This is a genomic window from Marinobacter sp., from assembly GCF_048266785.1.
Classification (GTDB): Bacteria; Pseudomonadota; Gammaproteobacteria; order Pseudomonadales; family Oleiphilaceae; genus Marinobacter.
Genome location: NZ_JBLWYX010000019.1, coordinates 1 through 54392 on the forward strand (window position 1 = coordinate 1; position 54392 = coordinate 54392).

At 54.8% G+C, this 54392-nt stretch carries 66 protein-coding genes and 1 pseudogene; 30 read left to right on the forward strand and 37 right to left on the reverse strand.

The genetic code is table 11. The features are described 5' to 3' along the window. Positions 1–294: 294 nt before the first annotated feature. From ACN0V1_RS18580 to ACN0V1_RS18600, 5 genes are read left to right on the forward strand one after another with little or no spacing between them, the layout of a single operon-like run. Positions 295–753, forward strand: a complete 459-nt coding sequence (locus ACN0V1_RS18580) for a hypothetical protein (RefSeq protein WP_417546426.1) — start codon at positions 295–297, stop codon at positions 751–753. Between the two features lie 16 nt (positions 754–769). Beyond that, positions 770–1942, forward strand: coding sequence for a hypothetical protein (locus ACN0V1_RS18585; protein WP_417546427.1), 1173 nt, complete (start codon positions 770–772; stop codon positions 1940–1942). A gap of 4 nt (positions 1943–1946) precedes the next feature. Beyond that, positions 1947–2930 carry a site-specific integrase gene (locus ACN0V1_RS18590; protein WP_417546428.1) on the forward strand — a complete coding sequence of 328 codons (984 nt, stop codon included), beginning with the start codon at positions 1947–1949 and terminating at the stop codon, positions 2928–2930. 25 nt (positions 2931–2955) lie between these two features. After that, the gene (locus ACN0V1_RS18595; RefSeq protein ID WP_417546429.1) at positions 2956–3447 is read left to right on the forward strand and encodes a hypothetical protein; all 492 of its coding nucleotides are present in this window, start codon (positions 2956–2958) and stop codon (positions 3445–3447) included. Between the two features lie 21 nt (positions 3448–3468). Then, positions 3469–3690, forward strand: coding sequence for a hypothetical protein (locus tag ACN0V1_RS18600; protein ID WP_417546430.1), 222 nt, complete (start codon positions 3469–3471; stop codon positions 3688–3690). A gap of 56 nt (positions 3691–3746) precedes the next feature. Here ACN0V1_RS18600 and ACN0V1_RS18605 read toward each other — a convergent pair whose 3' ends face one another. The 3 genes from ACN0V1_RS18605 to ACN0V1_RS18615 form a co-directional block, all read right to left on the reverse strand. After that, positions 3747–4109 (reverse strand): hypothetical protein, encoded by a 363-nt coding sequence (locus tag ACN0V1_RS18605; protein WP_417546431.1) that lies wholly within the window; start codon positions 4107–4109, stop codon positions 3747–3749. Further along, positions 4109–5155 (reverse strand): competence protein CoiA, encoded by a 1047-nt coding sequence (locus tag ACN0V1_RS18610; protein ID WP_417546490.1) that lies wholly within the window; start codon positions 5153–5155, stop codon positions 4109–4111. Before ACN0V1_RS18610 ends, ACN0V1_RS18605 begins: the two co-directional genes overlap by 1 nt. Before the next feature lie 195 nt (positions 5156–5350). After that, positions 5351–5707: a hypothetical protein gene (locus ACN0V1_RS18615; RefSeq protein ID WP_417546432.1), complete on the reverse strand. Its 357-nt coding sequence runs from the start codon at positions 5705–5707 to the stop codon at positions 5351–5353. A gap of 68 nt (positions 5708–5775) precedes the next feature. Here ACN0V1_RS18615 and ACN0V1_RS18620 point away from each other — a divergent pair, with 68 nt between their 5' ends. Further along, positions 5776–6099: a TrbM/KikA/MpfK family conjugal transfer protein gene (locus tag ACN0V1_RS18620; RefSeq protein ID WP_417546433.1), complete on the forward strand. Its 324-nt coding sequence runs from the start codon at positions 5776–5778 to the stop codon at positions 6097–6099. A gap of 4 nt (positions 6100–6103) precedes the next feature. Here the strand turns inward: ACN0V1_RS18620 and ACN0V1_RS18625 are convergent, their stop codons facing one another. The 5 genes from ACN0V1_RS18625 to ACN0V1_RS18645 form a co-directional block, all read right to left on the reverse strand. Then, entirely contained in the window at positions 6104–13588 is a 7485-nt protein-coding gene (locus ACN0V1_RS18625; protein ID WP_417546434.1) for an LPD23 domain-containing protein, read from the reverse strand. Between the two features lie 13 nt (positions 13589–13601). Further along, a complete protein-coding gene (locus ACN0V1_RS18630) occupies positions 13602–14372 on the reverse strand; it encodes a hypothetical protein (RefSeq protein WP_417546435.1) in 771 nt (256 codons plus the stop codon). Between the two features lie 113 nt (positions 14373–14485). Continuing rightward, positions 14486–15190, reverse strand: a complete 705-nt coding sequence (locus ACN0V1_RS18635) for a hypothetical protein (RefSeq protein ID WP_417546436.1) — start codon at positions 15188–15190, stop codon at positions 14486–14488. Further along, complete coding sequence (locus ACN0V1_RS18640) at positions 15180–16268, reverse strand: hypothetical protein (protein ID WP_417546437.1); 1089 nt, start codon at positions 16266–16268, stop codon at positions 15180–15182. The genes ACN0V1_RS18635 and ACN0V1_RS18640 overlap by 11 nt, the downstream gene beginning before the upstream one ends. A 9-nt stretch (positions 16269–16277) precedes the next feature. After that, positions 16278–16928 (reverse strand): hypothetical protein, encoded by a 651-nt coding sequence (locus tag ACN0V1_RS18645; protein ID WP_417546438.1) that lies wholly within the window; start codon positions 16926–16928, stop codon positions 16278–16280. Between the two features lie 423 nt (positions 16929–17351). Between ACN0V1_RS18645 and ACN0V1_RS18650 the strand changes: the two genes are divergently transcribed. Beyond that, complete coding sequence (locus tag ACN0V1_RS18650; RefSeq protein ID WP_417546439.1) at positions 17352–17960, forward strand: hypothetical protein; 609 nt, start codon at positions 17352–17354, stop codon at positions 17958–17960. Between the two features lie 505 nt (positions 17961–18465). Here ACN0V1_RS18650 and ACN0V1_RS18655 read toward each other — a convergent pair. From ACN0V1_RS18655 to ACN0V1_RS18665, 3 genes and pseudogenes are all read right to left on the reverse strand, one after another. Then, positions 18466–18732, reverse strand: coding sequence for a hypothetical protein (locus ACN0V1_RS18655; RefSeq protein WP_417546440.1), 267 nt, complete (start codon positions 18730–18732; stop codon positions 18466–18468). Beyond that, a pseudogene (locus tag ACN0V1_RS18660) lies at positions 18729–18865 on the reverse strand (type II toxin-antitoxin system RelE/ParE family toxin); the annotation flags it as partial. The gene ACN0V1_RS18655 and the pseudogene ACN0V1_RS18660, both read right to left, overlap by 4 nt. Before the next feature lie 156 nt (positions 18866–19021). Then, positions 19022–19426 carry a hypothetical protein gene (locus ACN0V1_RS18665; RefSeq protein ID WP_417546441.1) on the reverse strand — a complete coding sequence of 135 codons (405 nt, stop codon included), beginning with the start codon at positions 19424–19426 and terminating at the stop codon, positions 19022–19024. Positions 19427–19539: 113 nt separating this feature from the next. Between ACN0V1_RS18665 and ACN0V1_RS18670 the strand changes: the two genes are divergently transcribed. After that, the gene (locus ACN0V1_RS18670) at positions 19540–19914 is read left to right on the forward strand and encodes a hypothetical protein (RefSeq protein WP_417546442.1); all 375 of its coding nucleotides are present in this window, start codon (positions 19540–19542) and stop codon (positions 19912–19914) included. A gap of 77 nt (positions 19915–19991) precedes the next feature. Here ACN0V1_RS18670 and ACN0V1_RS18675 read toward each other — a convergent pair whose 3' ends face one another. From ACN0V1_RS18675 to ACN0V1_RS18685, 3 genes are read right to left on the reverse strand one after another with little or no spacing between them, the layout of a single operon-like run. After that, positions 19992–21086 carry a tetratricopeptide repeat protein gene (locus ACN0V1_RS18675; protein ID WP_417546443.1) on the reverse strand — a complete coding sequence of 365 codons (1095 nt, stop codon included), beginning with the start codon at positions 21084–21086 and terminating at the stop codon, positions 19992–19994. A gap of 8 nt (positions 21087–21094) precedes the next feature. Further along, entirely contained in the window at positions 21095–21511 is a 417-nt protein-coding gene (locus ACN0V1_RS18680) for a hypothetical protein (RefSeq protein ID WP_417546444.1), read from the reverse strand. A 2-nt stretch (positions 21512–21513) separates the two neighbouring features. Next, positions 21514–22053, reverse strand: a complete 540-nt coding sequence (locus ACN0V1_RS18685; protein WP_417546445.1) for a hypothetical protein — start codon at positions 22051–22053, stop codon at positions 21514–21516. Positions 22054–22213: 160 nt separating this feature from the next. On the opposite strand from ACN0V1_RS18685, the gene ACN0V1_RS18690 reads away from it, so the two are divergent. From ACN0V1_RS18690 to ACN0V1_RS18710, 5 genes are read left to right on the forward strand one after another with little or no spacing between them, the layout of a single operon-like run. Continuing rightward, positions 22214–23977 (forward strand): DNA cytosine methyltransferase, encoded by a 1764-nt coding sequence (locus tag ACN0V1_RS18690; RefSeq protein WP_417546446.1) that lies wholly within the window; start codon positions 22214–22216, stop codon positions 23975–23977. 2 nt (positions 23978–23979) lie between these two features. Then, positions 23980–24231: a hypothetical protein gene (locus ACN0V1_RS18695; protein WP_417546447.1), complete on the forward strand. Its 252-nt coding sequence runs from the start codon at positions 23980–23982 to the stop codon at positions 24229–24231. Further along, positions 24228–24818, forward strand: coding sequence for a hypothetical protein (locus tag ACN0V1_RS18700; protein WP_417546448.1), 591 nt, complete (start codon positions 24228–24230; stop codon positions 24816–24818). The genes ACN0V1_RS18695 and ACN0V1_RS18700 overlap by 4 nt, the downstream gene beginning before the upstream one ends. Positions 24819–24828: 10 nt before the next feature. Further along, positions 24829–25275, forward strand: coding sequence for a hypothetical protein (locus tag ACN0V1_RS18705; protein ID WP_417546449.1), 447 nt, complete (start codon positions 24829–24831; stop codon positions 25273–25275). Then, a complete protein-coding gene (locus ACN0V1_RS18710) occupies positions 25272–25544 on the forward strand; it encodes an HU family DNA-binding protein (protein WP_417546450.1) in 273 nt (90 codons plus the stop codon). The genes ACN0V1_RS18705 and ACN0V1_RS18710 overlap by 4 nt, the downstream gene beginning before the upstream one ends. A 35-nt stretch (positions 25545–25579) precedes the next feature. Here the strand turns inward: ACN0V1_RS18710 and ACN0V1_RS18715 are convergent, their stop codons facing one another. The 4 genes from ACN0V1_RS18715 to ACN0V1_RS18730 are packed head-to-tail and all read right to left on the reverse strand — an operon-like array spanning position 25580 to position 27601. Further along, positions 25580–26149, reverse strand: coding sequence for a DUF559 domain-containing protein (locus tag ACN0V1_RS18715; RefSeq protein WP_417546451.1), 570 nt, complete (start codon positions 26147–26149; stop codon positions 25580–25582). Beyond that, positions 26146–26628 (reverse strand): RES family NAD+ phosphorylase, encoded by a 483-nt coding sequence (locus ACN0V1_RS18720; RefSeq protein WP_417546452.1) that lies wholly within the window; start codon positions 26626–26628, stop codon positions 26146–26148. The genes ACN0V1_RS18715 and ACN0V1_RS18720 overlap by 4 nt, the downstream gene beginning before the upstream one ends. After that, positions 26625–27014, reverse strand: coding sequence for a hypothetical protein (locus ACN0V1_RS18725; protein ID WP_417546453.1), 390 nt, complete (start codon positions 27012–27014; stop codon positions 26625–26627). The genes ACN0V1_RS18720 and ACN0V1_RS18725 overlap by 4 nt, the downstream gene beginning before the upstream one ends. A gap of 5 nt (positions 27015–27019) precedes the next feature. Further along, entirely contained in the window at positions 27020–27601 is a 582-nt protein-coding gene (locus ACN0V1_RS18730) for a hypothetical protein (protein WP_417546454.1), read from the reverse strand. A 194-nt stretch (positions 27602–27795) separates the two neighbouring features. Here ACN0V1_RS18730 and ACN0V1_RS18735 point away from each other — a divergent pair, with 194 nt between their 5' ends. From ACN0V1_RS18735 to ACN0V1_RS18765, 7 genes are all read left to right on the forward strand, one after another. Further along, positions 27796–28692: a ParA family protein gene (locus ACN0V1_RS18735; RefSeq protein WP_417546455.1), complete on the forward strand. Its 897-nt coding sequence runs from the start codon at positions 27796–27798 to the stop codon at positions 28690–28692. Next, positions 28689–29780 carry a ParB/RepB/Spo0J family partition protein gene (locus ACN0V1_RS18740; protein WP_417546456.1) on the forward strand — a complete coding sequence of 364 codons (1092 nt, stop codon included), beginning with the start codon at positions 28689–28691 and terminating at the stop codon, positions 29778–29780. The genes ACN0V1_RS18735 and ACN0V1_RS18740 overlap by 4 nt, the downstream gene beginning before the upstream one ends. Beyond that, the gene (locus tag ACN0V1_RS18745) at positions 29780–30163 is read left to right on the forward strand and encodes a hypothetical protein (RefSeq protein WP_417546457.1); all 384 of its coding nucleotides are present in this window, start codon (positions 29780–29782) and stop codon (positions 30161–30163) included. Before ACN0V1_RS18740 ends, ACN0V1_RS18745 begins: the two co-directional genes overlap by 1 nt. Before the next feature lie 179 nt (positions 30164–30342). Further along, positions 30343–31284 carry a hypothetical protein gene (locus ACN0V1_RS18750; RefSeq protein WP_417546458.1) on the forward strand — a complete coding sequence of 314 codons (942 nt, stop codon included), beginning with the start codon at positions 30343–30345 and terminating at the stop codon, positions 31282–31284. A 43-nt stretch (positions 31285–31327) separates the two neighbouring features. Continuing rightward, entirely contained in the window at positions 31328–31942 is a 615-nt protein-coding gene (locus ACN0V1_RS18755) for a hypothetical protein (protein ID WP_417546459.1), read from the forward strand. A 2-nt stretch (positions 31943–31944) separates the two neighbouring features. Further along, positions 31945–32481 carry a thermonuclease family protein gene (locus ACN0V1_RS18760; protein ID WP_417546460.1) on the forward strand — a complete coding sequence of 179 codons (537 nt, stop codon included), beginning with the start codon at positions 31945–31947 and terminating at the stop codon, positions 32479–32481. Position 32482: 1 nt separating this feature from the next. Continuing rightward, positions 32483–33121 (forward strand): hypothetical protein, encoded by a 639-nt coding sequence (locus ACN0V1_RS18765; RefSeq protein WP_417546461.1) that lies wholly within the window; start codon positions 32483–32485, stop codon positions 33119–33121. 42 nt (positions 33122–33163) lie between these two features. Here the strand turns inward: ACN0V1_RS18765 and ACN0V1_RS18770 are convergent, their stop codons facing one another. Continuing rightward, a complete protein-coding gene (locus ACN0V1_RS18770) occupies positions 33164–34090 on the reverse strand; it encodes a hypothetical protein (RefSeq protein ID WP_417546462.1) in 927 nt (308 codons plus the stop codon). A gap of 209 nt (positions 34091–34299) precedes the next feature. Between ACN0V1_RS18770 and ACN0V1_RS18775 the strand changes: the two genes are divergently transcribed. After that, positions 34300–35328, forward strand: a complete 1029-nt coding sequence (locus tag ACN0V1_RS18775; protein ID WP_417546463.1) for a hypothetical protein — start codon at positions 34300–34302, stop codon at positions 35326–35328. A 135-nt stretch (positions 35329–35463) separates the two neighbouring features. Then, positions 35464–35700 (forward strand): hypothetical protein, encoded by a 237-nt coding sequence (locus ACN0V1_RS18780; RefSeq protein WP_417546464.1) that lies wholly within the window; start codon positions 35464–35466, stop codon positions 35698–35700. Positions 35701–35774: 74 nt separating this feature from the next. On the opposite strand, the gene ACN0V1_RS18785 is transcribed toward ACN0V1_RS18780, so the two are convergent. The 3 genes from ACN0V1_RS18785 to ACN0V1_RS18795 are packed head-to-tail and all read right to left on the reverse strand — an operon-like array spanning position 35775 to position 37247. Beyond that, on the reverse strand, positions 35775–36329 hold the full coding sequence (locus ACN0V1_RS18785; RefSeq protein WP_417546465.1) for a hypothetical protein: 555 nt from the start codon (positions 36327–36329) through the stop codon (positions 35775–35777). Positions 36330–36336: 7 nt separating this feature from the next. Further along, entirely contained in the window at positions 36337–36567 is a 231-nt protein-coding gene (locus tag ACN0V1_RS18790; protein ID WP_417546466.1) for a hypothetical protein, read from the reverse strand. A 26-nt stretch (positions 36568–36593) separates the two neighbouring features. Continuing rightward, positions 36594–37247, reverse strand: a complete 654-nt coding sequence (locus tag ACN0V1_RS18795; RefSeq protein ID WP_417546467.1) for a hypothetical protein — start codon at positions 37245–37247, stop codon at positions 36594–36596. A 94-nt stretch (positions 37248–37341) separates the two neighbouring features. On the opposite strand from ACN0V1_RS18795, the gene ACN0V1_RS18800 reads away from it, so the two are divergent. After that, entirely contained in the window at positions 37342–39099 is a 1758-nt protein-coding gene (locus ACN0V1_RS18800) for a hypothetical protein (RefSeq protein ID WP_417546468.1), read from the forward strand. Positions 39100–39134: 35 nt separating this feature from the next. On the opposite strand, the gene ACN0V1_RS18805 is transcribed toward ACN0V1_RS18800, so the two are convergent. From ACN0V1_RS18805 to ACN0V1_RS18830, 6 genes are all read right to left on the reverse strand, one after another. Continuing rightward, positions 39135–39863: a hypothetical protein gene (locus ACN0V1_RS18805; RefSeq protein ID WP_417546469.1), complete on the reverse strand. Its 729-nt coding sequence runs from the start codon at positions 39861–39863 to the stop codon at positions 39135–39137. A 200-nt stretch (positions 39864–40063) separates the two neighbouring features. Beyond that, complete coding sequence (locus ACN0V1_RS18810; protein WP_417546470.1) at positions 40064–40681, reverse strand: DNA-binding protein; 618 nt, start codon at positions 40679–40681, stop codon at positions 40064–40066. A 65-nt stretch (positions 40682–40746) separates the two neighbouring features. Further along, positions 40747–40878, reverse strand: a complete 132-nt coding sequence (locus tag ACN0V1_RS18815) for a hypothetical protein (protein WP_417546471.1) — start codon at positions 40876–40878, stop codon at positions 40747–40749. Positions 40879–40953: 75 nt separating this feature from the next. Continuing rightward, complete coding sequence (locus ACN0V1_RS18820; protein WP_417546472.1) at positions 40954–41631, reverse strand: cold-shock protein; 678 nt, start codon at positions 41629–41631, stop codon at positions 40954–40956. A gap of 29 nt (positions 41632–41660) precedes the next feature. Further along, positions 41661–43394, reverse strand: coding sequence for a phosphoadenosine phosphosulfate reductase family protein (locus ACN0V1_RS18825; RefSeq protein ID WP_417546473.1), 1734 nt, complete (start codon positions 43392–43394; stop codon positions 41661–41663). A gap of 409 nt (positions 43395–43803) precedes the next feature. After that, on the reverse strand, positions 43804–44292 hold the full coding sequence (locus ACN0V1_RS18830; RefSeq protein ID WP_417546474.1) for a hypothetical protein: 489 nt from the start codon (positions 44290–44292) through the stop codon (positions 43804–43806). Positions 44293–44531: 239 nt separating this feature from the next. On the opposite strand from ACN0V1_RS18830, the gene ACN0V1_RS18835 reads away from it, so the two are divergent. Continuing rightward, the gene (locus ACN0V1_RS18835; RefSeq protein ID WP_417546475.1) at positions 44532–44993 is read left to right on the forward strand and encodes a hypothetical protein; all 462 of its coding nucleotides are present in this window, start codon (positions 44532–44534) and stop codon (positions 44991–44993) included. 24 nt (positions 44994–45017) lie between these two features. Here the strand turns inward: ACN0V1_RS18835 and ACN0V1_RS18840 are convergent, their stop codons facing one another. The 3 genes from ACN0V1_RS18840 to ACN0V1_RS18850 all read right to left on the reverse strand — a co-directional run bounded on the left by ACN0V1_RS18840 (position 45018) and on the right by ACN0V1_RS18850 (position 46276). After that, entirely contained in the window at positions 45018–45452 is a 435-nt protein-coding gene (locus ACN0V1_RS18840; RefSeq protein ID WP_417546476.1) for a DUF6283 family protein, read from the reverse strand. Beyond that, on the reverse strand, positions 45449–45859 hold the full coding sequence (locus ACN0V1_RS18845; RefSeq protein ID WP_417546477.1) for a hypothetical protein: 411 nt from the start codon (positions 45857–45859) through the stop codon (positions 45449–45451). Before ACN0V1_RS18845 ends, ACN0V1_RS18840 begins: the two co-directional genes overlap by 4 nt. A 141-nt stretch (positions 45860–46000) precedes the next feature. Continuing rightward, positions 46001–46276 (reverse strand): hypothetical protein, encoded by a 276-nt coding sequence (locus tag ACN0V1_RS18850; protein ID WP_417546478.1) that lies wholly within the window; start codon positions 46274–46276, stop codon positions 46001–46003. Positions 46277–46419: 143 nt separating this feature from the next. On the opposite strand from ACN0V1_RS18850, the gene ACN0V1_RS18855 reads away from it, so the two are divergent. Next, positions 46420–46857 carry a LexA family protein gene (locus tag ACN0V1_RS18855; protein WP_417546491.1) on the forward strand — a complete coding sequence of 146 codons (438 nt, stop codon included), beginning with the start codon at positions 46420–46422 and terminating at the stop codon, positions 46855–46857. Positions 46858–47072: 215 nt separating this feature from the next. On the opposite strand, the gene ACN0V1_RS18860 is transcribed toward ACN0V1_RS18855, so the two are convergent. Beyond that, on the reverse strand, positions 47073–48365 hold the full coding sequence (locus ACN0V1_RS18860; protein ID WP_417546479.1) for a type II toxin-antitoxin system HipA family toxin: 1293 nt from the start codon (positions 48363–48365) through the stop codon (positions 47073–47075). Continuing rightward, positions 48340–48678: a helix-turn-helix domain-containing protein gene (locus tag ACN0V1_RS18865; protein ID WP_417546480.1), complete on the reverse strand. Its 339-nt coding sequence runs from the start codon at positions 48676–48678 to the stop codon at positions 48340–48342. The genes ACN0V1_RS18860 and ACN0V1_RS18865 overlap by 26 nt, the downstream gene beginning before the upstream one ends. Before the next feature lie 237 nt (positions 48679–48915). Between ACN0V1_RS18865 and ACN0V1_RS18870 the strand changes: the two genes are divergently transcribed. From ACN0V1_RS18870 to ACN0V1_RS18890, 5 genes are all read left to right on the forward strand, one after another. Next, on the forward strand, positions 48916–49458 hold the full coding sequence (locus ACN0V1_RS18870; protein ID WP_417546481.1) for a hypothetical protein: 543 nt from the start codon (positions 48916–48918) through the stop codon (positions 49456–49458). Positions 49459–49472: 14 nt separating this feature from the next. Next, positions 49473–51410, forward strand: a complete 1938-nt coding sequence (locus tag ACN0V1_RS18875; protein ID WP_417546482.1) for a hypothetical protein — start codon at positions 49473–49475, stop codon at positions 51408–51410. 78 nt (positions 51411–51488) lie between these two features. Then, the gene (locus tag ACN0V1_RS18880; RefSeq protein WP_417546483.1) at positions 51489–51737 is read left to right on the forward strand and encodes a hypothetical protein; all 249 of its coding nucleotides are present in this window, start codon (positions 51489–51491) and stop codon (positions 51735–51737) included. 58 nt (positions 51738–51795) lie between these two features. Beyond that, the gene (locus tag ACN0V1_RS18885; RefSeq protein WP_417546484.1) at positions 51796–52104 is read left to right on the forward strand and encodes a hypothetical protein; all 309 of its coding nucleotides are present in this window, start codon (positions 51796–51798) and stop codon (positions 52102–52104) included. Between the two features lie 66 nt (positions 52105–52170). Next, positions 52171–52485 carry a hypothetical protein gene (locus tag ACN0V1_RS18890; protein WP_417546485.1) on the forward strand — a complete coding sequence of 105 codons (315 nt, stop codon included), beginning with the start codon at positions 52171–52173 and terminating at the stop codon, positions 52483–52485. A gap of 87 nt (positions 52486–52572) precedes the next feature. Here ACN0V1_RS18890 and ACN0V1_RS18895 read toward each other — a convergent pair whose 3' ends face one another. From ACN0V1_RS18895 to ACN0V1_RS18910, 4 genes are all read right to left on the reverse strand, one after another. Further along, the gene (locus ACN0V1_RS18895) at positions 52573–52803 is read right to left on the reverse strand and encodes a hypothetical protein (RefSeq protein WP_417546486.1); all 231 of its coding nucleotides are present in this window, start codon (positions 52801–52803) and stop codon (positions 52573–52575) included. Between the two features lie 27 nt (positions 52804–52830). Then, positions 52831–53253: a hypothetical protein gene (locus ACN0V1_RS18900; RefSeq protein WP_417546487.1), complete on the reverse strand. Its 423-nt coding sequence runs from the start codon at positions 53251–53253 to the stop codon at positions 52831–52833. Between the two features lie 167 nt (positions 53254–53420). Beyond that, on the reverse strand, positions 53421–54050 hold the full coding sequence (locus ACN0V1_RS18905; RefSeq protein WP_417546488.1) for a hypothetical protein: 630 nt from the start codon (positions 54048–54050) through the stop codon (positions 53421–53423). Continuing rightward, on the reverse strand, positions 54043–54392 hold a 350-nt coding region (locus ACN0V1_RS18910), incomplete at its 5' end, for a type IIL restriction-modification enzyme MmeI (protein ID WP_417546489.1). The genes ACN0V1_RS18905 and ACN0V1_RS18910, both read right to left, overlap by 8 nt.

Below are 54392 nucleotides of genomic sequence, written 5' to 3' on the forward strand. Positions count from 1 at the left end.
GAAAAGAAGCGCTTGGGGTGCTGGCGCTGATGGCCCTCGGGCTGGTTCTGGGCGCGTTTAAGAGCCTGGCGCTGTTTGGGTTTGTTGTTCTAGTGGCATCTGTCCTGTGTGGCTGCGTGGTTGTCGGGACGATAAGGCCGGTTGAGCGCAAGAAGATGTGAAATGCGAGCAGATGCCTGCAAACTGTCTGCAAAATAGGTCGATATTTTACTTCCCTAAATGTTTATTTGGGGAAGTAATGTGTTAATCTGACCTTTGATTCGGCTCTGCAGCCGCAACCCAAAAGGTATCTTGATGGCAACTGTCGAACGCTTATGTGAGCTGCTGGATGAGCTTGATGACGCGAATGCTGAATGTGATGGCATTGCCCGCTTAGTGTCAACGGTCCTCTCGCGCCATGGTATTGAGCACCAGGTTTACGCTGGCACGATTCGCCGCAAGTCTGAATCTGGTGGTGCTGATACCGTTATGGGTAGCCACCTCTGGGTCGAGTGTGGCCAGCTGCGAATAGACTACAGGGCGCGGATGTGGCTTGGCGCTGATGAGTGCGTCCCACACGGGGTACACAGCCCGTTGCGCTACCCGTTGATAGCCTATGTCGGCACACCCATCTACTTTGAGCCGTTATCTGATCTACTTTTCTCAATCGTGCAGAACAAGGATGGCTATGACTTCTCTGCGTACTTTCCTGATATCGCTCAAGCCGGCGTGATTGAACCGGGTAGCAAAACAAAAGGCCCGCGCATGGGCTAAGTCGGGGGGTTGCAAGGTGTGGATCATAGATCGTTCTGGGCGGCAGGTGCGCAGCTTTAATGAGACGGAGGTTGATCTTCTTGAGCGTTTCGCCAACGACGAGTTGGTGGGCAAGAGTGTTGAGCTGGCAAACGCCATCTTGCGCCGTGTACGCCAGGACAACCAATGGCTGCGATGTGCTTGCACAAAACCTAATCCTGTCATGCATATTGCGCTGCTGGAATCTGGCCGCTTTGTCTTGCGCAATAACCCCGGTGGCGATGATCATGTGAGCCACTGCCCCTTCGGAAAGTCTATCTCCCGATCAGCTGGCCCAGGTGATACTCGGGCCAAAATCACCCGTTTCAATATGGGGAGCGTAATCGCTCCGCACGGGGAGTTCCATGCTGACAATAAGGGCGAAGGCGATGGGGACACCATGGCCCCAGCCCAGCGTTCGGGTGTTCGCTACCCTACTCTTTCACTTCTGCTGACGTTGCTTGATGACGCCCAGCTCAACACCTACAACCCGGCCGTGAAGGTGTCCCTGTCTGAGCAATTTCAGCGCCTGAGAGACGCCGCCAGCCGTTATGCATTGGCCAACGGCAGCTCTCTTGCTGGCGCCCTGGACACAATGATGAGCACCGGCCGCATGATTGCACTCGGTAAGCGTGTGGTGGATACGGTACCAAAAGGCAAGCGAGCTGTAGGCTTTCTGCTTGACCGTATCGAAGGTACTGAGGCTCGATCTGTCAGGTTGCTGAAAGGTGGGAAGATGGACCTGCAGGGCCATGTTGAACGGTTTGCATCCAATGATGGTCCCTTGCTGGCGCTGGCCACGATCACACCGCAAAAGCCATTTTCAAAATTCTTTGTCGTTGGGCACGTGGCCACAGCGGCTATCGCCTCCCCTAACCTGCTGTTTCCGGTGACGGGCCAAGCTGAGCGCACAGTTGTACTGGAGCTGATCAAGTTGGTTCACTGGCTTGAGGCGAAGGGTGAAGTGGTGCAGTTGCAGAAGCCCTTGTTTGATGGGGACAACAGCCCCGACCTGATCTTGCGGAGCCGGACTAAAGTGCTGCAGCTGATCCTGAGCAGGGTTGGTGATAACACGAGCGAGGCACCGGCCAACACTGTTGTTGTTCCCCTTGGTGATGATATTCAGCCCGCCAAGAAGAAGATCATTGCCACATTCCTTCGGAGTTCCTGAGCCCTTGGATATCCAGCTATACAACGCACCACGGGAAACGGTGGTTGCTGACGCTGACCACATGCGCCGCGTAGTTTCACTGTACCTCAATGGAATGGCGCCCTCTTCTGCTGAAACCATTCGCTACGCACTGCGCCAGGCTATCGAAGGCCTGGGCATGAACGCTATTGACGTTGAGCTTGAGACCTTTCCTTGGAATCAGCTTACGGCCACTCACCTGTCCCAGCTAATTGCTCTATGGCGAAAAGACCGGGAGCCCGCCACCATTCGCCTCTATGTATACGCGGTGCGTGGGGTTATCCGTCAGTGCTTCATTTCGCAGCTCATGCCGGCCGACCAGTACCAACTGGTTAAAGAGGTGAAGCTACCCCGAGGTGCCAATAAACGGGGGCGTGGCCGGTCTGTCGAAGACGAAGAGCAGGATGCGATTCTGCGCAATTGCTTGGATGAAGACAGCACTGCAGGAATCCGCGACGCGGCGATATTCGCGTTGTTTTTTGCATCGGGGATGCGCAGAGCGGAATTGGCTGGCTTGGATGACGGGGATATCGACTATGCCAGAGCCGAGGCGAGAGTTAGAGCCAAGGGCAACAATGTCCTTGTGAAGCACATCCAGGCTTGGGCCATCCCTTACCTTCAAGACTGGCGCGCTGTACGGAAGGACTCGGGATTTACGTCGGGGCCGGTTTTCACGAGGATCGTAAAGGGCGGTCGCCTGACAGGTAATCGACTGACCGGCCGTGGGATTCTCGGAATCATGGAGGTCCGTTGTAACAAGGCTGGCCTCGATCAGGTTGTACGCCCTCATGACGGTCGCCGCACAATGGGTACGGCCATGCTTAAAGAGCACGGCGAGCTGGTTGCTCAGAAGGTTCTGGGCCACGCCCAGCTGGACACTACGCGCATCTATGACATGCGTAGCGACGACGAGATAAAGCAACACTTTTCAAAGGCTGCAGGACCGCGCTCAAAACGCTCTGATTCTTAAATCATCAATGACGGAGAACGCCATCTTGGAAGTATGGGGATATAACGGAACCAAAACGGCAGTTGTATTGCCACTGACCGGATCAGAACGAGGAACCTTTGGCGCGGGTTTCTATATGGGCGACTTGGCGTGCGCAATCGAGTTCGCTAATGAGGATGGTGGTGAAGTGCTGGAACTAAAGGTTGAGTTTCATCACCCGCTCATCTATGAAGCTGAGTTCGATCATGATTATGACTTCGACTCCCCTGCGGTAGGGCTTATCCAGCATTTGTTTGATGCGGACGAGGCGCACGAGATAATTGAGCGTTCGATGGCTTCTGATGGTTACTTTGGTGCTGACGTTGCCCAAAAAATTCGTGAACGCGGGTTTGATGGGTTGATTGTCGATTATGGAGACGGCGTTTTTGAGGCCGTTGTCTTCGGTGACGTTACCCCCCTGGTTGAGCGGGTCATGTCATTCAGTGAGGCAAAAGAGCAACTAGAGCCGCTTGTCAAAACTGCAATGCGGTTAGGCTAAAATCATTCGGGTAGGCGAGTCATGGCGAAAACGCCAAGCATGTGGGTGATCTACGATAAGCCCAAGGACCATGAGGCTAAATTCGTAGCCCGCCGCTGGGAGGTTGATTATCCGCTCATGCCAACGGACGACATTCTCAGCGCGAATGACCTAGAGTCACTACGTGCGCTGCTGCCTAGTGGGCTTGTGCGGATGGATCGGATGCCGGGTGACGATCCTGTGATCGTCGAGGCGTGGTTTTAGTCGGCTGACTGGAAATCGTCATGCTGGCCGTGGGATTCTCGCGATCAAGAGAGCGCTCAGTCGGCCGGGATCAGTTGTTCAAGTCTGGCTCTGGCCTGATCCGCATTCAGACCCTTTGGAAGGAGTGGTGCTGGATCGACTGAAGCCGCCTGCAGGCAAGCAAGAACGGCCGGTTTTTCCAGCGCTACGTCTTCCAGCTCACAGGTTATGCTGTAGCCGGAGATGATCGCTTTGTCTTGAGCGTTCATGGAGTCGAAAGCAGGCCACACCAGTTGGATACGTGACAATGCCTCGGAGCCAGATTGCTGGCCAAGCTTGTAGGAAGCAACGAGCAAGGCTGAGCCAATGACAACGGTGCCTGCCAGTAGGTACAGAGTGCTTTTTTTCATGCGAGTCCGAATTGGGGCTGATGCGGTCATTATACTCCGTCCGTAGTTGGCGATTGTTTAAAATCAATGTCGATATTCCACCGCGCTTGCCTTGACCTCGCAAGTTCGCCAGCTACTGGCGGCGTGATGACTACTTCATGTGTGAAAAGAGGCACCTCAGAGTCATTCATCTTGAGCGAACTGAATACTTTGCGAACCAATGATCCGCAGTGGAAGCACTTGTTTGCAAAATTGTCATGGCCATACGATGAAGGCTTGTATCTGATATTCGTGTTGAGTTGACGTTTCTTGAGCACGCTGGGCTCTATTTGTGCATAGAAGTGCTCAAGAAGGAGAAGCCCATAATCATTGAGATAGACGGTCGGCAGGTCGCGGCCGCGTAATACAGCGGTATTGATCAGCTTGGTATGGTCGCCACACTTATCACACTTTTGATTCCAGCCTAGCAGGTCAAGCACAACGTGGTGACCGGCCCTGTACACACCAAACCATAGGTGCTGGCCCGAGAAAACGTGTTCGATCACGCGCCTCAAAGGCACTAGATCAGGCTCAATCACAGTATCAGCAATCTCTGGTTGATAAACCCATCTATCAACTGGAACATAAAAGCGTCCGTCACTGGCCTGGCTTACCTTGAGCGCAGGGACAAGAGCATCCCGTAGGGGATTTTGCTTGAATAGCCAAAGGCATCTTACGTTTGATGCTCTGTAGCGGAAGTGTCTTTGAATTGTTTTTTCGTCGGTTTGCTTTGACCACTGCACTTCTATGGCATAGCGCAGCCTCCCCTTAGTGGCGAGCACATCAGCTACCCAGCTGTCGCCCTCTGCGCTCTCGCCCCTTTCTTCCGTGGTGACGTCCCAGCCACTTGCTAGCAAAGCAGCGGCCACTTCGCTTTTGAGCAGCAAATGTTCGGGGGACTCGGGTTTGGTGACACACGGCCCTTTGCGTTGGTGAGCGAAAAAACGGGTTCCAAGCTTAGATTTTTTTAAAACCACTGGTGCAGCGCAGCAAGGCATTCGCAGGTGCTGGAGGATTTTGTTTTCGCCACTCAGAAGCGTCCACTCATACTCGTCCATCAAGAATGAATGGTACTGATTCCCCTCTCTGTCGATGCATCGCAATGGCATGAAAGCGAAGCCTAAGCGGTTGAACTGAAGTACCAGAGAATACACATTCCGGTGTAGCTTCCAAAAGGCTTGGCCGCCCGGTCAGGACATTGAGCGTTTCGACGCGGTAGAGAGTGTGGCCATAATCAGGATTGCGCCGACACGTTACCAGCCGAATCGACCAGCAAGCCCTTTGGAAAGTAGGCTGGCTTCAGTCACTACCTCAGCGCAGTCTTGCCTTGGAATGTAGGCTACGTCGGCGCCTTGGGTACCTACGACTGTCAGAGTAAGGGGCTCAACTTCGACAGCGGCCGCGACAAGGGCGTTGGAAAGACGGAGCTTGAATGCTGCTTTGCCGCATCTCTGTAGGATCAGAAATTTCCTATTCTTCGACACGGCATATCCGTCGATCAGCCCCCAGGTTACGTCATGTCTTAGCGCGCTCACATCAACAAGCAGGCCGTTAATTACGCCCTGGCTGGTTGTAATGAGGCCGACGATAGCCGGCAAGGTTCGCACCATGGTTAATCTGCCGTTAAATTGCGTACTCTGCTACTATACGCAAAAGTTCAACGGGGGGTGATCCACTGATGAAGATTCGATTCGTGTTCTCGGCCGTTATTGGTCTGCTCATTCCAGCCATGGCCGCTGCTGGTCCCACTGCTCAGCCATCGTGCGCCCAGGTGATCTGTCTTGGTCCCGACCATGGCACGGCTCCACCATCCGAGTGTATTCCCGTCCGGGCTGTCTATTTTGAAATCCGTATCTACACTCCCCCGCCGAAGTTCAATCCACGGGCTACCGCAAATGCGCGGCACGCTTACCTGCGCACTTGCCGTACAGCTCAAGCGACCGACTTGATGATCATTAAGCAGAAGTACGGCTACCTCTTTGCTGACCCCATCTCATTCTGATTGATCAAAGGCGCATACTTGCGGCTGTTGGCGCCGGCATATCGAAGTAATCAGCGCCGTATACCCTGTCTTGCTGCCGGCCGATTATCGAGAGGTCGGCAGCATCGAACACCACGTAGTTGTGGTTTTTCTCATCGCGCTGCCGGGTCTGACCATCCCAGTATTTGATGCCCTTGACACCATTGGCCACCAGTCCGGCGACTGCATTTTCCTCGTTGATCTGATCGACAACATGAGTACCAGGGTCAGCGAACAGTGATCCGTACAAGTCGGTACCCGTTGCGTCCATGGCGATTGCCTCTTTGACTTGCGCTCGGTAGGCCTTATCCAGGGTCTGATCCACGCTCAACTGCACCAGCGCAGACTTTACTAGCTCTGATTGAGCGCTAAATGGGTGGTCATGCAGAAGATATTCGCGATCATGGATATCTACCTCAACCATGTAGATGTGGCCCTTGTCGGTCGGCGGTAGCACTGTCAGCGGGCTATGCACTTCAAGGAAGGCTTGCGCACATTCGGCAAGATACAAGTCCCACTTCGCATCACGCAGTAGGCTGCAAACGAAATCGTTCTCTGGGTCCAACTCAGCTTTTGCCTCTAGTGACTCAACACGCTCTTGATGGTAATGAACATCACTAACTTTGCCCGCATGCGCCTGCAGGGCTTGCTGGCGCTGCTCGGGTGACATTGCCTTGCCCATCTTGTAATCAAGACTGTTCTCGATGGCAAACAAGCCTGTTCGCATCGTGCTGTCCGCGTCCTCCTGTATCGCCCGAAGGCCAAAGCTACCCGTCGCCGGCAGCACGCGGAAACGATCAAACGAGGTGTCATAGAACATCAGCCCGCTATCAACTTTCTGCAGCAGTGATGCGAAGGCTGTCTGCTTGTCAATTACAGCTTGAGCGTAGGACCGAGAGACCTGACGAGCGCTAACGTAATGGGTCACCGCGTTTTCCAGCTCGCTCCGAGACTCCTGGGCGGTCTCCGGCGCAAGCAAATGTGCCTGCTCGATGATGGCTTGGCTCAGCGAATGCAGGTTTGGATGGATGGTGCTACCAAGCAGTGAAGTCCGGTGTAAACCCATCATTTGGTAATGGGTAGCTGTGCCAATCGTGTCAGCAAGATACAGGCCTTTGCCGTAGCTTTGTGCCCCCTCCCCGGTCCCCAGAAAATCGTTGGAGAATTTATCGAACAGGTGCGGGCTGCCATGGTAGGCAAGATGGTAGCGGACGGTATCATGAGTTCTGGGCAGCTTGTCGTGGAGCGCATAGGCGCTCTTGTCCCAAACCAGCGTATCAGTCGCGCTGGCGATCCCAATAATCCCAGCTTTATCCAGGTGAGCCACTGCCTTTTCGTAGCTCCCGTGGGTCGCGGCAGCGAGCCAAACTACTTGTTTGCCAGTGATAGGCTCATCGTTACCAAGGCTGACTACGTTGGCCAACACTTTTCGCTGACCATTAGAGATTGGTTTGTCCCAGTCGAGCAGATTGTGCTTGCTGGGCGGGGCTTTGGGTTTCATCCCCTGCAGCGTGCGTTGGGCTTCGGCCAGAGCGTTTCTGGTACGTTGGGTGATTTCTTCGGCTTGCTGCCCCCCCTTTTGCAACCAGGCAAGCCGCCCCTCTAGCTTGTTTGCATCCTGCTTGAGGGTGTCTGTGATTTCACGGTATAGGCTGGCAACCTGAGCAGGATTAGAGTTTGTGAACCGGACGCCGGGTAGGTCAACCAAAGAGGTGTTGAGCGGAAGAGTACCCCGGTGGCCGAGCTGAATACTGGTCGCAATTTTATTGCCGGCTGGGGAATGGGGCATGGCTTGGTCAAGAGGCTGTGCAGCGGCGCTGGCGCTGATTGAAAGCCTAGCTTGTCCGCCAGATGCTGGGTCGCTAACAAGCATGGCTTTGCCTTCGGTAACAACGCTTGGCTTGAAGGCGACGTGCCGAACGGCAACAACCCCCTCGCGGACCTCGTGGAAGGTCGCGCCATCGTATCCACGTGCTTTCAGGACTTCGACAGCCTCTGGCATCGCTAGGAGCGTGGCCACATCTACAGAGTCTTCGCCGGGCTGTAGCAGGCTCTCAACGACCTGATTGCTGAACAAACTGGTTAGCTGGGTGCGGGTAAGAACGCCCCCCGATTCAGGTGTCAGCGGCAGAGGATTAGTCAGCGATATGACAGCAGGGGTTACCTTATAGGTCTCCCCTTGGGCGCGGGCAGCACAGGCAGTACGCCAAGCCTGATCGAATGTAGTGAAGTGGCGGGCACCCATTCCCGACTTGAACAGCTCAACATGATCATCACTGGTTGCAGGTTCTGCGGCATAGACCACCGCCTTGTCATGCATCCCCAACAAACCAGCTTCGGCCGCCTCTTTAACCGCCGCGTCCTCAGTGAGGCTGAACAGCGGCAGGCCGAACTGCTTAATCCTCGCCGTAAAGTCGCGGGTCATAGTGACCGAGAGCTGTTTTGTGTACTGGTCATGATCTGTCATGACCAAGGCGCTACTTACCTCTGGCCCTTGGCTTTTGCGAAGAACTTCCTTCACGCACTGGGCAACAATGTTGTCGTAGTAATCAATCATGCCGTCGCCGCCCGTCATCAGCCCCAGCTCGCTGAACTGGTATTCCCCAGGCTGCAACGCAATAATCTTATCGGCAAGTTCCCTGCCCACGAACTCATGTAGGTTTAAGCTGGTGGCGCCTTGTTGATCTAGGGTGAACTTGCCAGCCTGATCGAAGGCTGTCAGCAAGAAGAAGTCTGAGTGGCCACGCTCGACGGTAAGCTGATCAATCTGTTTCTGCTGGTTGGCGCGCTTAGCAGACTGGTCACCCGAAATGAAAGACACATGCTCGTAGCCATGGTCGGCGGCATACATGAACGCACGCCGTATCATCAGGCTTGTCCAGACCTTGGTATCACTTACGAATGGAGCATGGATTGGAGCGTTGAGCATCTCAGCCCGGTGATTTTTAAAGCGTGCTTCCTCTTGCCGAATCCAGTGGGTTTCAGCTTCACTCAATGCCTCTTCTGTTGTGCCACGAGGGACTAGAAGATAGTGCTCACCATTGGCCTGCACCACATTCACAATGGAGTCAGGTGTCGGATTATTCTCATTTGCAGGGTCTGATTCCGTGGAACCAAATAGGGCCATGTTCATCTTGCGCAGCACCCTGTAAATTGAGATGCCTTGTTGTTCAGCGTACTCAGCGGCTGTGGCCTGTGTAGCTGTAAACTCAGGCATGATGCCGGGCACAAATTCTTCCTTGAATCCGCGTGATCGCCCAATCTGAGCCCAATCTGACTGAATTTCCTCAACGAACAGGTGCGCGCGGCCGTCAGAGTCGATTCGATCTGTGCATCGCAAGTGGGCTACGATGTTGCGGTGGGTGGGCCAATGGCTTGACGTGAAATTGTCCCAGTTGTTGGTTGCGTGAGCGGCAATGGCAGCGTCATGCAGCTTATCCAAAGCCGCTCGCTTTGCTTCTTCTGGTGTTGGGTGAAGGTTATGGAACGCACCGCTTTGAAGCCCATCATTCTTGGCGACAAAGAACAGCTCTTCTCCCTTGCTAACGAGGGATTCAATCGTAAACCCTTGTGGAAGCTCCGTTGGGCGCTCAGGTATTGGCGGGGAGGCCCATTCTTGCGGGAGGCACAAAAGCAGCTCCCGGTACCCAAGGCTGCTGGGAAGTATCTGTGTAGGGTACTTGGCGGGAAGGTTATAGCTTTCAGTCGTGTTATGGCCCAAGCCAATTTCTTGGAGCTGAACGCCGTTCGCAGCCACGAAGGCTTTAATCGCGCTGGTGTGAATCTTCCCTGATTGACCAGCAAGCCACTCTTCAAGACCAGACCATTGCAGCTCTTCTTTTTTGAAAGCGCCCTGCTTTTGTTGGCTCTTGAGCCAGGCCAACGCTTGAGCCGGGAATACTTCGCCCGATTTCCCAGCAATGGTATGCACGCGATCTACGGCTTTATCTAGCGCAGAGTAGAACCATGTACGTTCAGGCTCAGTCAGGCTGTACCGAGGCTTGTCATGGGTGTTTGCATCTTGAGTTGCGCGTGCAGCGATGGCTGCGTGTCGCGTGGGGAAGCTTGGTTCAAAAACGAAAATCAATTCGTTGGTGTTATCTACGTCACCGTTAGCATGTGGGGGGACCAGCCGGCGCTCGGATTCTGTGAGCAGCATTCGGCACTCAACAGTCCGCGCCTCCAGCTCACCAGCAAGCAGCTGGTATTGCTGCCAGGGGTAAAGGTATACGCGGTCCCGTTCTAGCCGGCGCCGCTCGTCGTCGAGATTGGAATACTGGTCGTACTCAGGGAAGGTCTGGAGTTCATCAATCAACGCCATGTAGGCGTGAAAGGACTCGGCGTTTACGGCATCCCAATTGACCGATATTTGGCCTTCATACTCGGACGGGAATCGTTGAAGCAATGCAGAGTAGCGCCGGTTTGCCTCCCGCTGTTTTGCGGCGAAACTCGGGTTGGTCTCGAAAAGAGCCTGAATACGTGTGTCGATCTTTTGGGTCTGCTGCTCGGTGATATCACGTTTTTGAAAATCCGCTTCAGTTCCACCGATAGCGAACCCTTCCAGCAGCTGTATCCCATGCTGCAGCTCGTGCAGCAGCGCTGACAGAAGGTCACTTCCACTGAGGTCGTCTCGCAGATTCATCAGCAAGCGGCCATCGCTGTAGCTGACCAGAGACGTGACGCCTCGGTGGTTCACCTCGACAGGGATATCCGCCAGTGAGGGGTATGCAGTAAACAATCTGCGATGGATCAAGTAATCGCCAACCCGCTTTGCGCCCCCGGCCGCTTGCTGATGTGCGGTGGCCTCGGAGTAATGGAGAGCTGCACTGTGGTCAGAAATCTCAAAGCGCATCCGACCATCGTAACCCTCGTACCAGCCTGTTTCGCGAAGCACGACTTCGGGACGCTCACCAGCCCGGAGCATGTTTCGGGCGGCCTGTAGGTCATTTAGCAGGGCTATTCTGGCCCCCTCTCCTGCCAAGGTGAACTTAGGCTGTGCCCCAGGCTTTAGCGGTTCAGGTGTCAGCCCGTGAATGCGCAGACTATCGGCCGTCACCTCCTGCAGGAGGTACTTGATACCTTGGTCCTTAGTCGGCGTGAGAGTGTCCGAGACGGGCTGCTGATCAAACCCCAGACGAGTGAGCTGCCAGTGCCCTTTTTCTTTGCTGCTCGGCGTCAGCAGGACCGGTCGCCCGTCGTCTGTCAGACCTTCTATGCCCGCAACAGGTGCGAGCGATAGAGCTTGTTCAAGCTCAAACTCAACGTCGAACTTTGCACTCCATACCTCGGCGTGGGCGTCATCCAACTGTCCGTTCAATGCTTGTTCGTAAGCTTCCTCATAGCGGCGCGTGTGCTCAACATGGTCGTTCAGCGCAGCAAGCACGATCCGGGCATGATCTACGTCTTGGCCGGCCATGCGCTCGTTATCAATGGCATCGCTAAGGCCAACAATCTGGGAGCTGTCCATCATGGCCACGGCAGTACCCTGGCCGTTGAAGTTGAAAACGGCCCCATCAAAACCAGCATCAGCGAACCAGCGCCTGTAGTGAGGCTGTCCGAACACGGTTGATGCCGGAAGCTCTAATTGGCCGATAAGGTCAGGTGCTTGATCCAGCAGGTCAGTCAGCGAGCTGGCGCCAGCAAGACTTGAAACATGATTCCAACTGGGGGTGTTGTAGACCACGGCTTCTTCACATTGAAGAAGCTCTGTGGCGCGGGCTGGACCAATAGCCTGGATAACCCTGCCGAGTGAAATAGTGCTGGCGTTGGGAGTGTCGATCACCAGGTTGTGAGGGTGTGCCGCGATGGCATGGTCTGTAATGCGAAGGCCGGCATCTTGCTTGCCGGCACTCAGGATCGTGGAGGCTGGCATGGCAAGACTATCGCCAACCTGAAACAGAACATCATCAACCTGCGCTGGCTTGCTGGCTACGGTGTTCTTCTTTCCTGCCAGCAGGCTGGCATATTGACCGGATGGGGCAGGCACACTGGAACGGGGCAGTATTGCCGCAACGTCATGGATGGGGACTCCCTGGTACTCGGTGCAGGTGCCCGGCTTGCCGTAAATCAACACAGTGGCTGCGTCGTTGTCCGGGGTTGCCATGACGACGGACAGCGTGTCATCAGGAGCAGTGAGCATGATCACACCGCCTGCCTCTAGCTGGGATTGCAGGTGCTCAGAGGTATCGTGGGTCGCGCTGCTGGTGATCAGACTGCCTGCGATGGCGCACAGGTGGTCCCCGAACTCGCCAGTTGCCATGCGCGCCAGGCTGGGCAAATGCGCATCCAACGTCTGGCCTATACCCGGTGCTTGCAGCTCATTGAGTGCGTACAGGTACCCGGCCATGACTTCTGGGGCGAACTCGGTAAGGGTGGTGACTCGCTGCTCAGGCAGCTGGCTAAACAGCTCTTCCAGCGTGTCGCCATCGAGCAGGTCAAGCCAATCGGTTTCAATGCTGGCGCGAACCCCACTTAGGCCATCCACGGACTGTCTTGCCAGAGCAGCAATATCGGCGGGGCGAAGGGTAAAACCATCAACCATGCCGATAGATTCAAGCCACCGGGCGGTGTCTGTTTTGAAAATCCAGGCGCGAAGTCTGCTCAAGCAGTCCTCGCCAAGCTTGTAGCCTTTTTCGCCACCTTGCATGGCCACCGCATCATTAGCCACTTTCTCAATCAGGTACGCCAGCTGCTCGGACGGCACATCGGCATCTGGGGTGCTCAGTGGCACGCGCATGGCTGCGTACTGGGCGTAGGTGTCACCAGCAGCTAGCAGGCGCTGGAAATGCTGGACCAGCCGGCCGTAATCTTGGCCCAGCATCGTGGCCATGCCGGCATGCTCGCCAACCTCATGTAGGAAGATGCCAACTGCCGTTTCAGCGCTGATGTTGTCTGCGACCAGATAAACCGATCCGTCCGGGTAAGTGGCACCGGCAATCCCCTGGTTGGCCTGACTGGACTGGTGTTTACGAAGATGCGGAAGCTCGTTGGCCGTATTTACCAGATGCAGCCGGTGTTGGCGCAGCAGGGCTGCAATGGCAGGTTCACCAAAGTGCTTGGCCAGAATGGTGCGTAGTGTGCTGGGCGAGGTTCCCCGCGCCTGAACACGGGGTTTGCTGCCCTTGTTTCGGTAATGCTGTTGCAGCGGTACATACAGATTGCGCCATTGCTGAATCTGCGCCTGCTGATCAACTGAGCCCAACTCGGACACTTGGCCGAAGGCAGGCAGAACGTCGCTAATGAGCTGCTGATCGCTTAACCGGTGTACCAACCAAAGATCGGTTGCCGGCAAGAGCGCGTTACTCGTGGGCGAAAGGCCGAGCACGTCGGCGCAATGCTCTACCCAGGATGCGGGAATGCGTTCTGCATGATCACGCCTAAGCTTTGCCAGTACGTCCGATTCGATCACAGACTCTAGGCCAGTGTAGGCAACACTATTTTGGGTTTTGACGGCAATCAGAGGCAGATTCATTACGCATCCTCAATCAATGCATGCGGGGGGTGCTGGTCGCGGTTGACGCTGGTTCGTATGCCAAGTCTTCTAGGCTTTGGCTGATCGGGTGACTTCCGTTAGCCATTCGGTTGGCCTGGTCACGGGCGTGATACGCCTTCTGAATTTCACGCAGATACCCCATGGCGCGTTCTTCATTGATGTTGTCCAGATTGAGGGAGGTAACCACATCCTCAAGGCGCACCACCATTTCTTGCGCGGCCCGCAGTTGTGGGCGCATTTGGCGTTGGTGTTCGTTGAGATAGTCGGCCGCGTTTTGGACGTACTTGCTTTCAGCCGGCGTGAAGATGTTGACGTTGGTCCACTCACGGTTCTTAACGTGAGCGAAGGCCTCTTGGAGGTATAGACCCTCTTGGTATTCCTCTCGTGTGCCTGCCCACTCGATGGTGTCCATCATCGGGCCTCGACGACTGTTACCTGAGATAGCCATGGCCAACCGCACCCAGTCCCAATGCTTACGGTCTGCGCCAGCATCAATGGCCTCTTCTCGGGTGATGCTGGACCGCTGTTCCGGGTTGGTGATCGGGATGATCTTCATGCAGCCGGCGTCGATAAATTGCTTCTGTACTGCCAGATGAACAAAGCGCTTCAATTCATTCGCCGTTTTGAAGACGTGAACTGGCGCGTCAACATCGACTTCGGGGTCTGACGACCAGCGCCACTCAAACATAGTGGGTTCATTGCGCTTGGGGTGCTGAACGGGCACGCCAAGGTTGGCGACTTCAATAATGGTGGAGTTTTCCATTGTGCTGTGTTCCCTATATTCAGTGTCACCTCTGAGTCATGAGTACAACGGGCCAAGCTTGGCTAACTCAGTGGCGTGTAGTTTGCTAATCAAAGACCATGCCCAACCGCCAGTTATGCACGCTGGCGCATGCTGGCAGGTACTTTGAGGTCTGACCAATGGGGTGGAAACGGCACTCTTCCGTTCTGTGTTTGGAGGTTGGCGAGTGTTTGCTGGTCAAGCCAACTGACACGCCGGGCCATAACAGGATTGCTGGCTAGAAGCCGCGCCAGGCGGCTGCAAAAAATCATGTCCGCACCACTAATAAACGCATTCGTCAGTAGAGATCGCGGCACATCGAAGCCGTGTAGCTCAATCATCAGCTGCTGGATATACGCGAGCTGTGGATTCTGGGGGAGCAGGTGCTGCCGCTGTAGCTCAGGCACGACAAGGTGGATTGGGGACTGAATAATGTGCAGTGTTGCATGGAGCCCATGGATGACCGCGCGCAGCATGTCTTCATCCTGGCCGGCAGCATATTGCTCAGGATTTCGCAGCAGCGCTTTAACCGCGAGGTTGGCCGCGAAGTTACCGAGCTGCTCGATAAAGAACATGGAGTTGCCCAAACCATGCACCTCGGTGTACATCCGCTCATAAGCCCAGGCTGCGGTTTGGCCAATGAAGTCATCATCTGAAAGATCACGCCATGCATTGTCACGGAAGACCCGAACTTGGGTGCGGCCGGTGCCGGTGGTAAAAACAACAACCTGGCCCTTGCCGACAGGATGGTGGCTTAGCAGGTCTTCTGGAGCAGCTGGGTCTTGAGCTTTAACGAGCATTGGCCATCACGTCAATTGGACGTGCTCCGGTACCGTTTTTGAAGTCGAGGTTGAAGAGGTGGCAGAAGTCGGCAAGCATGCCGGGGGTAACGTCTTTGCCATCAATGGATTTGAGCACGATGCTGGTTAAGGTTTGGGTAACATCGTTTTGCATCGGGCAGCGGAAGACCGGGAACATCCGGTGGTCCACCAGCTCCATGCGGCCTTGTGTGATCTGGCTGCTGGCCAGCTCGCCGGCGAGGCGCGCTTGATCGAAAACGTAGTCCTCGCTGATCACGCGCAGTTTCTCGTTGGTATCTCCGATGAAAGCGGTAAGCACCGACACACCGAAACGCTGCATTTCAAGTACCTGCGGCCCGAGCGCCTGTTTAAGAGCAGCCATGTTGGTGATAGCAGGGTTGCTGGCGCTGGGTGCATTAAGCAGTGAGGCCAGTCCCAGGTACTGGGGCGCCTGGTGGTGCTGTGCGGCGGTCACCATGTCTTCAATGATCGCCAGCGTGCGATATCGAAGATGGGTAGTCTGCAGCAACAGTGCCGGGTTGCGTGTGAGCACGGCCGCGCATTCTGCATCAAAGTCGGCGGGGTCAAACCGCTGCTGGTAGAGTCGAAGAATGTCCGGCGTAAAGGCGCCATTGATGGTCACCAGCTCTTGGACTTCGACTGCATATTCAGTGCTGGGGATCAGACCGGCCGCAATCAGATGGGCAACGCAGTCTGCAACAGGCTCCTGTGCCAATTTGGCCATGGTCATAAGGGCTTGGCCGGCAGCGCCCTCACTATCGGTATAGGGCAGCAGCTTGTGAATGCGCGCAGCCAGGTTGGCGGTAAAGTGACAGAACTGGCCGGCAATGATGGATTTGGGAACAAACCCACTTTTTAGATGGTTGCAAGCCAGCTTGAACGCTGCGCGCGCGGTATCGGCATAGCAGTCGTGCAGAAAGGCTGGATGAAACTGGTAGCGGCCGTTTTCATAGCGCGCATGTCTCACCAGATAATGCCCATGCTCGCCGGCAGTGACTAGATACTCGCCTTCTACTTGCGGGTCGAGCCAGGGAAGTGGCAACACTTGTGCGTTCATAATGGTTCCTTAGCGGAGAGACGGTCCAGGTTGGCGCTGATTCGGCGGGCTGACAGCCAGGTCACGGCAAGCCCGCTCAAGCGGTAGCTGTCCGTAACTGGGATCAAGGCTTTGTTCTGATAGAAGCGCGTTCATCCAGTGGTTGAGATGGAAGGCCAGGGTGTTGCGGTCCTCATCACGATCCAACAAAGGCCACTTCACGCGCAAAGAGGCGATGGTGGCAGAGCTACCCTGTATGAGCAGTGCTGGCGCAAGGTGTCTGGCCATATCGCTGATTGGACCGAGATTGGAGCCCAAGCTCGCGTTCGCCGTGTGGGCAAGCGCGTTGACCGCATCTGAATTGAACAGCACGAGGCTATTATCGAAGGCGAGGTTTCTGGCCTGCAGCTCGCTAAGCAGAGTTTTGTTGGCGTGACTAATGTGCAGCGTGGCGATGTGCTGACTAGGGGAGTCGCTAGACGTGAGGATGCCACTGGTAGCCATGCAAAACCGGTTGTTGCGAGAGTAGACAAGCGTTGTCAGTCGCTCGCGCTCGATCAAGCCAGCCAATTGCACTGGATCGGCCATCCCAGCAAACCGATCAACGCTGATAGGCGGCTCGCCATTGCCGGGCGTAACACGGTGGCGAAGTGTGACATTAAAGGGGCTGGCAAGGGCCATGCATCAGGTCTCTTTAATTGCGTATCGTCTCATTATACCCAAATGGCAAACGCACGCGATACCCAACTCCAGGCAAGGCCGTCATCACCCATTTGCGCGACCAAGCACCAGGCAGCAACGCCCCGGCACCAGCGCCAGCAAGACACACCCAAGCCGCCCCACCCGACCAACAGCCCCACCGGAACACACCCGAGGTTAAAAAATTATATCATCCCCAAGGGGGCAATCAGCCTAACCCAATCCACTCCCTGCCCAACCGCAGCCCCGTGCCCGCCGCAGGCGCCGCTGACCGCCTGGCCGTTCTCGGGCTTGTCTGGCCGCTCTCCGGCCGCATTGGGTTTTGCTCGCAAAAGGGGGTTCTTGTTGTCAAAGACCATCTTTGCTTGCATATAATAGGAGAGTACCCAAATACAGAGCTGTGCAATGTCTGATCTTGAGAACGAAAAACCCGGTCTTGTTGACGAAAAACAAGCCCCGCTTACAAGCGATGCACTCTCTGAGCACGTATTTGATGCTTTGCTGAACCACACTCACCTGTTACTGGCGTCGCCAGAGGAACAAGGAATCTCATCTGCAGAGCGGTTCTTGCGCATTATCGACGTTGTAAACGATATCGCTGTACAGGCTGCCAAAATGGGCATGGCCAACCGTTCCAATCTGTCGGCCATGCCGTCTTTTGAGGGCATGATTCAACCGGATGCCGACAAAGATCAGGGTGACCAAGCCTATGAAATCCGGTACCGAATGGTTGAGACTATTGGCAACGAGGAAAAGCCGTTCAGAGACCGCGTTTTTACCCTGGATGAAGCAAAAGCTGAGTTCGGTCAGCCCTTCCTTATGAAGTATTGGGGTGAGTTTGGCGAGCACACGCCAAAACGTCTAAGTGCATCAGGTGACCGTAAAGTCTGGTTTACGACCGTTCGTTACCCAGTAGACAGTCTTGCTGCCAAGCAACACCATGAGAACAAGGCCGATCAGGGTAACAAAGAAGATGCCTTTGATAGCCTGGTTCGCCGTGTTGGTCTCACCTGAACTGTTGCCAAGAACGACTTGCCGACAAGGCTGATAAGGCCATCAAGAAACCCTCCCCCACCAGCTCGACAGATCACGTCGGTTTTCTGGTTTTCTTGCCAGCAAGGCCTATCGTCAGCATCACCCTATCGTTCACAAATCCAAGTCACCAAGATAGTCAGCCTTTGAGGACAAAGCCTGATTGTGCGAACAAGAAACCCAGGCCAGCGCGCCAAGCCCCTCCCCGCGCGAAGCGCGCCAAAACAGACCCACTCGGTTTTTAAGGCCGGCTGCGCCGGGGCGGGTTGCACGGGGCCGGCCGGTACTGGAACTGGGTGGTCGTCTTGGGGATGATATAATTTGTACTGTGATTGCGCGGCGCTGCCGGCGTTGGGTTTGGCTCGGTCTCGGGGTGGCTTTGAAGCCGTGCTGGCGCTGGGGATCGTTAGGGGTGGCCTTGGGGATGATATATTTATTTGTGGGAGCGGGCGGGCTGCTCGGGTGTGGGTTGTTACGGCCGCGCCTGCTATTTCGTCTCTTCGGCGCGCTCGCGCCGGCTTAGCTCGTCGTTGATCAGTCGCATGTGTGTTCGCATGTACCGCAAATGCTCTGTGCGGCTCATGGTCCCCTTGCTGTGAATGGCGCGCAGAGAGTCGGGGAACAGCTTGAAGTCCTCATCCAGGCCGGGGAACTCTGATAGCGGCCGCTGCTTGTAGTTCTCGTAGAACCACCACGGCACGCAGATGGCCAAAACCATAAGGATCAGCCACCCTGCGTTAGTCATTTCCATCATCCGCGATCCTTTCGGCTGTGCCATAGCCGCAGCAAGTAGACGGCGTTGTCCGCAATTTCGTAACGCAACTCGTATGCCCGGCCAGAATCCTACGCACGTCAAGCGGATCAAACTCTTCAAGGCGCTCGCGCACAGGTCTTCGGCGCGGGTCGATCTGCGGCGCCGGTCAGTAGGTTGAATCGGTCTTCCCAATACTGCGCTTTAGCGTAGCACGTCTGCGCTTGTGCATGATCGCCCAACACAGCGGAAGGCGCTGGCCACGCCGCCAGGGCGCGGCCGAAAGGCAGGTTTATAGGTTGAGGGAGTATGATTTCGGCTGGTGGCGGGCTGCATCGCTCAGCGCATGATTGGACTCGCTTGCACGCAGTAGTTGCTCTAAATGAGCAATACGACGCTTGAGGTTGAAATTCTCGCTCAGCAAAGCGTCGCGGGACTCCATCAGCTCCTTTGCACTTGGCAAGGCACCCTCACAATCATCGTCCCATGGTTCGTCGTCAGCCACTGCCTGCTGGTGTTGCTGCTGGTGCTGGGCGACTGCCAGCTCATGGATGAACTCTGATACCAGGCGATTGTTGCCAGGCTGCAGCACAACGGTCTCGCCGGTCCTTTTCTGCAAGGTCGTCGCTCCGCGACTCAACGGCGATAGGCGCCAGCCCAACAGAAATGTTGACATGCTCTGAATGCTTGAAGTCATAGCGCGTCCCTGTCCTTCAAACCAGCAAATCAGGCGGGATTGCCTGCCGGTTGTTGATTGTGATATTCGCACATCGTAATATAATACGCAAACCACGCGCACCGGAACTTGACATGGCCAGCACCGATGAAATCAATCAAAAGCGATTCTTTGAAAGCCGCCGATCCTTTTTCTCGGACGTAACCAAGGAAATCTTACGCATTGTCCCAAAGGCCGTGTCTATCCACTGCTTCGGACTCAACGTTACTGGGCCTCGCATCTGTCCGACCGATTGGGACTTCATGGTATCGGTCCCCGCCAGCGTGCCGGCCACGGACGTTGATTACCTGAACCGCCTCACCTCACCTCTTGGTGAGTTTCGACATGTTGGCTCCAACCGGCTTGAGGTTCAGGTTATCTCTGAGAATGACCAAAGCCCCTGCGCAAATCTAGTTCGCCGTGAAGGTGTTGTGATCTGGCGCAAACCCTCTGAGGGTGCTGCGGCATAGACAGCAATCACGGCCTAGCTTTTTGCCAGGACCACCAAATGCTATTTCGAGGGTCGGGTTCACTTCACACCGTCCCGTTAATTGGCTTCACCAGTCAGGAAGCCGCTGATGACCTTCTGCTTGTACTTGAATAGCCATTGAGGATCATCTTTGGCCTTAATGGCACGCACGCCATCCAAGTAGTTCAGCTCTTTGCCGGCCATCTCACTACCCAGCTCGTATGCAAGAGAGAACATTGCAAAGGCACGCGCCTCATCTTCTATGCCGCGCTGTGACTGCGGCCTCAGCATGATTGAGTTAGCCTCGGTGAACAACTCTTCTGCAGTTGGCATTCGCCTCGGCTCAACAACAGCCGCTTCTGTTGTGGGTGAGTAACCAGCACTTGGCTCTGTACTTACGCCCTGTGCTTGCTGCAGCTCCCCCGCAGGCTCGCCGGCCAGCCCTCCTGCCAGCTCATTTGTGACAGGTTCTTTCGCGGCTGCTAGCAACGCCGGGTCAATCTTGGCCAGCAACTCTTCTGCTCGGCTATCCCCTGCTGCAATGGCTTGCTCAAAGTAGTGCTGCGCACGCCTCACGTCCTTCGGTACGCCATCGAGCTGGCCAGCGAGCCACATGGCTAGTTCCCGCTTTGCACGAATACTCGTCTCAGCCGCCTTGGTCAGACGCGCCTCACCTTCGGCTAGGTCAACCGTGCCCAGGTCGCCACGGATAAAGGTCAAGCCAAGAACACGTTCAGCTTCGGCATTCCCAAGCCCTGCTGCTGCGTACAAATGGCGGGACACCTCGGATAGATCGCGCTCTACCTTGTCACCGTCGAGATACAACCGGGCCAGTTCGTAATGAGCGCCAGCACTACCGTAGTTCGCAGCAGCCTTGAGGTTACTCACCATGTCATCAATGGCACCCCGCCGCTCATTCCAGCGAGCGGACTCCAGGTACTGCCTTGCCAGCTCTGGATATGCCTCGCTACCAAGCTCGTTGAGCTGGGTAACAACGTTCGATGGGGAAGTTTCAGGGGGAACAACTACCTGTAGAGATGGCTGTGCTCGATCAGCTGGGCCAAAGTCGTCGCTCTTTATGACCGTCCACGGATTTGCCGCTGCGGTCATGGAACTGGTGACCGCAATGATGGTGGTACATACAGCCGGGATGAGTGAATTTCGGTTCTGCATACTCTTCCTTAGATAGCCGATACGACGTATCCAATGAGCCTTGCATCGCCCAATGGAACCTCTCGTGGGGTATGTGGTGCGCAGTGGGTAAACACACTATCTGGCCCTTTGCCCTTAACCGTGCCAAAAACAAGCTGTTTGTCGTCCAGATAGCAGCGCACAGTGGCCTGCGCGGTAACCGGGTAAACCGTAATGTCCTCGGGTCGGTTTTTAGTCACGAGCACGGCCGTAGCGCCAATTGCTAAAGCGTAATGGGGTTGGAACCAGAAACAGCCCTCTCCAACAGCAATCGTTGGTGGAATGGGTAGCGTTGCCGGTGACTGATCGGATAGTTCAGCGCCAACTACAAAGCGCATAACGTCCTCAACGGTCGTAAGCAGTGGGGCAAGAAGGTTGCCACGTGGCGCGGTGGTCAAAGCCAACATGGTTAGGCGCTTTCCGGCAGGCACAGAGTAAGCCCAGCGCTGTTCGTGAGCCGTATTTCATCCCGCAGTACACATGACATGTCGTACCGATCTAGCGCACGGTCAAGTGCGCTTTTCAAAACGATCTGCAGGATTGCCCGAGCTTCCGACTCAGTATTGCAGTAGTGGCGCCCAATGTGACCAAGTGAGTCGTACTCATACACCTCAACCTGGAACTTGCTACCAGCCAGGTCACCATCAACCTCTACGGCATGGGTTACATAGCACACCAGTGAAAGCGCCTCACACCGGAACTCAAGCTCAGTTGACAGGTTGCCAACTCGGATTTGGCGCAGGTCATCAATAAAGCGCCCAGCAGTGTGGGTACGCTTTCCTTTGGCATCCACCGCGATCAGCTGATTAAAGGCACCATACTGCACCGGCTTGTTATGTGCATTCAGCGCGAAAGATGCACGACTGATCATCTTCCGTTGCTCTGGGGTCATAGCGCCGTCAACGCCCTGCCGTGCTCGCGGCGCGAACTTCAGGATATTTGCAGTCACGTCAGTCTCCTTTGCGCATTACTTTTGCGTATGGTAATACGATAAACTAATTAAATACATCGCGCCACTGGATTTTTATGCCTAAAACCCTTGAACACTAGGCCTACGGTAGCCCTGGTGCTATTCTTTGATTCTGGTTTTATATTATCTGGCGCAGATCATGAACGGATACTACATCAAACGAATTGGCGAGAATCGCGGTAAGCCCCGCATTTGGCTTGAAGACCAGATGATCACGCGGGCAAACCTCAACCCAGGTGATCGCTATGAAATCAGCATCAAGGGCGGTGCCTTTATGCTGCGCGCTGATCCAAACGGTAGCCGCGTCATCAGCAAAAAGGAGAACAAGAAGACCGGCAAGGTCACCCCCGTTCTCGATATCAATAGCGCCGAGTTGCTGAGCCTGTTTGATGGGATGGAGTCAGTGCGACTGGTTACGCGCAAGAACGAAATCCATTTCCTCCCCCTTGCCACTGAGATTCGCAAGAAAGAGCGCCTTCAAAGGCTCAAGATGAAGGTTCAGAGCGACACGCCGCTAGACGTGGCGAGCCTATCTCATGGCGGTGGGTTGCTGTCGCATTCGGTCAAGGCTGGCCTGGAGAAGGAAGGAATTAGCTCACGGCACACGCTTCTCAACGAAATTCGCCCGGAGCTTCTCGATCACTCCCATGCTGTCCACTCATGGGATGACCGCACCATTGCGGTTGGGGCGCCTATGCAAGAGCTTGCCTTTGACGATGCAGCCATGCGAAAGCTGGAGCGTGCCGATATCGCAGAAGCGGGCCTACCCTGTTCTGGCGCCAGTGTTGCCGGCCGGGCAAAACGGGGAACCAGCATGCCGGAAGAGCACCCGGAGGTTGGGCATCTTGTTGTTGCCGCACTGGTCATTTTGGCCCGCCTGAACCCTGCCGTTGTGCTGCTTGAGAATGTCATCCCCTACGCCAGCTCTGCGTCAGCTAGCATTCTGCGCAACCAGTTGCGGGACATGGGATACGTTACCCACGAGACCGTCCTTAAAGGTCAGGACTTCAATGCCCTCGAACACCGCGACAGGTGGGCCATGGTCGCAGTAACAGAAGGCATGCACTTCGACTGGTCGATGCTCCAAAAGCCGGAAAGGATCGACATGAAGGTCAGCGACATTCTCGACGATGTTCCTGATGACGACCCGTCGTGGAGCGAGATGACCGGCCTCAAAGCCAAGCAGGAGCGCGACTTGGCAGCGGGGAAAAACTTCAAGATGCAAATCGTCACCAAAGACGATGAACGCATTCCTACCATGACCAAAGGGATGGCCAAGAACCGGAGCACCGATCCGAAGTTTCAGCACCCGACCAACCCTGAACTTCTTCGCGTGCCCAGCCCCAGTGAGCACGCAAAAGCCAAGCAATACCCCCCAACACTAATCGAAGGGCTCAGCAAAACTTTAGCCCATGAAGTGCTTGGCCAGGCTGTTCTGAATGATCCATTTGAGGCGTCTGCCCGTGCCATTGCCAAGTCGATCAAAGCGTTCGCTTTTGAAAATGACATTGATGATGTTGTGACCCTCGCGAAGGAGCTTTGCAATGAAATCACGGACTACGCGGGCCTTGTCACTGACCAGATCAGGCCACCCGTTGCAGGAGTGAGCTACACCGGCCGCATAACGGTAAACGACCTCGGCGTGGCGATTCAGGACATTGGTAATGGCGTCGGCATTCTGCACCGCCATGGCGCTGTCACAAGCTGCAACCTGGGGGAGGAAGTGACCATTCGTTACCAGACGAAGAAAAGCGAGCCTTATGTTGGGCGAAGCGATAAACCTGCGCCTGCAGTTACCAGCGAACTGCAGAGCGCTGCAATGATCCAGGCACACAGCCCGGCCGAACAACACGGGCTGTTTGATCAGCCCAGCACCAGCGCACAATCACCGAGGATGAGATAATCATGGACCTCAATACTTCCTGCCAGCAGCTTGATCAAGCAATTGCTCTGCTCAACAACGACACCCTGCTCCAGCCGACCACGCGGTCTGAATTGCAGAGCCAAGCTGTTCTTTATGCTGCACTGCTTGGCGATATCAAGTCCAAACGCACTCAAATCTGCCCGGTCGCACGCAATGACATTGCCGGTGTAGTCAGTGACTTCTGCCAGCTGATTGAAACGGAACTCTCTACACCTACAGGGGTAGCGCAATGAAAAGTCTGGATGAGCGAATCACAGAGCAAAGCCGCAGCATCATGGACCGTGCCGTGGGTTTGATGAAGCACATTGATCCAGCCTTTGTGGCAGCAGCGACTATGATTGGCATTGCACCGCTAACCGGCATCCAGTTTGCCGAGCAGATGGAAGCCCATGGGGCGCTTCGCGCTGCCGACCCCGAAGCCTACAACGCCATGATTCAGACATTGCCCCAGACCATGACCGAGTGGGTCAAGGCCACAGTGCAAGACACGCTGCCGGTTGCCGGTATGGCTGAAATGGGCCGACTACTGGTTGCCAACCTGGTCGCGCCGGTAGCGGCTGGATTTACAGCTGGGCTAGCGCAGAAGTTTGGCACTATGCATGATGAACTTAATCAGCTGCGGGCCGACTCTGGAGCCCGGCAGCATGCTTCGCCAAACGGAAGCGGCCGCACTGTTCAGGAGGTACTGCACAAGGCGGCACCGGACGCACCGCGCGGTGCGACCCCGTTGTCGGATGCTCTGCGCAACGGCCTCAAGGGGCTTGAGCTAAACTCAAGCAGCCAGACACAAAGTCAGGCACCTCGCGGTCCACGCAACTAGGAGTCATTGAATGCTTGAGCTGGTGTCCCAGCCGCTACTGCTAGCCGCTTCGATTGGTGCCCACCCTCTAGCCCTCATTACGGGCAGGGCACTCGGGGATGCTCGGTATGCGAAGGCAAGCAGCATCGGCCTGTGTGCTATTGCCACCATTATCTGCCTGACCGCTGGGCTAGCTTCGGCTCATAGCTTGATGATCACCTTAGCGATCCTCGCCACCTATGGCGCTGCCGGCCTCATCCTGTACCGGGTGAGGCTTACGCAGGGCTCCTATGACTTCTACTCAACACTGGCAGGGGTCAGTGTCTTCACGACCCTCACGCTGACTCTCAGCGGGCTTTACCAGTCGAACGTTTGGCAGACATTTTCCATCGTCACTTCGGCCGGTGTTGGCCTATCAACCCACTACCTGACCAAAGCTTTTCTCAAGAAAACCAAAGAAAGGAATACCACTGTATGAATAAATCCGAACTCGTTGCAGCCATTGCTGACAAGGCAGACATTTCCAAGGCCAAAGCCGAACTCGCGCTGACCACGCTCACAGACACCATCAGCTATCAGCTGCAGAAAGGTGAGGCTGTCACCCTGGTAGGCTTCGGCACGTTCTCGGTCAAGGAGCGTGAAGCTCGCCAAGGCCGCAACCCGCAATCCGGTGAGTCCATCCTGATCCCTGCTCGCCGCGTTCCCGGCTTTAAAGCCGGCGCCAACCTCAAAGACGCTGTAAACTGAGTCGGTACCGGGGCGTGATTACCACGCCCCATCCCCTACCCCGCATCGCACTGACCAGACACCAACCTGGTGTAACACTCTACTGGTCCCATTACCCGCTCGATGACTATGCACTCTCGGGAACGTCCATGCCGGCGCTTTAGCACCTGTTGGATTGCTTCAACCAACATGGTCGGATTCTGCGTAGCTTGCTGGTGGCTTACCCTGAATGGTAGCCAGTCAAATTGGGAGAAGAACAACCCGCGCTCACGGTCTGAGTGGTGGCTTTCAAGGTATTGGCCATGGTGCGCCCACCCATCGACCTCAACGTAAATCCTGTAGCGAGGTAGAGCGAAATCAGCCCTGAACGAACGTGTTGCGAAGGGTTTGAACTCAGATACGACCTCACCACCGGAGAACCAATCGCCAAATGCGTGGATTAGGGCAAGACGGATAGACGCCTCGCCTTTAGAGACCCCTGATGATGAAGCTGCGCCTGTTCGGCGCTTGGACGCCGGGGTTGCTTTCACTGCCTGCTGTTGAGCGGCCTTGATTTGAGCGGCTATTGCAGGGTTGATCTGTCCTGCTCCAACTAGACGCTCAAGCTCCCCCTTTTTCAGTCTCATCCGCGTCTGAACAAGCGCTTATCATAAGAGTGGGTGGCCACTTCGATGGTCGCTTTCTGGGACTCTTGGTGGCTGGGATTCATGACGTAGTTGTCGCTATGAGGCATGATTTTACTGGGCACCTTCAACAGCAGCGACTCGCCACTTTCTAGCCATTCATCACCCAGCTCCTGAGTGTAGGCAAGGCGTTCCTCCCAGTCTTCTGCAAGATCGTCGGGGTTTACTTCGACAACCGATACGTCGCCATCGAACCCAACCTGTAGCAGTTGGTACTGATCTGGAAGCTCGCCATCGTCGCCTTGGCCAAGGTGAACCAAGGTCTCAAGCATCGCCCCTGACGCGGTACCCGACAGATAGACTACGGGCTTACCCTGAGAGTGCCAGCGGCCGGAGGCGAAGTAGCCACCCTTACCGGTAAGGTCTGCGAAGGGACTGATGCGCCACAGGTTGGTCACCTGTCTTCGCTTAACACCACTCACAGCACATATCCTTCTGCCGACTGCACCAGCCGCACAAGTAGCGGTTCAGGGCCGATGCTGTTCATCGCCAAGGCCTCAAACGGGCTTATGCCCCCCAACCATGACTGCGAGCGCAACAGCCACTTATCGCCTGAATCATCACCTTGCAAGGTGATGGCTAGCGCCCTGACCTGGGCAACGGCGTAGATCGTCGCGGCAGGCAATGGCAGATTCTTTGGAGCGTCACCGGGGATAACGCTCGGCGCCCTGGCCATAACTTGAACAAGGACGCCAGCGTCCAGCGCTCCTGCGCTTTCCACAACAGGGATATCTGCCCCTAACAGCCTTTCCATTGTTTGCAGATAAACTGCGTAGGTTTCTTGGCGAAGCCCCTGCTGTAGATTCATACCAATCACCCCATCCGTGGGCCACGCGAGGGGCGATCACCTTCTAACGAAAGCTCCATCGACTCACGCACATTGGCCACTACTGATTGCTGGGATGCCAAATTCTGCTCGACCTCTCGCTGCAGCCGGTGAAAGTCACCACGCACTGAGGAAGAAGCTGCGGCTTCGGCTCCCTTCTGCTGAATCACCTCTTTGAGCTGCCCATGGGCAGATTTGAGACCTCCCATCAGCTGCTGCCCGTTCTCAAGGAACTCAGTCAGCTTGGCACGAGCCTCGTGCTTGTATTCAGCTCGATTCTGCAGCTGCTGCCCGCCAACCACTAAGGCAGCACCGGCAGCTACAGCAGCAACAGTCAAAACTGGTGCGGCGGCCAGTCCGATGACCGGCGCTGCAACCAATCCGACAACACCCGCTGCTGCGATCAGTGCCCCAGTAGCGAACATGCCAAGCTTGCTTGTGCGGGCAGCCTCGGGAGACATGAACTTATTCTGCTCAAGCTCATTACGGATATCCGCCATCATTGCCCGCGTGTTGCCGCCCAACCGCTCAACCTTAATCAGATTTTGTTCCAGGGTCGCGGTAGTCATACGATACCTCCTTATTGGCATCCTATATTACTATACCGGAATATATCACAGGATTTGCCTTATATCTATTCAGGCTTTCCGTGTATCAAATATGCCTTGACCGTGTATCAAATTGCGCTATTGTGTGTATCAGAAAACATATCTGCATGCACCTGCATTGCGGGCTACCACTAACAGGCCACGGAACGTCACAGATGAACCCAGTACCCATCATTGCCGCTACCAATCACAAGGGCGGCGTAGGAAAAACGAACTCTGTTCGCGTTCTGGGGCAGGAGCTTGCCTCAAATGCCAAGCTCAACAAGGGCAAGCCCGTACTGATCATTGATCTTGACCCCCAGTGCAATACATCCGGGCGGTGGAAGCTGGTTAGACCGAATCACAATGGTGACCTTACCCCTATCCCCCATCCAGACCTAAACGGGGACAGCTCTTCTGTCTGCGATGTTTGGCTCAAGCTGATTGATCCCGCAAAGTCGAGCTATTACCCGACCCCTTATGTAACCGAGCATGAAAACCTGCATGTGGTGCCTGGCGATGAAGCCCTAATGTATGCGGTAACGAAGCTGCCGGAAGACCGTCAACGCTTTGTTCCCCAGCTGCTGCGCAAATGGCTCCGCTCCTCTGAGATTTCAGAAAAGTACAGCTTTGTGCTGATTGATACGCCACCTGCTAAAGGCGACCTCACCAACGCCGCACTTAGCGCGGCAACCCATGCGTATGTCCCATTCATTCCCGAGCCGCAATCTGTCAACGGCCTGTTCTCCATTTTGTCTTATCTGAATACCCAGCAAGGGAATCGCGAGTTTGGTGACAATCTGATCCTGCTTGGCTTCTTGCCGAACATGGTCACGAGCACCAAGCTTCATAAAGAGGCTCTGTCAGCCTTACGCAAGCACGATACGTTTTCAAAATTCCTCATGCCGATGCAGCTCAAACGACGAATCGCCTACGCAGAGACCGATAACACATTGGCTGAGCCGGGTGATGTTACGTCCGAAGCCACATCCAACATTGCAGTAGAGGCACGAAGGTTCGCGCGCCACGTCGGTGAAGCTGCTCTTGGAAATAGCCAGGGAGCCCGCAAATGAGCCGCAAATCCATCACCTTCGACATGGGCGAGCTGGCAGATGTTGCTGCAGCTCAGACGAACAACATGCTGCATGCTCACATGGAAAAGTATGAGCCTTTGCATGCAATTTTTGACCTCAAGCCCTCACCCAAAAACCCACGGCGACTGTCGCTTGATCGTGCGGGCGTTACCAGTGAAGTCATCAAAGAGCTACGCATTCGCGAAGGCGAGGATCGAGCTGCCTGGGAGGGTCGATTAGAGACTCATCTTGCGAGCGTTACCAAAGCCGGTGATCGCGAGAATCAAGTTGTTTGGGAAGAGTTAATCGCTATGGCTATCTCGATAGCCAACAATGACTTGCTTCTCCCGATTGTTGCCACACGTGACCGGGTAATCGTCTCCGGCGAGCGCCGCTGGACCTCTTCGATTATTGCCGGCAAAAGCACAGTTAAGGTTCTGCTGCGTGACGTTTCTGGCTCACATGAAGTCGTGCTTCGCTTCATTGAGAACCTGATCAGATCGCCACTATCTTTCTCAGAAACATTGATGGGCCTGCGCGACACTGTGTCAGCCATGTTTGAAAAGCCATGCGGACCCGACATGACGGAGCTGGATTACAAGGTTGTTCAGTCGCTCATGGGTAAAGGTGTGACTCAAAGCAGCCAATACAAAACCTTCTGCATGCTGCCCGATGATGACCCGGTTCTGTGCGCCATTCTCAATGGTGACTTCCCCACCCAACACGATGCGTATATTGCTGCCAAGCAACGTATTGCAGCGCTTCAAAGTGGCGAGGTAGAGGACACCACCCCGCCGTCTGATGACGGATTGGCCGCAACTAAAGCGCCAGCTCCCGCAACAACAAAAGAGAAAAGGGCCAAGGTCGCCAGCCGCATACCTGGCACCGAAGGAGGCAAGCTCTTCCTTCAGGCAATCAAAACAATGCCTAGCCTGCCTGACGATGTTGCTGCAGAGGTGGATCAAATTAGCAGTCAATGGGCGGCTGCGCCGGACAAGGCGAGAAAGAAGATGCTGACCGGGCTGCTGAACACCCTGTTTGACTCCCTTGATGAGCTTGACGATGTTGAGTCCGAGGCCGGCAACTGATGCGAAAGCCCCTTGTTTCAAATGTGCCCATTCCTGGCAGCCAAGGCGCTAAATCTGTTGCCTACCAGGCGTGGATCATGGAGTACCAGTACCAGGCCGTTACTGAGGCCTGGGGCTCATCCAACATCGGCTGGCCTGAGTGGACCGCCAACGCCCTCTCTCGACTTTACGATGCCGAGAAAGAAACACCAGGCACCATCAAGCTTCTCCTTTCATCTTGGCCACGCGGGCGCAAGGGGAAAAAAAGGTTGTCGTTCAGACTTTCGCCCGAAACTTTGTCTCATTATCAAAAGCTTGCCACAGACAATAACGGAACCATCCAAGGCCTACTCGCTCACGGGCTTTATATCGAAGCAATGGCATCTGGCACCGGCCGTAGCTAACCCTCTTTAATCCCCCCCCCTTTGCACCCCCCCTTTGGGCACCTAAATCATTAAGGTCGCTCACTGGGGGGGTTATTTTTTTATGTATTTAATTTTGCTCTGATTGCCATTGACAACCGCGTCAGCTAGATTAGAATTAAATACATATTCTGGTACTGTAATACGATACGGAGAAAAGCATGGGCGGGCTTATTCAGGATCGGGCTTACCGTGTTACCAAACCATTCAACATCAAGGGACCATCCCCCACGGTTGACTCTGTACTCTATGTAGAGTCTTCACGCTCTGGGTCTGCCAAATTAGTGTTCTCGTCCCCGGCCGGTCATCTTTTCAGACTTCGGCTTAATGAGTCTGAAATTGTGAACAAGCTCACACTTGCAAAATTTGTAACACTTCCCCCAGCCCTGCGGGCTAAGTTCCATATCAATGATGAAGGCCAGCGCCTTCATTTCCGCAAAGGCAGCATATTCGCCGTGACAGGCGACAACATGACCGTTGCCAATGGAACTCGCATGCTCTGCATTGAAGGCGGCAAACAGCCCCTGATGAGCTATGTGAACAGCGCCGGGAAGGCTCTACACTGGGAGCCGAAGGATAGCGAGCTTGTTAAGCTTGCTCGCGCTGACGGTGTTTATGACAGCACCCATTCGGTGGTGGTGGATACTCACTGGATGAAAAACGCTTTCCCCGGCCACCGACCCGTTTTCTCTGCAACTTTGAGACACGAAGGGCACGAGCTTAACGTTTCCCGCAAGTCTGACAATCAGACCGATATTCTGGTTATTGAAGGCACGCCAGGAGCCAAAAACGGTATTGGGTGCATCATTCGCGAGAACTTAGGCACGGCCACGGCATCAAAGAACTGTACATTTAATGAACTGATCGAGGCCTTTGTTCAGTTTAAAACTTTTGAATATGGCGTTTGTTCTTTTGAAAAGGCTGTTGATCGCTTGGTATCCAGCAACCGTGAAGACAATCGCTTAATTACCGAACAGGCAACACGGCGCCAAAAAGAGAAGGAGCAGGCGCCCGAATCGAACACTACTGGAACTGTGCTCGCAGCTCAGAATCGCAAGCGTGGCGCGTATTGGAAGCTAATACAGCAGCAATACCGCCTCTAATGCCTTGCCAACAATTGCTGCGATGTTCCTATAGGAATCCTAAATGCTTCCTCCCGTAAAGCTGTATTGGCTTAAAAAGAAAGACGACGATCTTCTTATAGTCGCGAGCGTCAGTTCGGCTGCCGCTGCAAGGCTCTTGCGCGTTCACACCAAAACACTGCGGCGCGACGGTGGTGTATGGTCCCCACAAACTGTGAATAAGATGGGAGTAGATGAACGCGCATTTGCCATGGCCATGCAGGAAATCGACACGGTTTTCCGGTACAAGGCCGGCTGGGCGAAATGCAGCAAGCTTAATGATGGCAAGCCCGCGCCAGCTGCTCGAAACAACTCACCGACCCCAGCTGACGACGCGGTGCCCATGCCGCGTTTAATCACGCTTTCCCATGAGTATGCACGCATGTATGAGGCTGCTGGCGGTGCCGCATGGCTCCGAAACGCTATAGCGGCCGCAAAGGACTCTGATGCTGTTAGGCCAACCCGCGTCATGGGGGAGTCTGAACGGAAATTCTCTGTTCGGATGAGTAACAAGCTTTGGCACCGCCTGCAGTCACTTGGTGGCAAGACATGGATTCGGCATTTGATCTACAAGGCCCACAACGAGCACTACCCCTCAAAGCCCAGGCCGAATGAATCACAGAAGGCGAGTCAAGACTGACCATGATGAAGATTTTGAAAATTACAGCTTGTATCTCATTGCTCTTCGCTGCCCATGCATCGGCTGCAGCGATTGAAGGTGTTGGCCATATCAGTCGTGTTGTAGACGGCGACACCATGGTTGTGCGAGTTTCACATGATCAGACCTTTCAGCAGTTCATAGCAGCGGCTCAAGGCAATGATCGGCGGATGCGCTATATCAATCGCAGGGACCAGACAATCAGGGTACGACTCGGCTCCGTTGATACAGCCGAATCAGTTCACGCCAACCCAAACCGCAATAGCGCCGAGGGCGCCCGCGTATCCCAAATCGTCAAGCGCATGCTGGACCGACAACCTGTTAGCTTCCAATGCTATGACTTTGGCCGCTACGGCCGTAGCATCTGCAACATTGGCTTCAACCTTAATGGGCGCCCGACTGACCTTGGGGCGTGGCTGATCGCAAATGGGTACAGCCGGTACGTGACCGCCTGGGGCCGCAATCCCTACATGGATGCTCAGTACCGTCAAGCCGAAGCACACGCTGACAGCAATTTGTAATATGAACCTTAGCCTGTTTGACACACCCGCGAATGATCAACCGCCTAACGCCAAGGGTGACAAAGTACGGCCCGTTGTAAGGTCGGATCACAGAAGACTGGTGGAGCGTGGCGGGAATGGCCAAACCGGTATTTTTGATACCGAGCACTACATTGTTTGGGTGCGGGAAAGTGAGGCAGCTGTAAGACTTTCCCATGGTGGCAAGGCCATTGCCACCCTATCTACCTGGGTTGATCGCGGCCACTATCTTGACTGCATTGAAACCGCTGTTGACGCCTTCCAAGGCGCGCTAACCAACTTCTCGGTAACACGTACGTCCACGCTGGATGTTGGGATATACCTAAGCCTCATTGATGTGCCCCACGTCTCCAGCAAAGATGCTCATGGAGCAACCTGCTTAAAAGCCTTGGAGCATAACCGGTGGTACTCTGCCGACGCTCAGGGGGGCTCAACAGGCGATCCCTTGGCCAATAGCTGGGTGATGGAGAACAACCAGGTCTTATCGTCGATTTCACTGTTACGGCACAAAGATCGCAGCATCGCTCATGTCTGCGATCTTGTTACACAGCTGCGCTTGCTTGCAGGTGCTCCAATGCCGGCAACGTCCCTGTCAGATCGACTGCAGGGCTTACCGCTTTGACGATCAGATAGGAGCTGCTGCTGCAGCTCCGAGAGGGGACAATCAACCGAGAGCCGGGCCAGAGGTTTTCAGTTTCATATCAGGCTGAAGTTCTGCCGCCTGTTTAAACCCCATGGCTGCCGCTGCTGCGTGAATCTCGGGCTCAATGTATTCGCTCACTCCGTTGACGGCTTCTACCTTGTAGAAGGGAACGCTAGCACTGCCATCTGGGCGCTCCTTTGCATCTGCAAACAGAACCTGGCCACCAAACTCCTTGACCCCCAACTTTGAGCACTGCCCCTGCAGCTGGTCGAACGTCAATACTTGCTTGTCATCCTCAATGACAGCTTGCGGTGCATCATCAGGCTTACTGCCGGGGGCATAGAGCACTTCGCACTCGCGAACAACGTACTCGGACTGGCGAGCGAAGAAGGCCTCATACGCAGGCAAATAGGCGCTAACAGAACCCTCCATAGCCAGCTTGTGGGTACCGCCTCCAACATCCTTGAGCACAAACGAATCAGGGTTGGCGACCAGCTTGGCCCTCGCCTCGGCCTCAACCACAACTGAACCATTCTTGGTCACCAGGCAAACCGACTCTTCACCGGTCCCGGTGTTAAGCAACTGAGCCATGAACTGACCATCAGATAGAACTCGCTTACCAGCATCAAACGGCGCGGGCTTGGCATGAACATTTGCTGATCGCGCAGCATATTCACAGCCCAACTCGTGCATTGCGTTGCGTAGCGCTGTGTCTATGTGGTTGTCGTTCATGTAGGCATAGAGGGGCAAGTAAGGGGTGCCGTCGCCTGGGTCTTCTACCCCTGCGTCATCACCAATTTTGAGGCCTGTCCTGTGCAGCACATCCCACCGCACTCGCTCAGGCCTATGCCCCTCCAGCTGACCATACAGCTCAAACTCAGGCCAGCGCTTGACCTGATTCTCAAGCAATTGCTTCAAGGTCTGGTAGTGCTCACTTTGAATTTTCATTTCAGCCCCTTTGATTGCGCTTTGTATTACTATACCGGAATTTCTGGAATTGGTTGGATCATTTTAGTACACCATCGAGCTTGCGATGGACCGACTTAACGACCATCTAAATGATTTTCAAAATATGCTTGCACGTGCAATCATTTAGGCATACAGTTAATCCATAGCCGGTCACCAGTGACCTGGCATCACCTAAAAGGATCACGGACATGACTATGCAAAGCGCGCTTCACCCCGATTTCAACAAGCAGCTGGAGCTTGAACCCGGCAACCGTAAAACCGCGATGCGAGCCATTGGCAAACCGGTCGAGAACTACCGCGTGTCGCCACGCGATATCCGCGTTATTCCGGGCCTCAATCCTCGCGTTAAAGATCGCGCATACTGGGAGGGGGACGAAGCGCTTGGCGTCACCGGGATCATTGATCTTGCCAAGTCGATGAAAGCCAATGGTTTCCACGAGCACATGCCCCTGGCTGGCTTTGTTGCTCGCGAAGACGGGAAGGACGTGTTGTACCTCACTGAGGGCCACCGTCGCCTGGATGCAGCCTTGTACTGGATGGACAATCTGGGTGGGCCAGAAGACCTGCTGGTCCCCCTTGTCCCCCGCTCCAAAGAGCTGACACCTGTACAGCTGAATTACGACCTGCGCTCTTCCAACCAAGGTGAACGCTTCCGCCCCTATGAAGACCTCATGTGGGCATTGCGTATGATCGACGTATACGGTCAGTCAGAGGCCATGATTCTCGCTAAATCGAATATCTCTCAGTCTCTGCTGCGCAGCATGCTGATTGTCGGTCGCGGCCCCAAGGAAATTCTGGAGCTGATTGAAACCAACCAGATTGCCATCACCGTTGCCGGGGACATGATCACCAAGCATGGCCCGGAAAAGGCTGTCGAGCTGCTTACCAAGGCCAAAGCCCTGTCGGCGGCTGACGGGAAAGGCCGGATTTCCAAGCGCTATCTGCCTGGTGAGGGCTTCAAAAAAGTGCTGGCAAAAAAATCGAGCACCATTTTCGATGGTGTCTGCTTGGTTTACCAGGACGCCGGCTACTCTGGCCTCTCTGATGAGACACGCCAGGCTATCGAAGACATGATGGCCGGGCTGGAAGAAGCCCGCGCCCAGTTGGCCGAGAAGGAAGCCAGAGCGCTTGAAAAGTCCGCTTTGGCCGAGCAGATGGACGAAGCAGAGGCCGAGTTTGAGCGTAACGAGGCTGCTCAAGCCAAAACGCAAGACTGATAGCCGCGCCGGCCAGGACACCTCCCGGCCGGCTTCATCTGACAGCGACTTAGGTACCATTTGCAGCGTCTTTTCAAATCTGGCAGTGTAACTCGCCCCAGCCCATTTCGGGCTCATGGCGATAGGAGGCAATCTATGCCAACCTACAGCGTTCCCTGCTACGAATGTCGCAACCCTACGAACGTCGAACTGCCTTACTTCAACCTCAATGAAGACCAATTGGAAGCGGTCGCCAACGGTGAAAAACTGACCCTGACGAGGGATAATCTGCACCCCTTCCCCAATTCCGCCGATGGTAAGCAACTGCCTGAGTCATGGGATGACTATGACGATCACGTCCCTGTTTGCTCTGATTGTGGGAGTGACTCATAAGGTGCCAGAAACAAGAAAAGGATGGCTTCGGCCATCCTTTTTTTTGAGATTTGCTCAGGGTTGCTCAGGCTTGTTCACCCTAGCCGCAACTTGGCGCTCTGGCGTTGATCGCTTTGCTCAACGGCACTATGCAAGCCTTCAAGTCCGCGAGAGAGCAAGCTTGATTGACTTGCGGAAGACTGGTTCAGACCTTGCAGGCCCGCAGCCAGCTGACTCGATGCGCTACCCTTGGTTTCATTCTCGGGGCCAGTAAACTTCTGCTTGAGAAACTCGGTGGCATGAGCAGCAGCTTTAGCGATTAGGGCCAAGGCTGGAAGTGCAGGAGCTGCCGCCAATCCGGCCATTGAAACATTGCGGCCAACGGTCTCAAAGCCACCGACCATTGCAGTTTTGATTGCCTCCATCGGGGCCATGTCTCCAACAGAGGCTTTCAATGCCCGATAGGCCTCAACACCCTCATTTTGGAGAACTTGAGAGGCCTCATAGCTGTCGAGCCCAGCCCCACCCATAATCATCGCAGCAGCCGGCGCAGCGGCCAGTACCGCCACCAATACAGTCGGCGTGCCACGAATCTGCTCACTGAACTTTGAGAAAAGTGAACGGTTCTGCTCCATAAAGCTATTCGACATACCAGCGTTACTCCCCTTTCAGGTTTGCTTCTACCAGGTCACAGAAGCTTGCAACTGTGCTTACGGTCTCCTGCATCACCGCATCAAGGACAGGCACATTTTTGAGGCTGTCTAGTGCGGCATTGTAGGCAGTGATCATCAAGCCAGTTTCAGCCTTATCTTCTTGGCTTAGAGCGTCGGAATCCAGAACCAGCTGAGCTGCATCATTGAGCCGAACGATTAGGGAATGGATTTGCATTGACTGCACTCACTATTAGCGGAAAGTTATTTAAGACCAGGCTGCAGCCTCGATACTGCGCCTGGTGCGGGGAAATGCTGGCTCAACTGCTCTCGCAGTGCCTGCTGGTCACTGATGGTCAGCGGTCCTTTGGGAAAAAACTCATCAGAGTCGATCCGATCCAAGCTGTTTTTTTCGGCATGCTCATTAACAAGCTCGTAAGGCTCAACCCCTTGAGCCGAAAGCTCGGATAGCTGCTCGCTTCCCAATGTAAGCCCCATATCGCTGGCGCTTAACCCATAGTGCTTATTCAGCAACTCATGGACCAGCACGAAGTAGCCATGCTGCTCATCTTCTTCCTGACCAGCAAAGAAGGCCGGCAACCCTTCAACCAGCTTGTTTGCTGCTGCATGCAGATCGCACCCTTGAATGCTGTCAGCAATCTGGAAATGGCGCCCTCCCCCAGGCAAACCCATAACCACCAGCCCCAGCGGCTCTTTAGTAGCTGGCTCTGGCCCGATGGCATAAGCGGCCATTACTGCTGTCCCCATAGGCGTATGGAAAGATGCGCTTTGGATATTCATGGCCTCGTATAGCTTGTTTCCGTCACGCGGATTCACCATACGCCCTGTGGCAGGGAGGTTGAGCTTGGGTACCATCTGCACCACCCAGTTCATATCAACCAATTTTTGATCGTCCATATCTAAACCTCTAGGGATTAACGCGGCTCTTGGCATGGTGCCACACATTTTATAATTTGGGTATAGTATGACAGTACGCAGAAGAGGACACACCATGGACACCTTCACCCGCTCCTACCAGGTTCACGAGTCAACGCTTGCTGTCATTGCACCCAGGATCAACAAGCTGGCCAGCATTGCTGACAAGCTTGGTTTGCCACCGATCAAAATGGAGGTGACCGGCGAAGAGTTCAGGGAAACCGCGAAACATGGGCAGGTTGATAAATTCGTTACCCTGGAGCTTTCTGGTGCCCTGCCCGTCCTTAACGGCTGGCGGTTTCTTGGCAAGCTTGAGCACACCGCCGAGGGAAACATTCTCAAAGGATTCGGCGCCGGCGAAATTGAAGAACGTTTTGCTGACTGCAAACCAAATTGCGATCACTGCAATACGTTCCGCCAGCGAAACGGAACCTTTGTTGTTAGCCACACAGATACTGGGGAACAAAAGCAGGTTGGGTCTACTTGTGTCGAGGACTTCACTGGGCACTCAGACCCTCACCTGCTGCTGTCATTCTATGACGGCATTGGGGCTCTGGGCGCCAGTGGCGAACCGATCTATGAAGACATTGATGAGATTGCGGAGTCTGAGCCTGGGCTGCGCCGATCCTCGTGGCTAACTGTTGAGGACACCCTGGCCACCGCTTGCGCGGTCATCCGTCATGACGGGCGATTTGTCAGCGCCAGCAAGGCCGAGAAAGGCGAAGCTTCCACCGCCGATACAGTCCACGCTCTGATGATGAAGGCTGGGGGCGCGCCTCCAAATATTGTAGAGCAGGCGGATAAGGCCAAAGGCGCTCTGGTGCTTGAGTGGATGCGTAATGTAGAAAGCAACGGACAACCCTACCTGCACAACCTGAAGGTACTGGGCAAAGCGGTCGCGTTCGATGCCAACAAGCACATTAACTTTGTTGTTTCGGCACCTGCAGCCTATGAAAGGGCAGTTGCTGGGCGGCTAGCCGAGGAACAGAGGCTGAACCCCAACACCAACCGCCATATCTTGGAGCAAGGAGAGAAGTTCAAAGGCCGCAAGGTGGTCTTCGAGAAAGCCGCTCAATTTCCAACCCGCTTCGGCGTTTCGGCCAATCTCACTTTTACCGACGTGGAGACAGGTGCCACCTTCCTCTGGAAAACCAGTTCCTCATGCCCGATGAAGAAAGGTCATGAATACCTGATCAATGGAACGGTCAAGGGCCATAGTTATTACCAGGAAAGAGCACAGACAGAGCTTGTGCGGGTTGCAGCACCAGACCTTGATTGCCTGGAAACACTTACGGCCTCGTTCCGTCACTACGAGTTAGGCGATACAGAAAAGCAGCTCAAAGCCATTTTGAAAAAGCTAAGCGACCCCAACGTTGTCAACTCCCAGAACATTACCCCCCTTATTGCGGTCGGCTTTTACGCGGAATCTGACAAGCAGGAACAGTGGCTACCTGTTATCAATTCACTGCTTGCAGCCGGGGCCGATCCTTTACAAGAGACAGGATACGACCAAACGCTCAGAACACCGCTGGATATTGCCCTTATGTACGGGGGCGGCAGCCCAATGCTTGTTGACGCATACCTTACGCACCTTGCAAGCAAGGGTGTTGAGCCCAGAACGGTTCGGACAGTTCTCGTAAACCCAGATGCCGATAGCTTGGTTTGGCATGCTTACGACCGAAGCGCTGGCGAGCTTGAGGCCATGCTGACAGTTATCGACAAGCACGACTTGACCCTGCACCCGGCTTTAGTCGAAAAGCTGGAATCAGCCGGGATACGAGAGGACGATGGCTTTGAACTGAACAGCGCGCGCGCCGCGCCCAGGATAGGGTAAGGGCGGCGCATCCGTGCGCCTATGAGGAAAGTGGTTTATTGGCGCGGTTGCGGATGGGACCGGGCAGTTTCGTTTTGAAGATACGTGCTGCAGATCATGTGCATGGCTAAGTCACCACCCATGATTCTGCTGTCACTGAGGGCCATTTGGTAGGCTGCACTCCCCAGCGAGCTGTCACCACTAACATGATAGGCTCTCAGGAGTGTTTGGCCGCTTCGGCTACAAGCAACGGCCATGTCGTTATCATCTTCAATGCTATCCATGCTGCTGACAAAGGCAGCCAAGTGCTGCTTATCACTGAGGCCCGCCAAGGCCTGTCCAGCGTCTTCAATCTGCTGCCAAACGTGGGAGTAAGGCGGGGTTTTCCCCATGACTTTACTAATCATCAGGTCGGTCAATGGTGACAGGTTGGTTCCAGGCTTATATCCCGTAAGGTCAGTGATCACCTCTACGCCCCTTGTCTCGGAGACGATGTGATCAGGGCGAGCATGAACCAGGGTGCGGCCTGCCATTCCCAGCATCGCATTCCCTAAGCGCTCAACCTGATTCTGCAGATCAGGGAGCCCAAATACAGGCTTTGCTGCAAACAAGGCCGCGTCACCAGCGCGAAGCTGCCGAATTGTCATCGCAATTTGGGAGTCTGGTGGAGCGATGCCCATGTAGGACGTATGAGGTCCATCCTGCAGCGCCTGCTCGTACACATTGGCCAGGCGACCGAGAGCTTCTTTGATTGTGTTTTTTGATGCCACATCTATGCCGCTCATGCCGACGCCCCTTTGTTTGCAAAGTATTATAGTACCAGATTAAGGCGCTATTTCCTGATCCATGCTTGGGACATAGGGGGTCCAGAAAAACGTGGTACCTACAGACCGTCCGGTGATCGTTGACACCAAACCGCGCAATGGCCCTCGACAGGGCTAAGAGATAGATACCCCTCGGCGGGCGAGAGACATGGAGCAAGCCGTCAAGGCTTACTTCGACTGCCGCCCTTCGCCAGCTCAAGCAACTCCTGTTGGAGCTTCGCTCCCGCTGCCTTAGCCTCTTCAAGGTCCGCTTTTTTGTCATCAAGCTGCGACGCGAGGCTGGCAACTTTCTGCTCGGCCAGCGCCTTTTCTGATTGCAGCTTTGCCAGCTGACGTTGCACTTCCCCCAACTGGGCTCTGAGTCCTTCAATAACCTCGGCTGATCCAGCTATTTCAATCTGCTGGAGTTCGACTTTGGCCTCTAGGCTCTCAATGTCACCCAGCGCGGCATCACGCTCAGCAGTCAGCTGGCGAACCTCAGCTGACGCCTGTTCTTTGAAATTGCGCAGCTCACTATCTGCCTCTTGCACAGAGACATGCCACATATCCGCCGTGGCTTTAAGCATGATTTGCGTTACCGAGTCTGGAAGCTTGCGCACAACGTCTTGCGTCTTGTTCAGCTCTTCAATCCACTCCCGGCGAACTGGCGTGACGTAGCTTGCGGAGCCGCGCCCCATGTCGGCTATGACCTCTTGAACGGTCGGGTGCCGACCGGTGGTGCGCATGAGCTTGTTCAGTGACGCGACAATCTCCGCACGTTTCTTATCGCTGATAGCCATAGTGTTATCCTTATGAGAATCTGAGTGTAATGTAATACGCTCCATTACACTCAGCAAGAGCGTACCTAGTTGTCACGTACCGCGTCTTCGGCCCTCTCCAACTCAGCCTCACTCTGCCCCATCAAACTGAAAACCGAAACCGCCCCACCTACCAGCGCAATAACAAGCAAGAGCACCCCAAAAGGATTCATTTTCACGCACAACCTCATGATCTTTGAATTGCCGGCAAAACACCGGTTAGTTACCTATCGGCCAGAAAAAACCGTTCCGCATCATTTCGAGTTCAAGAATGCAAACACAATGGCAATGAACACGAAGAAGCCGAAGATTGAGCAAATGGTGTGGAAGGGGCCAGCATCAAAAATGTCTTTATGGCGGGGCTTGAGTCCTTTCTTCACTGACGCGATTTGAGTCTCGACAAAGGCCTGGTTCGCTTTTGCAGCATCATCATCTGTTGTAACGCCTGCCTGCATCACCAAAGCAATATCGGCCGTTACCTGCTGAATGGTGTATCTGTGGTTTTTATTCATCCAGGCCCGACCCGTGCGCTTATCCCTCTCAAGGTTGATAACGGCGTTGCAGCCTGTTCGCGCCGCTTTATCTTTGAGTATTTCGACGGCCTCATCGTAGCTTCTTGCCTCGACACTGATTGTCGTGTAGTTGAAAACCACCTCATTGCCCTTGCCGCAGGACTCAGACCTGCTAACAATAATGTCTTCGCTCTCAAGTGGTCTGAACACCTTGAAGCCCTGAGCTATTGCAACCTTTTTCGCGGCCATGCCTTTTGGCGTCGGGTGCTCTGTAAACGAGACCGGCTCACCCTTCTTGATCTTGTCCTTATCCTCATCTGCCACATTGTTGATATGAAAGAAGTAGCTTTCATTGTCATCACTACTGATGAAGCCAAAACGCTTTTCAGGCGAGTAGGAAACAACCATTCCACTTTTCAAAATTTGCACCTTATGCCGCGACTGATTGATTAGAACAAGTCGAGTTGAGCTGTTGAACGCAGGCGCTCGATGAGCGCGTGGGGGTCGTGCAGAAAGGGTTGAATCTGGTGCCGGTGAATCTGGTTTGACATGCGCAGCATGCGGTCCCAGTCACTGTATCCACCCTTGTATAATTGGATTGTACCCAATCCCATCAGGTGAAGTACCGCATCGGCAGGCGCGTCTGCCAGGGTGACTCGCTCCAAAGCGTAATCAAGCTCAAACTCGTAGAAAAGTTCAGCCCCCTCTTCATCAATATCGAAGCAGTCACCCTCGTTCGTTGACTGCAGCGCGTATGTGCCATCCCTCAACGTCTTCAAGGGCTCGCAGTCTGCTGTAGCAGCGTCGATATTGCGCAGGCCATTGAAAAGCGCATTGTAATGGCGGTCGCAAAACGGCACCTCAGCGCTGAACTTGACGTCATTAGCGGTGTAGTCGGGTAGTTTGCTGTAGTCAGGGATGCGTACCGATTTACCGCGCTCTTCAATATCACGGTACAGACGTACAGCGGTAAACGGCTGCTGGTAGCCGTAACGCGCCCACAGCATGTCGATAGCAATCACCTGCTGCAGGGTCAGCAGGGTGAAGCGCGGCTTTACGCCTTGGCGCCAAGCCTTAATCCGCTCATCACGTTGGATTGTCAGGGCGATTCCCAAAAGCTCTTTGCAGAACGATGGCGAGTACGCATTGGGTTGAATTTTGATGGTCCCGCGCTCTTCATTGATCGAGCGGCCGAGCCAGCAACGCGCGCTGGGGTCGAAGTGACGTTTCTGGATGTAGTTGCGCAGTTCGTTCAACGGGCGCATCCAGTTGAAGCGTCCCTGCTCATCCGCAAGCATGTTCTCAGCAGATTTATCGCGTGACACTCGCAAGCAGGTCCAGCAGCCCGTGCGAGCCGAACACGGCGCACGTGGCACTTCTGTACCCGCGACATAAGCAACGACCATACAGTCCCCGCCGTTCATGTCACGATAGACTGTCAGAAGCTCTTCCCAGCTGTCATAGGTATGCAGCCGGCCGCTGGTCACCCGGCCGATCAGCTCAAACACGTCATCGGCCGTAAAGTTCGCTATCGGGCTCAGCACCAGATCACCACTTGCTGCGTTCAAAACTCTCGCTTCGGTGGCACTCTCCCCTCTTGCTTCCATCGCAGCTCCGCGTACCAGCGACTCATCAAATCGAGTGCCAATCACAGAGACGATACGCAGGTGTTTGCGCTTGGTCCCGGTGGTCTTGGCCAGCTGCTTTTTGATCTGGCCTTTCAACTGCTTGAGCGGGTATGCCTTCATAGTCTGCTGACATTTGGTATTTGAGCCAACAGAGGCAATGGTTCGGCCACCGATCAGCGATACCAGGTAGTCATGACTCAAGCCCGGTTCTGCCAACCAAACCTGAACAGGGAGATGCTCAGAACTGTACGCCCGAATTTTCGCCAGCTGCCGCTGATTGTAGGCGTGAATAAGGGGGTTCTCGACGCGGGTGTCGCTGTGAACAACATGGATCGTCGGCACAGGGTTGCCTTCGGCCACCCACTCATGCGCAGCCCAGATCGTAAGCGCCAGCGTGCAAGAACTATCTTTACCCCCGCTGTATGCGACAACCAGGTGAGAGCCAAGCGCCAGCTCGCGCTTAATGGCCTTTTTGGCCTCTTCGATAAGCAGATCAAGACCGGATAGCTTGTCGCTAACGTTGACCACCTGGATAGCTGCGTTAAATGCCGACACCTGTGAATCCTCCAATCGTTGACCTGGATTCATTATGACCCTATATGATTGCACGTGCAATCAATTATAACGCTTAATTTTCCCTAGCCAGAGAACACGAGCTATGTCCGCAAAACAGCTTCGACTGAGAGTCCATGCTGATCACTTGTAGCACGAGGTCGCCAAGGCCCGGCTGGTGCTTGCGGGCCAGAGCGTAGTTGAGGGGCGCCGACGTGCCATAAGCTGGCCCGCCTCATTGGCGTTGAGCTTGTTGGTGTGACGAGACAGGCCGTGCTTTTGCAAACGAAGGGGCAGCATGTATGTCGCAGGATAGGCCTGGATCACTGCATCAGATTAGAGGTGTCTACCAAGCACAGCCCTTACTGTCTCACTCGCTCAGGGAGTAGCCGCGCCCCACCATCGGCCTACATCACTTGGCCCGCTCCTTCTGACCCTGATACTTACGAATCAGTTCTTCGGCCCCGCGCGTGTACAGATCGGTGGCTGTAGTCTGCATTTCTTTTGCCGCCTCCAAGACAGCTTCATGGCGGCTGGGCTGTGTACGCAAAGTGAAGTTATAGGTGGCTGGCTCAACACCCTTCATGGCCAGCGACTGCCCCATTCTACCGTGATGAGGCAGTGTTTCCGCCTCCTTCCCTTCCAGAGCCCGCTTGTAGCCCTGCCCCGCCCGACCGGCCTTGTTTAAGCGCTCAACGTGACGTTTGATGGTTATGTCGTCGATGGCTTCCAATCCTTCCTCTGCAACAAGGCGCCGTAAGGAAAGAGCCTGCTTATAAGCAACAGCATACCGCGAGGTTCCCAGCGTCGAGACCGACTCTACCAACTCGTCGTATTGGCTTTTGTCGATTGGGTCTACACCCGCTAGACCGGCTGCACTACCTTTTTTGGTTGCTTTCAAAGCTATGTCCTGTTTTCAAAAAAATGAGGCTTATCTGGTGAAAGCAAGACGCGAGAACAAACGCCTTTCGACCATCAGAGCCATAGGTTGCACTTTATAGCTATTTGGTTGCACACGCAACCAATTGTAGTTTTTGCCGCTAACGATCAAGCAACAGAGTGACCATCATTGGGGCTTCCTCAGTTGCACCGTGCTATGCTCTAGGAGAGTACAGCGCATGTTTGACATGGAGCCGCCCTGTGACATATCCCCTTGACCATCGCCTGTTTGAAACCATTGGCTTGCTCACTAGGCGGGACTTAGCCAGCTCAGCCGCGCAGGCTGCGCGCAAACACCTTCTGGAGGGTGTCAGCCAGTCGGATGCCGCACGAAGTCATGGCATTGGCAGGTCGAACGTACGGGACACTGCCATTGCAATTACGGACCAATACAAACTGATTTGCGCTGCTTACGGTACCGCTCTACCAGCAGCCGGATCAGCGCCAGCAATCTCAGGCAGCATGTTCGATGCCATTGCAAAACTAACCCGCCGCGATGCGGCCAAACCGACAACTATGGCGGCTCGCCTTGTAGTGGTAGACGGGCTGCGCCCCAAGGAAGCAGAGGACAGGACGGGGGCCAGCTCTGGCAATGTAAGCAACGCGGTTAGCCGTATCAGAGAGGCACACAGCCAAATTTGGTCGGCTTTAGGTGGTCATTGAGCTGTTGTTCGGGCGGGCTGGCGCTCATTCCCGCCAGCTACGGCAAGGCGCTAATACCGGGTCATCTGGCGAGACGCCATTGGCCTCTGCCATTTCTCTGTAGGACTCAAACAACTCGTGGCCACCATCGCTGACTTTGCTCAGGTCCAGGCGCCCCTGGATGAGTGACAAGCGAACACTCATGTTGTGATCGGCGCCTTTGAGCAAAAACCCGGCACAGGTTGCCGACTTGCTTGAGCCGGATGAGTGACAGCCGAAGGTGCTATCAGCCATATCATAGGCGGTCTTTGCACTCACTTTGAACGCATCTGCTGGGAACACCCCTACCGCATCACGGCGCCAAGGACAGTCAGGACAAGGCTCTCTACGATACCGGGACTTTCCCTCACCACTTGAAACCACGGTGACGACCTGATGGTCGTCATCAACGGGGGTAACCTTTTCTACCTTACTTTTCACTCTGTCATTCCCTCCCACTTGGCGCCGTGCTTCCACCATTCAACCGAGTCAAACTGTGCGGCCTGGATCACGATATCACCACCATGGCCAAGGCGCACAAGTCGGTAGGCGCGGGTGCGCCCTAGCCCGAATCGCACCGGCCGAGCTTGGTTCACAGCATCAAGGTTCTTCGCCATGCCTTCATCCACCGCTTTATGCTGGTTCAGGTAGCCGAAGGATGGAGCCGCCAGGAACGGGCAGGCCTGCAGCGCGTAGGTCGCACATTCTGGATGCATACCGGCATCAGCAAACAGATGATTGGCTATGGAGACGGGACCGCCAACGAACGCAATTTCATCGTCTAAGGCTTCGCCGCAAATAGAGCAACGACGCTGTTCAACGCATGTTCGCCACTTGCTGGGGTCCATAACCCGAAAGTCCGCCTTGCCGTCCAAGACGCTCGCGAAGAAAGGAACAGGGTATCCCCGGCCATCTTTTGTCAGCCTCTTGATACGCTCAGGGGCATGTATGCACTCTAAATCTGTCCAGGCTTTCAACGCTCTGCCACCTCAGTCAAAGTTCGGAATGTCTGAAACTTCAAAGGTGGACAACTGATGAGCCCACGACATGGCTGACATGCCGAAAAGGTCAGCCCCCTCAAGTTCTTTTACCTTTGCAGTCAGCGTTTCAAGATTGCAGTTTTCGAGGGCGCTTTCGAGATAATACTCATCGAACTGATTGGATACACCCCAGTGCTTCTCGCCGCTCCGCCAGGCCTCCAGCTCTGCGCTCATGCGGGTTTCAACGTTGACCAGCAGGTTGTTGAGGCTAACTTGTGAGGACATGATGGCTCCGGTATCTATTCTCTATGGCTAGATTATAACGCCTATTTGCTTGCACGTGCAATCATTTATAGAGGCCAGATTGATCGCCCCGCCCTAGCCACATACAATACTGTTTGAATATACAGTCATCAGAGCCCCCTTCAATGCGCCACGCACCGCCACTCTCGCCTCAAGCGATCAGACCCAGCCGCACGCGAATACCGGTCGGCGGGCAGGTCAGCTGCGGCTTTCCTTCCCCTGCAGCTGACCACCAGCAGGCGGAACTGTCACTTGATGAGTTAGTGGGACTTGGCCCACGGTCTTCTCTCTTCATGCTGCGCGCGTGGGGAGACTCGATGCAGGGAGAAGGCATCTACGATGGAGACGTGCTCATCGTAGACAAAGGAGCCACCGCAAGGGTCGGCAACATCGTTGTTGCCGTGATTGACGGCGAGTTTCTGGTTAAGACCGTGGCCGAACTGCCGGACGGCTCACGGGTACTGGAAGCCGCTAACCCAGATTACCCGCCGATACCAATAAGCGAAGATCAGACCCTTTTGATATGGGGCGTGTGTAAATGGAATCTACACCAACTGACATGATTTATTCTTTACCAGCTATGCTTCTCGCGCACTCACCGGCTGAGAACCATACCGGGCATGCGATTTACTGATCGAGCCGTCGATTACCGCTGGCCAACCCCGCCAGATTCGGTGTCGCCTGCCGCCGCAAGCTCTTTGATGCTCGCGGCGTTCAGCAACTGTAACGCTCTATCGGCGGCAGATGCAGTCATAGCCTGTTCCATGGTAAGCGCCAGCTATCTCCCTGGCGTAGGCTCGCGAGTCTGAGCCGCGCTGGCTGTAAGGTCAGAGCTGGACTGCAGATACGCCATACGCTTGCTGTAAGCGATGTTGTGCAGCAGCCCTGACTCAAGCGTAGTAGCCCCGGCTTGGCTGAAATACGTCCCCGCCTTGGACGTGACAGCGAGCACTCGGTCAACCGCATCCAACGCCTCTTGGTGGCTCAGGCCAAACCGGTCGGCCATGGACAAAGCATTCTCCAATGACGCCTCCCGGCCGTACCGGCCAATAGAGAGCGCCATCAGGTCTGTCTGTTTCGGGTGCGGCAGAACATCAAAAACTGGCGCCAGCGTGAACCGCTCACCTCCCGCATGCAGGAAGCCGTGGTTCTTCAAATGATCGTCGGTGTTGCCTATCGCGACGTTCAGCACCATCCGCGTGAACAGCTCTCGACGGTCAGCTGCAGGCCCGCTGCTGACTTTCGAGAGAATATCAGCCAATCGGATATAGCTCATCGCCCCTTCTGGGTCACCATCGCGCGCGCGGTCGGCATTGATCAGCGAGTTACCGCTAAGATAGTGACGCTTGGAACCGTCCGGCCCACGATCAAAACGCTCGATCATGAGCATGGCTTTACCCGCGACGTGGTGCAGCATGTGACGTGGAACCTCCAAGCCACAATCAACAGCCATCTGGAGGCTAGCCATTTCAGCAATGGGCTGATTGAACGTGTCATCAGTCCTGCTGAGCTTGCATATCCACTCGCTGCCCTCATGGGCCACGGTAAACTTTGGCCTGGCACCACCCATAGACGACCCGTAGACAAGCGCCTTATGAATGTGTGGCGGCAAGTCCTGCAGCTTGTCTACTGTGCCCTCTTCAATCAACTTCTCTGCCTGAACCATCAGCTCAGATACGAGCGCCAATTCAGGCGGTGTTTCAATGACTGGCACCTGGTTACGAGAGGCCGAGAATATGAGCGAGCCCACCCCGGTTCCCTTGGCAGATATCAACCACTCAATCTGATTGGCTGGCGCCTGGCGGTGAGTGGCCAACAACACGCGCTGCCCCCAGTTGTCAGCGCCAGCATCCTGAAAACAGCCCCAACAGCGTCTTGGAGAGTGATACTCCTGCTCACCTAGCGGGAGATTGAGTGGGTCTACAGAGAATGCGTCAGGGCTGGACAACCAGCTTTGAGCATAAGCAAAACGGAAACCGGCATCGCCCTCAGCCAACACGCCCAAAGGCCGATACTCCCCCCCGTGCTGGATGAAGACATAGCACTTAGAAATTGGTGTCCAACTTGTCATCATCAGTTTCCTTGCCAGACTTCTTCGCCCGCGCCAGCTCCAGGGCAATGCCGTACTTGTCAGCTGCTGGATCAGCGATGGCCAGCAATGATTCTTCCAGGTTCAGTGCATGTAGCACCCGACCGAGAACACCGAGCGTTATGCCGGGCTCCCCTTTGATAAGGCGCCCGTAGGTTTGCGAGGTGATCATTGCGGCCTCTTGAAGCTGCCGCTTTGTCATCCTGCGCCGAGTCCGGGCAACTTCGATCTGTAGCCCCAGAGAGGTGAGGCTTTCAGCAACAGAATCAGGCAAGGACGCAGCCTTAGAAGACATGATATATCACCAATTACCTTGCATTACTTATGAAATATCATCAGTCTATACCGACAATGAAGGATTTAACACCCATCTGAGGGGTTTACTCCAGCAGCTCTGGAAATGGCAAACAAGCTCAAAGTCGAGCTGCTGATTTATAAACCCACCTGACCGCATGTCGAACTGGGGCTGGAACCATTGAGCTACAAGCAGACACGAAAGCCGACCACCGCTGCGAGACCGCCAGGTAATGCGGTGCCTACCTACCTGCTTCGCGCTGCGAGCACCGCCTGCATGATGATGGTCCCTTTAGTGGGCGCTGCCTTCATTGTTTTGTTCGTTGCCTTCGATTACGACTGGCGCATGGCCCTGCGAAGCGCGATCCTTCCAGCTGCTGCAATGACCTTCGCATACCCGTTACTCGGCGGTCTCTATGAAGCGTTTACCCCATCCGCCCAAAATCTCGTGGCCGATTTCAATCCAAACCCTAGCACTGACGAAGAGGAAATTGCCTGGTTCTTAACTGCAGCCATCTCTACGGCTTTAATGCTTGGCTTTACCGTCGCATCAGTCCATCAACTCAACGATGCTTTTGCCGAGTACGAGCGCGCCAATCCAGATCGCCGCAACCCGCCATCGTGGGTCGAGCAAGGTATTTTCTCTCGCTGCTACTGGGAGGGTATGGCCGAAGCGGAGCGAACAGAGCCCATATCAGAGGACTGCCGGGGCTCTGCCCCGGCCCGCCGTGGCATGGAACATGAGCTGCAGCGCCAGCAACAGTTACGCTCTATGGAATAGGGAGGCTACCGGACATGATCACACCCAAGTGCCTATGGCTGCCCATCACTCACGGCCTTGCTGACGAGCTGGCAAAAGGCGCCAGCAAAGAGGTCATTGATGACATGACCACACCCGAACTTGCTGCCGCGCTGGTATTGCTCAAGTTGCCCTCCGTTAGGGTCTCAGGACCAGCCAGCTACGAACAGCTGCTGGCCGGCGCCATAGCCGTTGCCAACGAGTCTGTGCGTGAGCAAGGAACAAACCCTTTGCGAGCGATCCTGTTGCGGGACTTGGATGCAAAACTGGTCACCCTATCGCTTACGCTGCTCGATGAGCTTCACATTAAATTGATGACGTTTGAAGAGGTACAGGCACGTGACTACCTGACCCCGGATGGCGAGTGGAGCGGTGACTATTGCGCGCAACGATCAAACATTACACCCGTGAACCACCGCCGAACTGCTGCTGACAACAGCCGGCAAGTCGTACTATCAAGCCCACAAGCGCGCATTGCAGATGCATTGCTTTTGAACGTAGATGAGCCGTTGCATGTTCAAGGCTATGCAGGTGTTGGCAAAACACACCTCCTTGCCAGCCTCATTTCTCTTCTCGGAGCCAAAAGCAGGCCTCTTGTCCTCTCGCAAACCCAACAACAGATGCGCGCTATTAGAGCCCGTGTTCAAGGGGACAACATACACTTCCTAACCTTCCAAATGCTTGCCTTGGAGTCTTTGGATCAACTTGCCTCTCTGGAACCCTACGAATACGAATATTCACGGCCCACACCCCAGCGCATGAGTGGCACAACGCAAATCCGAGATACTGACTTGGCGGCCTACTATGGGTTTAAGCCCCTTGGCTCCCTGTCCGGGCCAAGCGTTGCTAACCTATGCCGGCGAATGATCATGTCTTTCTGCAGCGGCCCGGCCAACGCCATCACCGAGGCAACAATACCGGCCGGCATTAGACTGAGTGCATCTGACCGGGCATTGCTGGTTATGAATGCCACAATCCTGTGGAAAGGGATTCTCAACCCCCCACTGGAATTGGATATCCCCATCCGGGCGTACCACCTGATCAAGCTGATGGCCTTAAAAGGCTATAGAATCCCACCGCACTACAGCCACGTCGTCGTCGATGAAAGCCACGATCTTTCAGTACCCATGATCCAGGTGTTGGAGCGGTCGCCCCAAGCATTCATCACCCTTGGCGATGATCTGCAGGCGCTATCTGGTCACGTGATAAGACACAGCAGCACGGTACGCGAAAGGGAAATAGGCCTGTCGCTAAGAGCCGGCGAGGCTATGGAATCAGTGCTTATGCCCCTGATACAAGCCCACCCCCTTGCCCCGCAACAGCGCTTTGAGGGCAGCCCAGACGTGGCGACCAGCATCAAGCACTACGAACGCCTTGGGCTACCGGAAAAGCCGTGCACGGTACTGGTGAAAGACCATTGGGGGCTGTTTGAGTGGTTCCTGCGGCTTTGTGCCGAGGCGCGCGGCACAGGCTTTGAGCTATTGGCCAATCGCAATGAGTTTCTGCGCTTTGCTACAGACCTGATCGAGCTGCACAACACTGGCCGCAGGGGGACTCACGGCGCCCTATTCAGGTATGACACCTGGGGGAAACTGATGGTCGGAGAAACTGCAGCAGGGAACAAGGCGTTTGAAAGGATCGCCCGGCGACTGGAACGTGGCCTGTCTGCAGCAGAGTTCAAGGCTCTATTCCTTCGCTATGGGGCTGACAGCACCACCGGTTACCGCCTGGCCATGGTCAACGATGTGCGCAACCGCGAGTTCGACGCCGTAATGTTGGCACCTGACCTACTTCCTGCACCGGACACTGTGACCGAAGGCCACAAAGGGAAATTGCTTTCAGCCATCTATACCGGCGCTTCACGCGCTCGACACGAACTGATACTGCCGGGGTATCTGAGTGACTGGGTTTCCGACTTGAAGCGCACTACTTGAAGCCATCCAATCTTGACAGGTGCATTTAACGCACCTTATCCTTTCTGTGGATCACCTATCCAAACAGGGGAGCAGTACATGGGTGCAAAACCACTGAACAAAGCTGAAAGAGCGTGGCTTACCAAGCTCCAGAAAGTGCTTGATGAGTGTCCAAGCAACCGGCTGGCTGCTTACACTATCGGTGACCCAGATATCACCCTATACGACAGTAGCTTTGACCAGCAGATTGACGATTCTGGCTGCGATGTTCCCGAAGCTATTGCAAGGCTTGATGCCTCGCTGGAGTATCTTAGGTTTCCGTTCCCCGTGCATTGTGTACGGGGATAAGGGCATAACATGAGCAGCTCTATACACGCAGACCACTACATTTTTTAGGGGAAAGTCTGTGGCTTCGGTACAAGAAACACTGAACCCCCAAGGCCCAGGCCAACAGGATGAGTTCACCGAATGGATGCGTGGTCCCGAAGCTCGCTTTATCGGTGCCAAGCGATTGCCTGATGGAACGTATGCCGGCGTACTTCCGCTCCTGTTCACTTACGCAATCTGCCTCGGTGTTTCCTACACAGACGCTTACAAGAAGCGCTTTTGCTACAACGACACGTCAACCTGCCTGCATGAATACAGCCAGCTGGCTTCATTCGACGATGAGCCTTCTGGATGGGTCGCAAGACGACCTGATATCCAAGCTAGCTAAGCGCGGGACAAAGTGCCCCGTTCGGCCAAATAAGCGCCCCGAGCGTAGACCACAGGTATCTATAGGATGAATAACCTAGACATTCTCAAGGTTCAGTACCGTAACGCAAAGAAACGCGCTCGATATTGGTCTGGAGTTCCAAGCTCACGTGGGTTCGGCTACAACCCTTGCGCCAACAACGGCCGCGACGCCGATCTTGAGTACGAGACAGCGATGGACGACTGCTCTGCACTGGCAGATGAGATCATGCGCCTGACCGGTAAAAGACCTAGCGTTCCAAGCCCCAAAGAAGACTACAACCACCTTTTTGCCACCAAGGTGATACCAGCCCTTGCGACCAAGACTGACCGTGCCGACACACCGGCAAAAGGTCACGAATAAGAAACACATTAACGGCGCCGTGTCAGGTAACCAGTGACACTTCCCACTTAGGCGGCGTGCTATTGAAAAGAGTGCCTGACGTTCAGCTTACGCGGCTTTAATGGCCTCAGCCCTGAATACCACACCGGTAGCAACTTCGCCGTTAGCGCCTTTGCACACACGCTGAGCACGGGCAGCTGCACGTTCTGCCCCAGCCTGGCTGGTGAAGCGCATAGCACCTTTGGTGGTACCCATGCAGGCAGTACCCCACTCGGCGCACCAGGCATGGAGGTAATCTTTGCCGTACTTCCCATACACGCGCTTCACTAAAAATTCCATAAAGTATATCTCCGTGTCAGGACTGCTTTAGAACGACCAAGTGAACTGGGATTGGTCACTGATAGGTTGCTTACGTCGATCATCCAGATCAGAGAAAACCAAGGCCTCGGCCAGATCGCGGTAACGCTCCAGAATGCCAATCAACTCGGACTTAGCACGCGCAAACATTGCGGTCACGGTCTCATTCAATCCAAGTGGATGCGGCACGAAGAAGAGGTTGATTGCGTTTTGGATAAGCTGGTGCTCTTCACCCGCACGGTCAGTACCGCTGTCTTGCATATCCCCCAGGTTGAATACGCGCGCATGGTTGATGCGGGCTTGATAGACAGCCACCAGCTCAGCCTTTGCACGCTCGAAACGGCCAGCAGCAGTTGTGGCTGCAGCAACAACGGGATGGGAAAGCTGCTCTTCGATGCCGCGCTTGAGGGTTTTGAGTTCGCTGGGGGTCATTTCACTGGCCTCACTAAGTAATAACGTGACCCCATAATAGGTGCGTTTAACGCACCTGTAAAGAGAAATTATTTGGCTGTTCTCCCCGGCTCACGCGCTAATATCTCAGAACGAGCAATCCAGCTCACGAGCAGCAGGGGCTGCGCTCAAGAGCGCAGGTCAATAATCTAAGAGCCTGATTGAAACTCGGAGATACCACGTTTGCGTCTGTTTCTCCTTACAGCTTCAACGCTAATGTCAAACTGTTCAGCGATTAACCAGTCAGGTATGGTTCCGAGTAAGGCTAAGGCCTCTTTTGGAAGAGACTTAACCTTTATCACAGGCTCGATGCCCCGTTTAATTCGTTGTGCGCGCACGGTTTCACTGTCGCACCCGATAAGCCTGGCTATTGCCGAATCACTCATAACCCCAAGATTACTTATCACGTCTGGGGTGAACAGGTGGTGAAGGGATGGTGGTTTGATGGCAGCATCCTTCCGAATACCCAAGCGTTTCCTTTTCTTTTTCACGGCGTTTTTAGAAACACCCAACCGATCCGCAATCTGCTGGTCAGTCTCGTTTTGGAACGAAAAGCTGCTAACACCCTCGTATATTGATACCCCCCATAATGATTTGGGCACGTTGTATGGCGGAATGCCGAGCGAAATTCGCTTCTTCGTAACAGTGCTTTTTGAAGCTCCAATGGATTGTGCGACTTCCGCATCTTTGGCCTTTCCTAGCAGCGCAATCTTATAAGGCGTCCAATGAACGCGATTCTCCGCGTGATTCCCCGGCCTTTTCTTTAGTTTATTAGCCATGTCGCATTGTACTAATTTGGAGGTAACGGTCGAACAAGAAAGCAACCCTCTCAGCATCTGATCTCCAAACTCGCTTGCCGCCAGAGGCGGCGTAGGCTGAGTCTACTGCTCGATCAAGCTCCCGGTGTGCTTTCATAAGCTCTGGTGGCATGGTCAGAGGGTCGTACAGGTCGGCCAGGCATGAACCGTCAAACTTTGCACGAGCCTCCAGCACGGCATCAGCTGCGCTCTCAATGTTATTGGTCTGAGCCGGCGCAAGATCAGCGGGCCATGGGAAGTTGTTGTAGACGATCCCGACTGAGTAGCGATAGTCGGACTTGAGCCTCCCGCAGACGGTGCGCA

What these genes read in the sequence shown, in the direction of transcription:
- ACN0V1_RS18580 (WP_417546426.1), top strand. Translation starts at nt 295, where the DNA reads ATGGCAACTGTCGAACGCTTATGTGAGCTGCTGGATGAGCTTGATGAC.
- ACN0V1_RS18600 (WP_417546430.1), top strand. Translation starts at nt 3,469, where the DNA reads ATGGCGAAAACGCCAAGCATGTGGGTGATCTACGATAAGCCCAAGGAC.
- ACN0V1_RS18605 (WP_417546431.1), bottom strand. Translation starts at nt 4,109, where the DNA reads ATGACCGCATCAGCCCCAATTCGGACTCGCATGAAAAAAAGCACTCTG.
- ACN0V1_RS18610 (WP_417546490.1), bottom strand. Translation starts at nt 5,155, where the DNA reads ATGGACGAGTATGAGTGGACGCTTCTGAGTGGCGAAAACAAAATCCTC.
- ACN0V1_RS18615 (WP_417546432.1), bottom strand. Translation starts at nt 5,707, where the DNA reads ATGGTGCGAACCTTGCCGGCTATCGTCGGCCTCATTACAACCAGCCAG.
- ACN0V1_RS18620 (WP_417546433.1), top strand. Translation starts at nt 5,776, where the DNA reads ATGAAGATTCGATTCGTGTTCTCGGCCGTTATTGGTCTGCTCATTCCA.
- ACN0V1_RS18625 (WP_417546434.1), bottom strand. Translation starts at nt 13,588, where the DNA reads ATGAATCTGCCTCTGATTGCCGTCAAAACCCAAAATAGTGTTGCCTAC.
- ACN0V1_RS18630 (WP_417546435.1), bottom strand. Translation starts at nt 14,372, where the DNA reads ATGGAAAACTCCACCATTATTGAAGTCGCCAACCTTGGCGTGCCCGTT.
- ACN0V1_RS18635 (WP_417546436.1), bottom strand. Translation starts at nt 15,190, where the DNA reads ATGCTCGTTAAAGCTCAAGACCCAGCTGCTCCAGAAGACCTGCTAAGC.
- ACN0V1_RS18640 (WP_417546437.1), bottom strand. Translation starts at nt 16,268, where the DNA reads ATGAACGCACAAGTGTTGCCACTTCCCTGGCTCGACCCGCAAGTAGAA.
- ACN0V1_RS18645 (WP_417546438.1), bottom strand. Translation starts at nt 16,928, where the DNA reads ATGGCCCTTGCCAGCCCCTTTAATGTCACACTTCGCCACCGTGTTACG.
- ACN0V1_RS18650 (WP_417546439.1), top strand. Translation starts at nt 17,352, where the DNA reads ATGTCTGATCTTGAGAACGAAAAACCCGGTCTTGTTGACGAAAAACAA.
- ACN0V1_RS18655 (WP_417546440.1), bottom strand. Translation starts at nt 18,732, where the DNA reads ATGATGGAAATGACTAACGCAGGGTGGCTGATCCTTATGGTTTTGGCC.
- ACN0V1_RS18665 (WP_417546441.1), bottom strand. Translation starts at nt 19,426, where the DNA reads ATGACTTCAAGCATTCAGAGCATGTCAACATTTCTGTTGGGCTGGCGC.
- ACN0V1_RS18670 (WP_417546442.1), top strand. Translation starts at nt 19,540, where the DNA reads ATGGCCAGCACCGATGAAATCAATCAAAAGCGATTCTTTGAAAGCCGC.
- ACN0V1_RS18675 (WP_417546443.1), bottom strand. Translation starts at nt 21,086, where the DNA reads ATGCAGAACCGAAATTCACTCATCCCGGCTGTATGTACCACCATCATT.
- ACN0V1_RS18680 (WP_417546444.1), bottom strand. Translation starts at nt 21,511, where the DNA reads ATGTTGGCTTTGACCACCGCGCCACGTGGCAACCTTCTTGCCCCACTG.
- ACN0V1_RS18690 (WP_417546446.1), top strand. Translation starts at nt 22,214, where the DNA reads ATGAACGGATACTACATCAAACGAATTGGCGAGAATCGCGGTAAGCCC.
- ACN0V1_RS18695 (WP_417546447.1), top strand. Translation starts at nt 23,980, where the DNA reads ATGGACCTCAATACTTCCTGCCAGCAGCTTGATCAAGCAATTGCTCTG.
- ACN0V1_RS18700 (WP_417546448.1), top strand. Translation starts at nt 24,228, where the DNA reads ATGAAAAGTCTGGATGAGCGAATCACAGAGCAAAGCCGCAGCATCATG.
- ACN0V1_RS18705 (WP_417546449.1), top strand. Translation starts at nt 24,829, where the DNA reads ATGCTTGAGCTGGTGTCCCAGCCGCTACTGCTAGCCGCTTCGATTGGT.
- ACN0V1_RS18710 (WP_417546450.1), top strand. Translation starts at nt 25,272, where the DNA reads ATGAATAAATCCGAACTCGTTGCAGCCATTGCTGACAAGGCAGACATT.
- ACN0V1_RS18715 (WP_417546451.1), bottom strand. Translation starts at nt 26,149, where the DNA reads ATGAGACTGAAAAAGGGGGAGCTTGAGCGTCTAGTTGGAGCAGGACAG.
- ACN0V1_RS18725 (WP_417546453.1), bottom strand. Translation starts at nt 27,014, where the DNA reads ATGAATCTACAGCAGGGGCTTCGCCAAGAAACCTACGCAGTTTATCTG.
- ACN0V1_RS18730 (WP_417546454.1), bottom strand. Translation starts at nt 27,601, where the DNA reads ATGACTACCGCGACCCTGGAACAAAATCTGATTAAGGTTGAGCGGTTG.
- ACN0V1_RS18735 (WP_417546455.1), top strand. Translation starts at nt 27,796, where the DNA reads ATGAACCCAGTACCCATCATTGCCGCTACCAATCACAAGGGCGGCGTA.
- ACN0V1_RS18740 (WP_417546456.1), top strand. Translation starts at nt 28,689, where the DNA reads ATGAGCCGCAAATCCATCACCTTCGACATGGGCGAGCTGGCAGATGTT.
- ACN0V1_RS18745 (WP_417546457.1), top strand. Translation starts at nt 29,780, where the DNA reads ATGCGAAAGCCCCTTGTTTCAAATGTGCCCATTCCTGGCAGCCAAGGC.
- ACN0V1_RS18750 (WP_417546458.1), top strand. Translation starts at nt 30,343, where the DNA reads ATGGGCGGGCTTATTCAGGATCGGGCTTACCGTGTTACCAAACCATTC.
- ACN0V1_RS18755 (WP_417546459.1), top strand. Translation starts at nt 31,328, where the DNA reads ATGCTTCCTCCCGTAAAGCTGTATTGGCTTAAAAAGAAAGACGACGAT.
- ACN0V1_RS18760 (WP_417546460.1), top strand. Translation starts at nt 31,945, where the DNA reads ATGATGAAGATTTTGAAAATTACAGCTTGTATCTCATTGCTCTTCGCT.
- ACN0V1_RS18765 (WP_417546461.1), top strand. Translation starts at nt 32,483, where the DNA reads ATGAACCTTAGCCTGTTTGACACACCCGCGAATGATCAACCGCCTAAC.
- ACN0V1_RS18770 (WP_417546462.1), bottom strand. Translation starts at nt 34,090, where the DNA reads ATGAAAATTCAAAGTGAGCACTACCAGACCTTGAAGCAATTGCTTGAG.
- ACN0V1_RS18775 (WP_417546463.1), top strand. Translation starts at nt 34,300, where the DNA reads ATGACTATGCAAAGCGCGCTTCACCCCGATTTCAACAAGCAGCTGGAG.
- ACN0V1_RS18780 (WP_417546464.1), top strand. Translation starts at nt 35,464, where the DNA reads ATGCCAACCTACAGCGTTCCCTGCTACGAATGTCGCAACCCTACGAAC.
- ACN0V1_RS18785 (WP_417546465.1), bottom strand. Translation starts at nt 36,329, where the DNA reads ATGTCGAATAGCTTTATGGAGCAGAACCGTTCACTTTTCTCAAAGTTC.
- ACN0V1_RS18790 (WP_417546466.1), bottom strand. Translation starts at nt 36,567, where the DNA reads ATGCAAATCCATTCCCTAATCGTTCGGCTCAATGATGCAGCTCAGCTG.
- ACN0V1_RS18795 (WP_417546467.1), bottom strand. Translation starts at nt 37,247, where the DNA reads ATGGACGATCAAAAATTGGTTGATATGAACTGGGTGGTGCAGATGGTA.
- ACN0V1_RS18800 (WP_417546468.1), top strand. Translation starts at nt 37,342, where the DNA reads ATGGACACCTTCACCCGCTCCTACCAGGTTCACGAGTCAACGCTTGCT.
- ACN0V1_RS18805 (WP_417546469.1), bottom strand. Translation starts at nt 39,863, where the DNA reads ATGAGCGGCATAGATGTGGCATCAAAAAACACAATCAAAGAAGCTCTC.
- ACN0V1_RS18810 (WP_417546470.1), bottom strand. Translation starts at nt 40,681, where the DNA reads ATGGCTATCAGCGATAAGAAACGTGCGGAGATTGTCGCGTCACTGAAC.
- ACN0V1_RS18845 (WP_417546477.1), bottom strand. Translation starts at nt 45,859, where the DNA reads ATGGACCCCAGCAAGTGGCGAACATGCGTTGAACAGCGTCGTTGCTCT.
- ACN0V1_RS18850 (WP_417546478.1), bottom strand. Translation starts at nt 46,276, where the DNA reads ATGTCCTCACAAGTTAGCCTCAACAACCTGCTGGTCAACGTTGAAACC.
- ACN0V1_RS18855 (WP_417546491.1), top strand. Translation starts at nt 46,420, where the DNA reads ATGCGCCACGCACCGCCACTCTCGCCTCAAGCGATCAGACCCAGCCGC.
- ACN0V1_RS18860 (WP_417546479.1), bottom strand. Translation starts at nt 48,365, where the DNA reads ATGACAAGTTGGACACCAATTTCTAAGTGCTATGTCTTCATCCAGCAC.
- ACN0V1_RS18865 (WP_417546480.1), bottom strand. Translation starts at nt 48,678, where the DNA reads ATGTCTTCTAAGGCTGCGTCCTTGCCTGATTCTGTTGCTGAAAGCCTC.
- ACN0V1_RS18875 (WP_417546482.1), top strand. Translation starts at nt 49,473, where the DNA reads ATGATCACACCCAAGTGCCTATGGCTGCCCATCACTCACGGCCTTGCT.
- ACN0V1_RS18880 (WP_417546483.1), top strand. Translation starts at nt 51,489, where the DNA reads ATGGGTGCAAAACCACTGAACAAAGCTGAAAGAGCGTGGCTTACCAAG.
- ACN0V1_RS18890 (WP_417546485.1), top strand. Translation starts at nt 52,171, where the DNA reads ATGAATAACCTAGACATTCTCAAGGTTCAGTACCGTAACGCAAAGAAA.
- ACN0V1_RS18895 (WP_417546486.1), bottom strand. Translation starts at nt 52,803, where the DNA reads ATGGAATTTTTAGTGAAGCGCGTGTATGGGAAGTACGGCAAAGATTAC.
- ACN0V1_RS18900 (WP_417546487.1), bottom strand. Translation starts at nt 53,253, where the DNA reads ATGACCCCCAGCGAACTCAAAACCCTCAAGCGCGGCATCGAAGAGCAG.
- ACN0V1_RS18905 (WP_417546488.1), bottom strand. Translation starts at nt 54,050, where the DNA reads ATGGCTAATAAACTAAAGAAAAGGCCGGGGAATCACGCGGAGAATCGC.